The organism is Kineococcus rubinsiae (genome assembly GCF_011839805.1).
GTDB classification, from domain to species: Bacteria; Actinomycetota; Actinomycetes; order Actinomycetales; family Kineococcaceae; genus Kineococcus; species Kineococcus rubinsiae.
Genome location: NZ_VWPY01000028.1, coordinates 1 through 57,300 on the forward strand (window position 1 = coordinate 1; position 57,300 = coordinate 57,300).

Here is a 57,300-nt window from a genome sequence, read left to right on the forward strand (position 1 = left end):
CCGCGCAGGGCGCCGACCTCGTCGACGTGGGCGGGGAGTCCACGCGGCCCGGGGCCGTGCGGGTCAGCGCCGAGGAGGAGGCCCACCGGGTCCTGCCCGTCGTGCGCGGCCTGCGCGCGGCGGGCGTCGTCGTCAGCGTCGACACCATGCGCGCCGGCCTCGCGCGCGCCGCCGTGGCGGCGGGCGCCGTGGTCGTCAACGACGTCTCGGGCGGCCTGGCCGACCCGGCGATGGCGGCCACGGTGGCGGAGCTGGCCGAGGCGGTCCCCGAGCTGCGCTACGTCCTGTCGCACTGGCGCGGGCACTCCGACGTCATGACCTCCCTCGCCCGCTACGACGACGTCGTCGCCGAGGTCGGCGCCGAGCTGACCACCCGCCTGGACGCGGTCCTGGCCGCCGGGGTGCCGCGCGAGCGCGTCGTCCTCGACCCGGGCCTGGGCTTCGCCAAGGTCGCCGTGCACGACTGGGCGCTGCTGCGCGCCCTGCCGCAGCTCGCCGGGCTCGGCTGCCCGCTGCTCGTCGGGGCCTCGCGCAAGCGGTTCGTCAGCGCGCTGCCGGCCGACCGCGACGACGCCACGGCGGCGATCTCCGCGCTCGCCGCCGCCGCCGGCGCGTGGGGCGTCCGGGTGCACGAGCCGCGGGCCTCGGCCGCGGCGGTCCGCGTCGCCGCCGCGTGGTCCGGCGCCGGTCAGGAGGTCCCCGCGTGAGCTCGCTCGACGCCGCCGGTCCCGTCCTCGACGCCGAGGGGCGGGTGCTCGACCGCATCGTCCTGCGCGGCCTGCGGGCCGTGGGGCACCACGGCGTCCTGGAGTCCGAGCGGGTGCTGGGCCAGCCGTTCGCCCTCGACGTGGCGCTCCACCTCGACGTCCGCGGCGCGGCCGCGACCGACGACCTCACGCAGACCGTGCACTACGGCGTCCTCGCGCAGGAGCTCGTCGACGTCCTCGCGGGGGAGCCGGTGGCCCTGCTGGAGCGCCTGGCCGAGCTCGTCGCCGCGCGCTGCCTGGCCGCGTCGCCGCTCGTGGCGGCCGTCGACGTCGTCGTGCACAAGCCGCACGCGCCGATCCCCGTGCCGTTCGACGACGTCGAGCTCGTCGTGCGCCGGGTGCGCGCGTGAGCCCCGTCGCCGCCGTCCTCGCCCTCGGCTCGAACCTGGGCGACCGCGCCGCGGTGCTCGCCTCCGCCGTCGCCGCGCTGGACGCGACCGACGGCATCGACGTCACGGCGGTGTCCGCCACGGTCGAGACCGACCCCGTGGGCGGCCCCGAGCAGCCGGACTTCCTCAACGCCGTCGTGCTGGTGGACACCACGCTCACCCCGCACGCCCTGCTGGACGCGTGCCAGCGCGTCGAGGCCGAGCACGGGCTGGACCGGAGCACCAAGGTGCACTGGGGGCCGCGCGTCCTCGACGTCGACGTCGTGACCTACGGCTCCCTCGTGGCCGCGGACGAGCGGCTCGTCGTGCCCCACCCGCGGGCCCACGAGCGCGCGTTCGTGCTGGCCCCGTGGGCGCAGGTCGACCCGGACGCGGTGCTCCCGGGCCCCGGCGGCGGCCGGGTCGCGGACCTCCTCGCCGTCGCGCCCGACGCGGCGGGTGTGCGGTGAGGCCCTCGCGCGCGGGTGCGCTCGCCGCGGTGGCGGTCGTCGTCGCGGCCCTGACGTGGTCGGCGCTGCGGATCTGGACCGCCCGCGGCGGCACGGAGCCGGAGCTCATGTGGCGCACCGTGCTGACCGTCGGGCTGCTCGCCGTCGCGGTGTTCGGCGTCGGCTGGCCCGTGCGGCAGTGGGTGCGCGGCGACCGGAGCCGCCGCATCGACGCCCTGCGCGCGGCCCGCACGGCCGCGCTGGCCAAGGCGTCCTCGTACGCGGGCGCGCTGCTGCTGGGGTTCTTCGCCGGCTACGTCGTGCACTTCGTCCCGACGGTCGAGATCGCCGCCCGCCGCAGCCAGCTCGTCCTGGGGCTCGCGGACCTCGTCGCCTCCGGCGTCCTGCTGGCCGCCGGCCTGCTCGTCGAGCGCTGGTGCCGCGTCCCGCCCGAGGACGACGACGACCGGGGTGCCCTGGCCCGCGGCTGACGGGCCGACCTCCGCCGCTCGTGACGGACCGTCACGAGTGATCTGCCGGGGCAGTGCGGACCTGGCACGATGGTCGGGCAACCAGGGAGGGCGACGACCCGGCTCCCGGTCGCTGCGGGCGGACCAGGCAGGCGACGGGAGACGGCGTGAGCGCACCAGCCGGCGGGCAGGTCCTCGACGTCGCGCACCTCTTCCGCGCGCTGCCCACCGCCTACCTGGTCGTGGACCCGGACCTCGTCATCGTCGAGGCCAACGAGGCGTACCTGGAGCTGCTGGGGCGCGAGCGCGGGGACCTGCTGGGGCGGTGGACGTTCGACGCCTTCCCGCCCGCCCCGGACAGCCTCGACGACCAGGGCCGCAACCCGCTGCAGCTGGCCTTCGAGGAAGCCCGCGACAGCGGGCGCACCGTGCCCCTGCCCCTGTTCGAGTACGCCGTGCGCGACCTCGCCACCGAGCAGGTGCTCACCCGGTTCTGGTCGCTGATCATCTGCCCCCTGACCTCCCCGGAGGGGGACGTCGTGGCGGTGCTGCAGCGGGTCGAGGACGTCACCGACTACGTCCTCGAGCGGCGGCAGGCCCGCGCGGACGTCCAGCTGGGCCGTGAGCGGGTGCAGGCGGTCGAGGGGGACCTCTACCGGCGGATGCAGGAGCTGCAGGTCGCCCAGGGCGAGCGGGAGCGGGCGGTGGCGCAGCTCGCGCGGTTGAGCGAGCTGGCCATGGCGCTGGCCGCGGCCGACACCGTCGCCGAGGTCGAGCGGACCGTCGTCCGGGCGGGTTCGCAGGTCCTGGGCGCGGAGAGCACCACGCTGGTCTCCCGCGCGGAGGAGGCCGGCAGGCCGGCGTGGCGCCTCAGCGACGGCGACGGCGGGTCGCCCGGGTCGGTCCCCCACGACAGCACCCTGCCGGTGTGCGAGACCGCCCGCGCGGGCCGCGGCCCGCACCGGCCCGGGACGTCCGGCCCGGACGGACCCACCGTCCGCGCCGTCCTCGGTCACGACGGTCGCCACCCCGTGACGGGCTCGGCCGAGGGGAGCGGGGACCGGGAGGAGTCGTGGTGGGTGGTGCTGCCGCTGACGACCGGTGAGCAGCGGCTCGGCTGCCTCGCCGTGAGCTGGAGCCGGGACCAGCGTCCCTCCGGCGTGCAGGAGGTGCTGCTGCAGGGCTTCGCCGCCCAGTGCGCGCAGACGCTGGCGCGCCTGGGGGCCCGGGAGGTCGAGCGCCGCGACGCGGCGGAGCACCGCCGGATGAGCGCGGCCCTGCAGCGGGCCCTGCTGACCAGCCCGCCCGAGTCCGAGCACACGCAGGTCGTCGTGCGCTACCAGCCGGCGGCCACGGCCGCGCAGGTCGGCGGCGACTGGTACGACGCGTTCGTGCAGCCCGGCGGGGCCACGGTCGTGGTCATCGGTGACGTCCTGGGGCACGACACCTTCGCCGCGGCCACCATGGGGCAGGTCCGCACGGTCCTGCGCACGATCGGGGTGCTCGACGACGAGTCGCCCGCGAGCGTCCTGACCAAGACCGACCGGGCCATGGCCCACCTGCAGCTCGGCACCACCGCCACCGCGATCGTGGCGCGGCTGGAGCAGGACCCGGACGAGCGCCGCGAGGGCCTGACGCAGCTGCGGTGGTCCAACGCCGGGCACCCGCCCGCGATGCTCCTGCACCCCGACGGCACGGTGGAGGTCGTCAGCACCGAGCACGCGGACCTGCTGCTGGGGGTCGTGCCCGACAGCGCGCGCCAGGAGACGGTCCACCTGCTCCCGCGGGAGGCGACGCTGCTGCTCTACACCGACGGCCTCGTCGAGCGCCGCGACCAGGACCTGCAGCAGGGGCTCGAGCTCCTGGCGCAGACGCTGCGCGAGCTCGGCGCGGACGGCCCGGACCTGGACACCCTGGTCGACCGGGTGCTGGCGCGCATGCTGCCGCCCCAGCCGGAGGACGACGTCGCGGTGATCGCCGTCCGCCTGCACCGCCAGGACCGTCCCCGCCCCGCGGCGGCCGGCCCGCAGCGGGATCCCGGGGACGTGCCGCCCGAAGCGGGGCCCTGACGGCCGGGGCGCCGCTCAGTCGTCGAAGACGCACCAGCAGAGGTGGTTGCGCCGCTCCTGGTCGCTGAGGACGAGCTCGACGAGGTGCGCGGGGAGCTGCCGGCGCTGCCAGTCCCGCTCGGCGCGCCCCCGCGCGGAGGCCCCGTCGGCCGGCGTCGCCGCCCGGACCGCCTTGATCGCGTAAGCCGCGGCGCCCAGGTCGTGCTCCGGGACGTGCGCGACGCACGCGGCCTGCCCGGCGGCGTACGCGGCCCACCGCGCCGCACCCCGCAGCGGCCGCGCCGCCCCCATGGCGTGCCCGCCGGCGGCGCGGGTCGCCGTCATCGTCCGCTCGCCGCGGGCCCAGGCGCGGGCGGCCTCGACCGCCTCCCGGGGACGCGGGTCCAGGGGGGCCACCTCCTCGAACAGCGGCAGCACGTGCTCGGCGCACGCGGCCGCCCACCGGGCGAGGGCGTGGTGGTCGTCGTCGGTGAGGGTGCCGCCCCGGCGCTCCGTCACGAGCCGCGGGTCCCGCACGGGCGGGAGGATCACGGGGAGGGCGGGCGGAGGCCCTCGACGACCGCGGTCACGGCGCTCTCGCGCCGGTCGGCGCCGGGGTCCTCGCCGCGGGCCCAGAGCGGGACGAGGACGGGGGCGTCGCCGGGCTCGCGCGCGGCCAGCAGCACCGTGCGCGGGTAGGCGCCGCGGAGCTCGAGGAGGGCGAGTCCCGGCACGGCACGGCGGACCGCCCCGACCACGGCGACCTCGGCCGCGTGGGCGTCGTCCGCCGCGCCCGGCCGGCTGCGGGCCAGGGCGGCGTCGAGGAGCGGGGTGAACTCGTCGTCGTCGCCCGCCCAGTCCTCCGCGAGGCGCAGCAGCTCCGCGTGCAGCGCGGGGTCGGCGAGGACGACCGCGGCCTCGAGCTCCAGGAGGGTGAGGTTCGTGCCGCTGCCCAGGCGGGCCAGCAGCGCCGTCCGCGCCCGGTCGTCGCCGGTCGAGGCCAGCGCCAGCATCGCCTCGGAGCGGACGTCGGGGTCGCGGTCGTCGAGCAGGACGACCAGGGCGTCGCGGACCGCCGGGGTGTCGGCCTCGACCTGGGCCAGGCCGAACGCCGCCCAGTCGCGGACCCGGGGCTCTTCGTCGCGGGTGAGGGCGACGAGCGCGTCGACGACCCGCCCGGTCAGGGCGCCGCCCGCCACCACGGCCCCACCGGGCAGGGCCCGCACCAGGGCGAGCCGGATCCGGGCGTCGGGGTGCGTGAGGGGCACGTGGTCCAGGAGCACGGCCGCGCTGTCCGGCTCCCAGACGTCGCCGAGGGCGTCGACCGCCGCCACGAGCGCGTCGGGGTCGTCGCCCGCGGCGAGCAGGGCCGCCTGCTCGGGGGTCAGGGCGACGTCCGGTAGAGGCCCGCCGCGTACTCCTCGCCGTAGTAGCGCTCGAGGTCGGCGACGTCGGCCTCGGGGCGCTCCAGCGCCTTGGCGATCGCGGCCCGCCCGGTCACGGCCGCGGGGTCCCAGGTCTCGGGCTTCCAGAGGTCCGAGCGCAGGAACGCCTTGGAGCAGTGGGAGAACACCTGCTCGACCTCGACGACGACGGCGAGCACCGGGCGGTGGCCCTGGACGACCATCCGGTCGAAGAACGGCGCGTCGCGCACCAGCCGGGCGCGGCCGTTGATGCGCAGCGTGTCCCCGCGGCCGGGCAGGAACGAGATCAGCCCGACGTGGGGGTTGGTGAGGATGTTGCAGAACCCGTCGACGCGGCGGTTCCCCGGCCGTTCCGGGATCGCGACCGTGGTGTCGTCCAGCACCAGGACGAAACCCGGGGGGTCACCCTTCGGGGACACGTCGCACGTGCCGTCGGCGCCGGCCGTGGCCAGCAGGCAGAACGGTGAGGCGGCCAGCCACTCGCGGTCCAGGTCGTGCAGCCGGGACCGCTCCTTGGCCAGCGCCGCCGGCATCGGCTCGCCCAGCAGCGCCCGCAGCTCGGCCTCGTCCGCGACGACGTCCAGCTGGTGGTCGGCTGTCCCCGTGCCCGCGGTGTCCACGGGCTCAGTCTGCACCCGGGGCCCGACGCGCGGCCGCGACCCGGCCGACGGCGCCGAGGAGGAGGTCGCGCGGGCCGGTGAGCCGCCGGGCGGTGCTCACGTCGTGCACCAGCCGCGACGCGCGGACCAGCCGGGCCGCGGGCCGCCGGCGCTCGGCGTCGTAGGCCGCGAGCGCCGACGCGACGTCGGGGGCCCCGCGCAGCTGCCGCGCCAGGGCGACCGCGTCGACGAGGGACTCGCACGCCCCGCGCCCGAGGTGGGGAGCCATGGCGTGGGCGGCGTCACCGACGAGCACCGTGCGGCCGCTGGAGGTGTGCGCCGGCGGGCGCACGTCGAGGAGCGGCCGCGCGTCGAGCGTGGCCTCCTCGAGGTCCTCGACGGTGTCCACGACCCCGCGGTGCCAGCCGGCGTAGACGCGGCGCAGCAGCTCCTTCGGGGAGGCGAGCTCCGCGGGGCCGGCCAGGTCGCTGCGGAAGCACGCGTAGACGTTGGTCCGCCCGTCCAGGCGGGCGGTCGTGCCGAACACGCGACCCGGGCCCCAGGTCTCGGCCAGCGCCGTCGCCGGTCCGGCGGCGACCCCGCGGACGGCGATCGTGCCGAGGGCGCGCGGCCGCCCCACCGCGGGGAACAGGTCGCGGCGCAGGACGCTGCCGACCCCGTCGGCCGCGACGACCACGTCGGCCGCCGGCAGGTCCGCCGCACCGGCGACGGGAGCACCCCAGCGCACGACGCCGTCGGGCAGCCCGTCGGCCAGCGCGGCGAGCAGGGCGGTGCGCTCGACGAGCCGCACGGCCGTCCGGGGCGTCACCCGCACGAGGACCCGGCCGTCGGGCCGCCGCAGCTCCCCGCCGGCCGCGACGGCGCTCCCGGTGCGGACGAGGTCGCCGAGCCCCAGCTCCTCCAGCGCCGCGAGGGCCTGCGGCCACATGCCGAGCGTCCACCCGGACGTCGGCGGACCGTCGGCGCGCTCCCGCACCTCGACGTCCCAGCCGCCCGCCAGCAGGCCCCGCGCCGTCGCCAGCCCGGCGATGCCCCCGCCCACGATGAGTGCGCGCCCTCGCATCCCGCGACGCTACTGCGCCGCCGTCGGGTCGCGGGGGAACGCTTCCGGCAGCACGCCAGACTGGGCGGGTGCCCACCAAGCAGAGCGCCGGGATCCTGCTGCACCGGACCGACCCGGCCGGAGGCGTCGAGGTGCTGCTCGGGCACATGGGCGGGCCGTTCTGGGCGCGCAAGGACGAGCGCGCCTGGTCGATCCCCAAGGGGGAACCCGAACCCGGCGAGGAGCTGTTCGCCACCGCGGTGCGGGAGTTCCAGGAGGAGCTGGGGGTTCCCGTGCCGACGGGGGAACCCGTTCCGTTGGGCGAGGTCCGCCAGTCCGGCGGCAAGGTCGTCACCGCGTGGGCGGTGCGCGGCGACCTCGACGCGGCCGCCGTGCGCAGCGGAACGTTCACCGTGGAGTGGCCGCCGCGGTCGGGCCGCCTGCAGGAGTTCCCCGAGATCGACCGCGCGGAGTGGTTCGCCCCCGACGTGGCGCGCCTGAAGCTCGTCGCCGGTCAGGTGGCCCTGCTCGATCGGCTGCTCGACCTGCTCCCTGAGGCGACCGCTCGCGACGCCTCCGGCTGAGCCGGGCGGCCACCGCCGTTCGGGTGACGGCCCGATCTCGCGCTCAGGTCGGCCGAGGGTGGACCCGATCTTCAGTGAGCACGCTCCCTCACTCACGGAAGAACCAGGAGCACCTCCCCATGTCCCACGCCCCCAAGACGACGCTACGGATGGCTGCCGTCTTCACCGGCTTCGCGCTCTCCGCCGGCATCGCGGTCCCCGCCTTCGCCGCCGCTCCCTCCGTCGCCCGCGCCGCCGCGCCCTCCGTGTTCCTGGTCGCCGCTGACCCGGCGCCGGCGCAGGTCGTCTCGCGCCTCTCCGTCGCCACCGGGGCGCAGGAGGGTGGCAACAAGATCCTCGTCTCGGGCACCGGCCTGGCCACCGTCGACGGCACCGACCCCACGAAGTTCGTGGCGGAGACCGTCAAGTTCGGCACGATCGACCCCAAGACCAAGGCCTTCACCCCGCTGTCGACCGTCGCTGACGCCGACGTCACGGCGCTCTCGACCGGGGCGCTCGAGGTCAAGGTGCCCGCGGCCACCGCCGCCACCGGCACGACCGCCGCGCAGCTCAAGGTCGTCGTCGTCGTCGGCGACGCGAAGGTCGGCCCCGCCTACACGTACGTGCAGGCCGCGCCGTCCACGAAGGTCCTGTCGGACACGGGGTACAGCTCCGACACCGGCAGCACCGGCTCCACCGTCACGGGTGAGGGCTTCGAGGTCACCGCCACGGGCAACCAGGTCGTCGTCGGCGGCAAGCCGGCCAAGGTCACCAAGGTCGAGGTCGCCGGGTCCGGGGACGACAAGCTGACGTTCAGCGCGCCCGCCGGGCTCGTCGGCGTGCAGGACGTCGTCGTCACCACCAAGGCCGGGTCCGCCTACGCCGGCTACGTCACCTTCGAGGCGACGACCCCCACGTTCTCCACCGACGTCAAGAGCGGCCTCACCACGCAGCCCACGACCGTCGCGGTGACGGGCGCCAACCTGGGTCTGGTCAAGACCGCCAGCTTCCAGTTCACGACCGGTGGCAAGACGGTCAACGTCCCCGTCGCCGTCACCCCGGTCAAGGACAAGGCGGGCGCGCTCACCGGCCTCAAGCTGGTCGTCCCCAAGTGGGACGCCAAGTACATCGCCTTCGCCGACGGTGACAAGGGCATCGAGGGCCACATCGTCCTCGGCACCGGCGTCGTCTCCACGACGGGCGGCGCCGACGACAAGTTCGAGTGGAAGATCCCCGTCCAGTCGACGGTGACGGACGCTGACCAGGTCGCCGACGTGAAGGTCGCGACCTCCACGAAGTACACGCTCACGGGCACCGACCTCACGGGCCTGGTCAACGTGGTCCTCACGCCCCAGGCGGACAGCAAGTTCGGCAAGACGGTCACGGTTCCCGCGACCGCGGTCACCGTCGTCGACGGCACCAGCGCGTCGTTCATCCTCCCGACCCTCCCCGCCGGCAAGTACGACGTGGTCGTCAAGACGCAGGCGGCGAAGAACTCGGACACGTACGTGCTCACGTCCGCCGGTCTCCCGACCACCCTGACCAAGGCGAGCTACGCGGAGGCCGTCACCGGGTCCAAGCCGGTGGACGCCACCGTCTCCCTGACGGGCACCAACTTCACGGGCAACCTCAAGGCGCGCGTCTACGCGGTCGGCGCTGACGACGCCGCGAAGGACGCGGCCACGGCCACGGCCGTCAAGGCCACGTCCCTCACGGCGGGAACGTTCACCCTCGCCGGCAACCTGGGCGCCGGTGACTACACGGTGGAGCTGAGCACCGACGGTGGCACGACGTGGACCGGTCCGACCGCGACCGTCAAGCTCGTGCAGACCCTCACCAAGGTCGGCTACACCAGCACGACCGGTGTCGTCACCCTCACGGGCACCGGCCTGACCAAGGCCACCGTGGCGCGCCTCTACAAGTCGGACACGGAGCCGGCGGACCTCGCCGACATCAAGGGCACCGCCATCACGACGACGGCCGCCACGGCCGGCTCGTTCACGGCCACGAAGGACCTCGGCGCCGGTGAGTACTCCGTCCAGGTCAGCCTCGACGGCAAGACCTGGTCGACCGCGACCAAGATCACGCTCATCGCGCCGCTGAAGCTCACGTCGGCCGCCTACGCCGACAAGAAGGTCACCCTGACGGGCGACAGCCTGAACACCGCCACCACGGTCAAGCTGTTCAAGGGCACGTTCGCGAGCTCGACCCAGGTGACCGGCACCTACGCCCCGGCGACGGGCATCTTCACGGTGCCCACCGCCCTGGCCGCCGGTGAGTACTTCGTCTCCGTCCAGGCGGGGACCGGCGCGACCCTCACCACGACCTTCACGGTCGCGTGAGGACTGCCTGATCTAGACAGCGCCGCCTGAGCACGCGGAAGGCCCCGACCACCCGGTCGGGGCCTTCCTGCGTCCCGGGTCCCGCCCACCGAGCGCCGCCGGCTCCCGCGGTCCGGCTCGCCGCGCAGGACGGTCCGGTCCGTCGTAGCGTGCGGAGCGGTCCGCCGTCGTGGCAGACGCACCCCTCGCCCGTGGAAGCTGCCGCGGGCCCACCCCGGAGGACCGCCCACGGTGCACGCGCTCGCGACCGCCCGCTCCCTCACGGTGTCCACGCCCCTGCCGGCGGCGGGACGCACCCGGGAGCGCTTCGAACTCCTGGCCCGCACCGCGGCCGACGACCTCACCACGGCCCGGGTCCTCGAGGCCCACCTGGATGCCGTGGCCATCCTCGCCGAGCACGGCACCCCGCCGTCCGCGCTGCCGCCCGGTTCCACGTGGGGCGTGTTCGCGGCCGAAGCCTCGGGCGTCCGCCTCGACGCCGTGCCCACCGCCGGCGGCGACTGGCTGCTCACCGGGACCAAGCCGTGGTGCTCGCTGGCCGGGCGCCTCTCCCACGCCCTCATCACCGCCCACACCGACGAGGGGCGCCGGCTGTTCCGGGTGGAGCTGGGCGACCCGGGCGTCGAGGTCCTGGAGGGCACCTGGGCGTCGCGGGGTCTGGTCGACGTCCCCAGCGGACCCGTGCGCTTCATGGCGGTGGCGGCCGAACCCGTCGGCGATGCCGGGTGGTACCTGCGCCGGCCGGGGTTCGCGCACGGGGGGACGGGCGTCGCGGCGTGCTGGTTCGGCGGCGCCGTCGGGGTCGCCCGCGCGCTGTCCGCCGGCACCCGCGAACCCGACCAGCTCGCGCTGTGGCACCGCGGCGCGGTCGACCTCGACCTCGACGTCGCCCGGCTGGCGCTGGAGGCCGCGGCTGACGCGATCGACGGCGGGCAGGCTGAGGGTGCCGCGGGGGAGCTGCTCGCCGCCCGCACCCGCGCCCACGTCGCGGGGGCCGCGGAACGGGTCCTCACGGCCGTCGGCCACGCCCTGGGGCCGGCCCCGCTCGCGCTGGACGCCGCGCACGCCGCCCGGGTCGCGGACCTCACGGTGTACCTGCGCCAGCACCACGCCGAGCGCGACGTGGCGGCCCTCGCCTCGATGCCGCGCACGACGACGGGGTGGCCCGCGTGAGCCTCCCCGCCCTCGACGGCACAGCCCTCGACGGCGCAGCCCTCGACGGGCCGGCCTTCACCCACGACGGCCCGGGCACCGCGGAGGCGTCGTGGCTCGCGTGGCCGGGGTTGCGCGACCTCCCCGCCGCCGGCGCGTCGAGCGTCACCCACCTGCTGCTCGTGGCCGCGCACCCCGACGACGAGACCCTGGGGGCGGGGGGACTGCTGGCGACCGCGGCGGCCGCCGGCGCCCGCGTCGACGTCGTGGTCGCCACCGACGGCGAGGGTTCGCACCCCGCCTCGACGACGCACACGGGGGCGGAGCTGGCCGGGGTGCGCGCCGACGAGGTCGAGCGGGCCGTCCACCTCCTCGCGCCGCAGGCCGCGCTGCACCTCCTGCACCTCGGCGACGGCGCCCTGACCGAGCACGTCGACGCCCTGACCGCGCACCTGCGCACCCTGGTCGGGCCGGGCTCCCTCGTCGTCGCGCCCTGGGCCGGTGACCGCCACCCCGACCACGAGGCCGCCGCGCACGCCGCCGCCGGGGCCGTCGAGGGCAGCGGGGCGCGCCTCTGGAACTACCCCGTGTGGGCCTGGCACTGGGCCCGGCCCGGTGGCCCCGAGGTCCCGTGGACGTCCGCCGTGCGACTCGACCTGGCCCCGGACGTGCTGCAGGGCAAGCTGACCGCTCTGGCCGAGCACACCAGTCAGGTCGCCCCGCTCTCGCCCGCGGCAGGCGACGAGGTGCTCCTGCCGGCCTCCGTCCTGGCCCACTTCACCCGCGGGTTCGAGGTGTTCCTCACCGACGGCCCGGCGGGCCGCGACAGCCTGGACGCGGCGTTCTTCGAAGAGTTCTACGCGGGCAACGGCGACGACCCGTGGGGTTTCGAGGACCGCTGGTACGAGCAGCGCAAGCGCGACCTGACGCTGGCCGTGCTGCCGCGCAGGAGGTTCCGTCGCGGTCTGGAGGTGGGCTGCAGCGCGGGGGTCGCCACGGTCGGCCTGGCCGAGCGGTGCGAGGAGCTGCTGGCCCTCGACGCGTCGCCGTCCGCGCTGGCCCTGGCCGCGGAGCGCTTGCGGGGCAGCGGGTCCCGCGTCGAGCTGCGCGAGGGCGTGGTGCCGCGGGACTGGCCCGCCGGGACGTTCGACCTCGTCGTGATGGCCGAGGTCGCCTACTACTGCGGCCCGGAGGACCTGCAGCAGCTGGCCGCCGCGGCCGTGGCGGCGCTGGCCCCGGACGGGGTGCTCGTGGCCTGCCACTGGCGTCACCTGGTCGAGGGCTACCCCAGCACCGGCGACGAGGTCCACCGCGTCCTGCGCGCCCAGCCCGGGGTGCAGGTCCTCGCCCACCACGAGGAGGAGGACTTCCTGCTGGACGTCCTCGTCCCCGCCCCGGCGGTCTCCGTCGCCCGCGCGGAGGGGCTCACCCCGTGACGGCCGGGTCGGCGCAACCTCGCCGGCCGGCGTCCGCCCGCGATCTCGTCCACGGCCGCGAGGCGGTCGAGCGCGTCCTCGTGGTCGTGCCCGCCCGCGACGAGGAGGCCCTCGTGGGGGCGTGCGTCGCGGCGGTGGTGGAGGCGGCCCGGCGGGTCGCCGTCGCGGTGGACGTGCTGGTGGTCGCCGACGGCTGCCGCGACGACACCGCGGCCGCCGCCCGCGCGGCCGGGGCCCGCGTCCTGGTCCCCGGCCCGGAACCCGTCGGGGTCGGGGCCGCGCGCGCCGCGGGGGTCGCCGAGGGCCTGCACCGCAGCGGCGCCGCGGGGACGTGGGTCGCGTGCACCGACGCGGACTCCCTCGTCCCGGCGTGCTGGCTGGCGCACCAGATGGAGCACGCCGCGGCCGGGGCCGACCTCGTCCTGGGCGTGGTCGACCTCCCGCCCGCCGGTGCCGGTGACCGCAATGCCCTGTGGCGCAGCCGGTACGCGGCCGGCATCCACGGCGCGACGCACCGGCACGTGCACGGCGCGAACCTCGGGGTCCGGGCCTCGACCTACCTGGCCGCGGGCGGTTTCGGGGCCCTCTCCGCGCACGAGGACACCCGGTTCGCGGAGTCCGTGGCGCGCCTGCGCGGAACCCGGGTCGTCTCGACCGTCGCCTGCCCCGTCGTCACGAGCGACCGCCGCGTGGGCCGGGCCCCGGCGGGGGTCGCGCACGACCTCCGCACCGCCTGAGCCGTCAGCCGACCCGCGGCTGGGTCCGCGCGAACTCCTCGACCTGCGTCAGGTCGACGATGCCCGCGTCGGAACCCAGCCCGGTGGCCACGAGGCTGCCGCACGCGAGGCCGCGCTCGGCGGCCGCGAGCTCGTCCAGCCCCGCCAGCAGGCCCGACACGAACCCGGCCGTGAAGGCGTCGCCGCAGCCGGTCGTGTCCACGACGTCGACCGCGAAGGCGGGCAGCACCGTCTCGGGGGACCCGTTGCGGGCCACGCTGACGCCCTCGCCGCCGAGGGTCAGCACGGTGCACCCGACGCCCTGCGCGTGCAGCCAGCGCACGATCTCCGCGCGGTCCTCGGTGCCGACCAGCCAGCCGGCCTCCTCGACGTTCGGGAGCAGGTAGTCGACGAACGGCAGGGACGGGGCGATGAGCTCCTGCGCGTCGGGGCGCGGGCTCATGAGGAAGTCGACGGTGGTCGTGACGCCGAGCCCCTTCACCCGCTGAAGGATCCGCGCCATCGGCGCCCCGTCGATCCCGGGCAGGATGAACGCGCCCCCGAGGTGGAACACGTCGGCCTGCGCGACGAGGTCCCACGGGACGTCGTCCTCCGTGAGGCCCGCGTTGGCGCCGATGACGTGCAGCGCAGGCCGGGAGCCGTCCGCGCGGATCGGCAGCAGGCTCGCCGACGTCTGGCGCTCCGGGTCGAGGAGGAGGTGCTCGACGTCGACGCCGTAGCCGGCCATCGTCGTCCGCACGAAACCCCCGATGGAGTCGTCGCCGATCCGGCCGACGGCGGCGACGTCGACGCCGAGCTTGGCGAGGTCGACCGCGGGCGCGGCGGCCGTCCCCGCGACCGTGAACTTGATCTGCTGCAGCATCGCCAGCTGCTGCCCCGGGGGCACGGCCGTGAACGGCCACCCCAGCGCGTCCGCGATGTGGGCTCCGAACGAGATGACCTGCGGCACGACGTCCTCCGGCGGCTGGTGGGGAGCGGAGGTCAGCGCCTGGCGGCCAGCAGGCCCAGCCCGATGGCGACGACGTCCTCCGCGACGGCACTCTGCCAGTCGGGCACGCGCTGCCCCGCCGAGGCGCGCCACGACGCGCCCGCGACCGACCCGGCGGCGGCGCCGGCGGCGCCGGCGAGCGCCGGCAGGAACCGCCGCGACCCCGCGCGGCCGGCCAGCACCGCCGCCCCACCGGCGCCGGCGAGCAGGCGCACCGGGAGCCCGCCGGCCGACAACCGGGACGGGGTGCCGGGCTGCTTGTCGACGACGACCTCCCCGCCGAGGGCGACGAGGCCGCCCACGGCCGCGGCGACGGAGGAACCCGTGAGCGCGGGCGCCGCGAGGCCGAGCGAGCTGCGGCCACCGACCGCCACGCCCAGCAGGGCGGCGCGGACGAGCAGCCCGGCCGAGGCGGGGACCGGCCGGTCGACGACGGCCGTCGAACCCCGCGGCGGCGAGGGTTCCAGCTGCCGCAGCGTCCAGTGCGTCGTGACGCCGTAGGCGAGGTGCGGCAGGGCGTCCGACAGCCAGTCCTGCGCGGTCCAGTCGCGCAGGTCCGTGACGCCGAGCGCGGCGGCCGGCAGGTCGGTGGCGGCCATGGCGGCCGCACCGGTCAGGACCCCGCCCACCCCGGCGGGCAGCCGGAGACCGGCGCGGCGCAGGACCCCGACGAGGGCGCCGACGCCGACCCCGGCGACCGTGCCGGACAGCGCGGCGTACGCCTCGCGGCGGTTGGCGGCCTCGGTGCGCGATCCGCCGATCCTCAGCCCGAGACGGTCGGCGAGGGCGTCGACGACGGCCCCCGGCATCCCCGAGGCGTCCCGGCCGCGCACGGCCATGTCGGCGTAGGTGACGGCGTTCAGGACGGTGGTGCCGACGGCGCCGGCGGCCAGTCCGGACACCAGGGCGGAGCGGTGAGGGGTGGTCGCGGGAGTCATCGGCCCATCCTCGGGCGTCAGCCCCCGAACCGCTCGGTGCGGACCCGCGCCGCGGGGTGCCCCGCGGCGACGAGCAGGTCCGCGACGACCTCCACGAACGGGGTGGGTCCGCAGACGTAGCAGGTGGGCCGCTGCGCGGCGGGGACCGTCGCAGCCGCGAGCAGGGCGGCGTCGAGGCGGCCCGGCGGGCGCGGGTCGCCCGGCGGCGCCTCGCGCGTCCACACCTCGGTCAGCGCGAACCCGGAGTCCTGCCCGGCCCGCTGCTCGAGCTCGTCGCGGTACATCGCGGCGGCCGGCGTCCGCGTGGACTGCAGCAGCCGCAGCGGGACCGGGCTGCCGAGGGCGGCGTGGGTGCGCACGACGGAGAGCAGGGGGACGACGCCCGAACCCCCGCCGACCAGCTGGACGGGGCCGCCGTCACGGTCGGGGTCCCACGTGAACCAGCCGCCCAGCGGGCCCGTCACCTCGAGCACGTCACCCGGGCGGACCTCCTCGACGAGGAACGGCGACACCTCGCCGTCGTCGAGGAGCTCGACGCCGATCTCGACGACCACCTCGTCGGCGGGCGCCAGCGCGGGCGACGCCAGCGAGTACGAGCGCACCGCCTGGTAGCCGTCGGGGGCCGTCAGGCGGACGTCGACGTGCTGCCCCGCAAGGCTTCCCGGCCAGTCGGGGACGCGCAGCGAGAGGGTCCGCGCGGTGGCCGTCTCGGCGCGGACGCCGACGACCTCCGAGGTGCGCCAGCCGCTCAGAGCGCGTACCTCTCCTCGCGCCACGGGTCGCCCGCCGGGTGGTACCCGGCGCGCTCCCAGAACCCGAGCTCCTCGGTGTGCGACAGCGTGATGCCCGAGACCCACTTCGCCGACTTCCACAGGTACAGGTGCGGCACCAGCAGCCGCGCGGGCCCGCCGTGGACCGGGTCCAGGGGGCGGCCGTCGTAGCCGTCGACGATCCAGGCGCGACCGCCGCGCAGGTCCGCGACGGGCAGGTTCGTGGTGTACCCGCCGTAGGAGTGCACCATCGCGTACGCGGCCGTCGTCTCGACGCGCTCCAGCAGGGTGTCGAGGGAGTACCCCGACCAGTGCGTGCCGAACTTCGACCACCGCGTGACGCAGTGCAGGTCGACCTCGACGCGCTCGCGCGGCAGGGCGTGCAGCCCGTTCCAGTCCCAGTGGTGGGAGCTGCCCGTCTCGGTGGTGACCGAGAACCGCCAGTCGTCCTGCTCCACGCGCGGCGTCGGCCCGGCGGACAGCACCGGGAACTCCTCCGTCACGTACTGCCCCGGGGGCAGGGCCGCCGCGGGTGCGCGCCGCCGCCCCGTGAAGCCCCGGGTCACCGGGCTGGGGGCGGGTCGCTGCTCGTCGTCCACGGTTCTCCGACCTCTCGATGGTGGCGCCAGCTCAGCCGGTGGCGGGGTCCGCCGTCAAGCCCCGCGGATCACGGGACGATCGCGTCGACGTAGCCGCCGTCGACGCGCACGGCCGCCCCGGTCGTCGCCGACGCCTGCTCCGAGGCGAGGTAGACGCACAGGTTCGCGATCTCCTCCGGCTCGATGAGGCGCTGCAGCAGGGACTGGGGCCGGTGCTCGCGCATGAACGCGCGCTGCGCCTCGTCCCACGGCAGCTCGTCACCGACGAGCTGGCGGACGAGGTCCTCGACGCCCCCGGTGTGCGTCGGCCCGGCCAGCACGCTGTTCACCGTCACGCCCGTGCCGGCGGCCACCTTGGCGAAACCCCGGTGGACCGCCAGCAGTGCCGTCTTCGTGACGCCGTAGTGGACCATCTCCACGGGCACCGCCACGGCGGAGTCGCTGGCGGTGTACTGGACCCGGCCCCAGCCGCGCGACGTCATACCCGGCAGGTAGTGCCGCGTCAGGCGCACGGCCGTGAGCACGTTCGTCTCGAAGTAGCGCCGCCACTCGTCGTCGCTGATCTCCAGGGCCGGGACCGCCCCGAAGACGCCGAGGTTGTTGACCAGGACGTCGACGTCGGGGACCTGCGCGACGAGCCGGGCGTGGCCCTCGTCGGTCGTGATGTCGGCGGCCACGAACGACACCTCCCCGTCGAGGGTCGCGGCCGCGGCGGCCAGGCGGTCCTCGCGGCGCCCGGTCAGCACCACGCGGGCGCCCGCGGCGGCGAGACCCGCCCCGATGGCCAGGCCGATGCCCTGCGAGGAGCCGGTGACGAGCGCGGTCCTGCCGCTGAGGTCGATGAGCACGGCGCGAGTCTGCTCCCTGCGCGCCCAGGACACCTGCGCGGACGTGACACCCGGAGGGAGGTGACACCCGAGGGAGCTGGCGCGTCAGGAGGGTGTGGTCCGCTGGGGGCCGGAGGAGGCGGGCGACGTGGACGAGCACCAGCAGGGCCGGGACGACGACGCGGTCGGGCGGGCACTGCGCACCCTGGCGCGCTCGGGGCCGCCGGCGGACGCCGCGGCGCTGGTGGCGGGGGCGCGCTCGCGGGCCCGGACGCTGCGGCGCCGGCGGCGCGTCGCCGCCGGGATCGTCGCGGTCGTGGCCCTGGCCGTCCCCGTCGGCGTCTCGCAGCTGACGCCGGACGCCGCGCCCCGCCGCACGGTCGTCGCCTCGCCGGCCCCGTCGCCCGTGGTCGTGACCGAGGACGACCTGCTCACCGGCGCGTCCATCGCCGGGGTGCTGCCGGGCGCCGTGCGCGACCGCGCGGCCGACGTCGTCGAGACCGCGGGCGCCGACGTCGTCGGGGGCGTCTGCCGCGACCTGCCGCTCCCCGCGGGCCCGCGCCTGCTCGCGGGGCGGACGGCGACGTGGAACGAACCCCTGGACCCCACGCGGGTGGGGCAGCCGTCGCTGCGCGAGACCGTGCGGGTGTTCGAGGGTTCCGGGGCTCAGGCGTACCTGGAGTTCGCGAAGGCGCAGGCGCAGGCGTGCGCGGGGCAGAGCGCGGAGAGCGGGCCCTGGACGGTGGACGACCAGATCACCGACGGCGTCGAGGTGCAGGCCTACGCCCTCCTCCAGGCTGCACCGCAGGCGTTCTGGACCGTGCGGGTCGTGGACGCCCGCGGGCCGGTCGTCGTCGACCTGCAGCTCAGCGCCTTCGCCGGCGACCCCCGCGACCTCCTCCTCGGCCAGGTGAGCGGGTTGGCCACGGCGGCGCTGGAGCAGAACGCCGGGGCCGTGGGATGAGCGGGCGGGGGCTGAGCTTCGAGGAGTTCGTCGCGCTGCGCGGCACGGCGCTGCTGCGCCTGGCCCGCGGCCTGCTGCGCGACCCCGACACCGCCGAGGACGTCGTGCAGGACGTCCTCGCCAAGGCCCTGCTGAGGTGGGGCCGCGTGAGTTCCGCCGACGACCCGGTGGCCTACGTCAACCGCATGGTGGTCAACGCCTGCACGTCGTTCTGGCGCCGGGCCGCGCGGCGCGAGCAGCCCGTGGACGCCGAGCGGTTCCCGGACGCGGGCCGTCCCGACGCGAGCGGCCGGCTCGCCGACCGCGACGAGCTGCTCGTCGCCCTGCGGCAGCTGCCGCCCCGCCAGCGGACGGTGCTCGTGCTGCGCTACTTCGAGGACTGCTCCGACGAGCAGATCGCGGACCTGCTCGACTCCAGCCGCACCGCGGTGCGCAGCAACGCCTCCCGCGGGCTGGACTCGCTGCGCCGGGTCATGGGGGTCCCGTCTCCGAGCCGTTGAGGTTCGAACTGCCGAGGTTCGAACTGCCGAGGTTCGAGCCGTCGGGGTCCGCGCCGCCGGAGCGCAGCGCGGTGTGCACGACGTCGGGGGTCAGGACGCCGACGTAGGTCAGGCCGTCGAGGACGGGGACCCAGCGCAGGTCCTGCCCGAGCAGGACGGAGAACGCCGTGCGCAGCGTCTCCGAGCGCTGCACGGTCGCGCCGAACGCCTGGATCCAGTCCTCCACGCGCCCGTTCGCGTCGCCGCGGCGCATGGCCTGCGTCAGCGAGCGCCGCGTCACCCAGCCGAGGAGGGCGTCGGTGTCGGCGTCGCGCACGATGCCCCACGAGCGGTGGTCGAGCTCGAGCGCCGTCGCGGCGTAGCCGACACCGTCGCCGGGCGCCAGCAGCGTGGGCTGGTCGAGGTCCTCGACCCGCAGGGGGGTGACGGCGAGCCGGCGCAGCCCGCGGTCGGAGCCGATGAACTCCAGCACGAAGGGGTTGGCGGGCGCGGACAGCAGGGTCCCCGGGTCGCCGACCTGCTCGAGGACCCCGCCCGCGGAGAACACCGCGATGCGGTCGGCGAGGTTCACGGCCTCGTCGAGGTCCTCCGTGGCCAGGAGCACGGTCATCCGGCGGGCCTCCTGCACGCGGCGCAGGTCGGCCTGCAGGCGCAGCCGCTCGGCGGGGTCGACGTCGCCGAACGGGTCGTCGAGCAGCAGGACCGCGGGGCCCGCGGCGATCGCGCGGGCCGTCGCGACGCGCTGCTGGTCGTCGCGGCCGAGCTCGGAGGGCAGCCGGTCGCCCGCGGCCCACGGGTCGAGGCCGGTGAGCTCCAGCGCCTCGTCGGCGCAGCGGCGGGCGGCCGCGTCGTCGAAGCCCTGCAGCGCGGGCACGGTCGCGGCGGCCGCGCGCGCGCTCTGGTGCGGCAGCAGCCCGCCGGGGCGCGCGACGAACCCCGTGCCCCGGCGCAGCTGCACGGCGTCCGTGCCCGCGACGTCGCGGCCGTCGACGAGCACCGACCCGGACGCGGCCGCCACGAGCCGGTTCACGAGCCGCAGCACGGTGGCCGTCCCGCACCCGGGCGGGCCGACGAGGGCCAGCAGCTCACCGCGCCGGACGTCGAGGGAGAGGCCGCGGACGGGGTCGACGCCGTCGCCGGGGCGGGACGTCACCTCGTCCAGACGGATGACGACGTCGCCGGTAGCGTCGTGGCCCGAAGTGACGTCTTCAACACCGAACGTGACATCCAGGGGAGGGCCGGACCCATCTCCGCTCATCTGCGCAGCCTCGCCGAGAGCTGTCCGGGCCGCAACGACTGGGTCTGCGGACCCGCGCTGCGCGCCGCGCGCCCCGACCTCGTCGCGGGCCTGGCCGAGCACGCCGTGCTCGCCGCCGCGGCCGTCGCCGGGGCCGTCGTCGTGGCCCTGCCCGTGGTGCTGCTGACCCGACGGCTGCGCCCGGTGCGGGCGCTCGGGCGCGGGGCCGGGGGCGTTCTGGCGGCGCTGCCGCTGCTCGCGCTCGTGGCGGGGACGGTCGCGCTGACCGGCCGGTCGGCGCTGGCCGTCGTGCTCCCCGTCGGGCTCACCTGCACCGTCCTGCTCGTGCAGGCGCTCGCGGCCGGGCTGGCCGCGGTGCCCGCCGCGGTCGTGGAGTCGGCGCGGGCGGCGGGCTTCGCCGGCGCGGCGCTGCTGGTGCGGGTGGAGCTGCGGACCGCGCTGCCCCAGCTCGTGGGCGGGCTGCGCTCGGCCGTGGCCGCGGCCGTCTCGCTCACCACGGCCGGCGCCGTCCTGGGGCACGGCGGTCTGGGCGACGTCCTCGTGCGGGGCGTGCGCGAGGGCGCGCGCACCGAGGTCCTGGCCGCCGCCGCCCTCGTGGTCCTGCTGGCGCTGGTGCCCGACCTGGTCCTGCGCGCGCTCCAGCGGCGGGCCGCCCCGCGGGCGCGGGCCCGGGTCCCGGTGGCCGCTTGAGCCCCGGCCTGCTCGACGACCTCCTCGCCCACCTCGGCGTCGCGGGGCTCGCCCTCGCGCTGGCCTGCGTCCTGGCCCTGCCGGCCGCCGTCGTCCGGGGCCACCGCCGCCACGGGGTCCCCGCGCGGAACCGGCCCGGGGTGGTGCCCGTCCTGGCGCTCGCGGCCGTGCTGCTCCTGCTGCCCCCGCCGCTGGGCGGCGGTGCCCCGGCCGTCGTCGTCGCGGTCGGCGTCCTGTGCGCGCCGCCGCTGTTCTCCGCGGCCGTCGCCGCGCTCTCGGTGGTCGAGCCCGCGGCCGTCGAGGCGGTGCGGGCCGCGGGCGCCGGCGAGCGCCAGGTGGTGCGCGACGTCGAGCTGGTGCTGGCCGGGCCCGCGCTGGCCGCGGCGGTGCGCCGGGCGGCGGTCCAGGCGATCGGCGGCACCGCGCTCGCGGGCCTGCTCGGCGGCCCCGGGCTCGGTGCGGCGATCGCCGCGGGACTCGCGGGTCCGGACCCCGCCCGGGCCCTGCCGGCGGCCGCGGCCCTGGCCCTCGCGGGCCTGGTCAGCGCCGCCCTGCTGGCGCTGGTGCAGCGCGCCGCGGACCCCCTGCGGCGGGGGCGGCGCGCCCTGCCCCGCCGCACCCCCGTCCCCCTGCCCTGAGCCGGGCCCCTCTGGCACTGTGGGTGCCGTGAGCACCGACGCCGGGGAACCCTTCGACCCGCAGGGGGTGACGTGGCAGCGCGTCTCGCCGCGGCTCACCACCGCCCGGCGCACGGTGCTCGCCGCCACCCACCTCCCGGTCGTCGTCGTCGCGGTCGTCCTCGCGGCCCTGCTGACCTGGTGGATCGTGCTCGCCGCCGTCGTCGCCCTGGCGCTGCTGGCCTGGCAGTGGTGGCTCGTGGGCCGGCAGGTCCCCGCGTGGGGCTACGCCGAGCGCGACGACGACCTGCTGGTCCGCCACGGGCTGCTGTTCCGCTCCCTCGTCGTCGTCCCTTACGGGCGCCTGCAGTTCGTCGACGTCGAGGCCGGCCCCGTCGACCGCCGCTTCGGCGTCGCCACCGTCCAGCTGCACACCGCCTCGCCCGGCACCGACGCCGCGATCCCCGGCCTGCCCCCCGAGGAGGCGGCCCGGCTGCGCGACCGCCTCGCCGCGCGCGGGGAAGCCCGCCTGGCGGGCCTGTGACCAGCGAGGCGGCCGACAGCGAGGTCCAGCAGGTCCTCGCGGACCCGGGCTGGCGGCGGCTGCACCCCGTCACGCCGGTCCTGCGCGCCTGGAAGGTCGTCGCCGTCGTCCTCGTCGTCGTGGCCCAGCAGGGCCTCGACAACCTGCTGCAGGCCAACCTGCCCGGCTGGATCCTCCTGCTGGGCGTGCTCGGTGGGCTGGTGGTCGTCGGGATCGTGACCGCCGTCTACTCGGCCATCGCCTGGCGCCGCACCCGCTACCGGATCGACGCCGACGCCGTCCACATCGAGCAGGGCGTCCTCTGGCGCCGCCAGCGCCAGGCCCAGCTGGACCGGCTGCAGGCCGTGGACCTCGTGCGCCCGCTGCTCGGGCGGCTCTTCGGCCTCGCGGAGCTGCGCCTGGAGGTGGCCGGCGGGGCCGGCAGCAAGATCTCGCTGGCCTACCTCAAGGAGGAGGAGGCGCAGCGGGTGCGCAACGCCCTGCTCGCCGCCGCGGCCGGGGTGCGCTTCGCCGAGGGGGAGGTGGTCGCCGAGGCGCCGCAGCGCGCGGTGGTCGAGGTCCCCGTCCCGCGCCTGCTGCTGTCGACCCTGCTCTCCGGCCTGACCATCGCCGTCCTCGTCGTGCTCGCGGGCTGCGTCGTCACGGTCGTGCTGACGCGCAGCGTCGCGCCGCTGGCGGGCATGGCGCCCGGCGTCCTCGGCCTCGCGGCCGGCTTCTGGGCCCGCTTCAACAACGCGTTCGGCTTCACCGTCGCCGAGAGCCCCGACGGGCTCCGCCTCAAGCACGGCCTCCTGGAGCAGCGCTCGCAGACCGTGCCGCCGGGCCGCGTGCAGGCCCTGCGGATCTCGCAGCCGCTGCTGTGGCGCCGGGCGGACTGGTGGCGCGTGCACGTCAACGTGGCCGGGTACGGCGGCGAGGAGGGCAGCGGCGACGACTGCACGGTCGTCCTGCCGGTCGGCACGCGCGAGGAGCTGGCCCGTCTGCTGCTCGTCGTCCTGCCCGACCTGGGCACCGGCACCGAGTCGCCGCTGGACGTCGTCGGCAGCGGCCTCACCGGCACCGGCACCGACGGCGGCTTCACGGCATCCCCGCGCGCGTCGCGGCGGCTGGACCCCATCGCATGGCGCCGCCACGGCTTCCGCATCACCGACCGCGCGTTCCTCGCGCGCAGCGGCCGCGTCCTGCGCCGCCTCGACGTCGTCCCGCACGAGCGCACCCAGAGCCTCGCCGTCGAGCAGGGCCCCCTGCAGCGCCGCCTCGGCCTGGCCAGCGTCGCGCTGCACTCCACTCCGGGGCCGGTCTCCCCGCGCGTGGACCACCTCGACACGGCGACGGCCGCGGCGCTGCTCGCGGAGCAGTCCGTGCGGGCGCGCGCCGCCCGGGCCGCGGCCGGGCCGGAGCGCTGGATGGCCCGCGGCGACTAGCCGTCCGGCCGCCCGGGGCCCGTCGCCGCGCCTGGCCGCGTCGAGGGGCGAGGCCGCCCGGGCGCTGCCGGGACCTCACGATCCGCCCGGCGCTCCGTCTACCAGGACCAGGGCGACGGCCTCCTCGACGAGTTCCCCGCCCTGGCCGGGGGACACGCGGCCCGAGGTGATGAGGGCCGCGATCCCTTGCAGTGCAGCGACGAAGAACAGCTTGGTGCGTTCCGGGTCCGTGCCCCGGAAGTGCCCCGCCCGGAAGTCCGCGTCGAACATCGCGCCGAACGCCGAGAACAGGCGGGCCGCGGCGGCCTGGACCGCCGGCGGCGCGCCCGCGCCCTTCGTCGAGAACATCAGCTCCATCAGCGCCGCGTCGCTCACCGCGAAGTCGACGTACGCGGTCGCGACGGCGTGCACCCGCGCGACCAGTGTCCCGGCCGGCGCGGCCCCCGCCTCGGCGACGGCATCGGCCAGGCGCGCGAAACCCCGCTCGGCGAGCGCGTCGAGCAGGGCCTGGCGGTCGATGAAGTGGCTGCGGGGGGCGCCGTGGCTCACGCCCGCCTGCCGGGCCAGGTCGCGCAGCGAGAGGTCGTCGACGGTGCCCTCGCGCAGGGTGCGCTCCGCGGCGTCGAGCAGCACGGCGCGGAGGTTCCCGTGGTGGTGGAACGGCGGCGGCGTCACCCGCGGAGGCTACCGCGGAGCTAGACGTTGACTAGTTACTAGACACCGCCTAGTCTCTCGTCGTGCCCTCCTCCCCGACCTCCCCCCGCGACCTGTCCGGACGCACCGCGATCGTCACGGGCGCGAGCAGCGGGATCGGCGCCGCCACCGCGACGGCGCTCGCCGCCCGCGGTGCCCGCGTCGTGCTCGCCGTCCGCAACCCCGACAAGGGCGCCCGCGCGGCCCGCGCCATGACGGGCGACGTCGAGGTCCGGACCCTCGACCTCGCCGACCTCGCCTCGGTCCGCGCCTTCGCGGCCGGCTGGACGGACCCGCTCGACCTGCTGATCAACAACGCGGGCGTCTCCGTGCCCGACCTGCAGCGGACCGCCGACGGCTTCGAGCTGCAGCTCGGCACCAACCACCTGGGGCCGTTCGCCCTGACGAACCTGCTGCTGCCCCGCATCACCGGGCGCGTCGTGACGCTGTCCTCCCAGGCCGAGCGGATGGGCCGGCTCGACCTCGACGACCTGGCCCACGAGCGCACGCCGTACCGGGAGTCGCGGGTCTACGCGACGTCGAAGCTCGCCAACCTCCTCTTCACGGCCGAGCTGCAGCGCCGCCTGACCGCGGTCGGCTCACCCGTCCTGGCCGCGGCCGCGCACCCGGGCTTCGTCGCCACGGGCATGACCGGCGCGAGCAGTGGAGCGGTGAACCGGCTCGCCGTCCGCTTCCTGGCGCAGGCCCCGGAGCAGGGCGCGCTGCCCGTGCTGCTGGCCGCCACGGGCGACGTGCCCCCGGGCGCCTTCACCGGCCCGGAGCACGCGATGCACATGCGTGGCGGCGCCCAGCTCATCGGCCGCTCGAAGCAGGCGCGCGACGCCGGCCTCGCCCGCCGCCTGTGGGACGTCTCGGAGGAGCTCACCGGTGTCCGCTCCACGATCTGAGGAGGAGGGGACCCCGCGGCGCCGGAGCACGCGCTGCGCCCTCACCGACCCGGGGGCGGTGCCCACGGGTGACGTCAGCCGCCACCGCACCGCGCCGTCCCCGCCGGCCGGTGCCTGAGTCCCGCCACCCCGCACCTCGGCGCGGCGCCTCGCGCCGGGAGCGCCCCGGTCGGCAAGATCCTCCTCGACCCGACGGGAGGAGGTGCACGACGTGAGATCGCCCTTCGCTGCCGAGCGCCTGCCCGACGGGCGCCGGCACTACAGCCACCAGGCCGTCGTGGCGCGGCGCGCGCTGCTCGCGGGCCTCGTCGTGGCCGGCACCGGGACCGCCGTCGGCGTGCACCTCGGGCGCGGCGACGACACCGCACCGGGCGCCGTGACGAGCACGGGGGACACCGCCTCCGCGGCCGTCGTCACCGAGGCCCCGAGCCCGCCGGTCTCGCCGGCGTTCTCCACGACGGACGCCGCGAGCCCCTGGGTGGTCGTCAACAAGAAGCACCCCGTCGTGCCCACCGACTACGTCCCGGCCGCGCTCTCGACGGTCGGCGGCAAGCAGGTCGCGAGCGTCGTCGTGCCGGACCTCACGAACCTGCTCGCCGCGGCCGACGCCGACGGCCTCGGCCTCACGCTGACCAGCGGCTACCGCTCGCTGAGCTACCAGCGGGGCGTGCACGACAACGCGGTGGCGCGCGACGGCTTCGCGACGGCCGAGAGCCTGTCCGCGCGCCCCGGCTACAGCGAGCACCAGACCGGTCTCGCGATCGACTTCGGCAGCCGCTCGCAGCCCGAGTGCGCCGTGCAGGACTGCTACCAGGACACCCCGGAGGCGCGCTGGCTCGCCGAGCGCGCCGGGGCGTTCGGCTTCCTGCTGCGCTACACGGCGGCGCACACCGCCGTCACGGGCTACGCCCCGGAGTCCTGGCACTACCGCTGGGTCGGCGTGGACCTCGTGCGGCAGATGACGGAGCGCGGGGTGGCGACCCTGGAGGAGTTCTTCGGCGTCCCCGGGGGCCCCGAGTACGCCTGAGCCCGCCTCAGCCGCCGGTGACCCGGCCGGCGAGCCGGCCGTGCAGGTCCGCCGTCGCGGGGTTCATCCCCACGATGTCGACCCGGGTGCGCCGGGCCGCGTACTTCGTGGTGATCGCGTCCAGCGCCGCGACCGAGGAGGCGTCCCACACGTGGGCCTCGGACACGTCGATGACCACGTGGGCGGGGTCCTGCGGGTAGGAGAACTGGGTGACCAGGTCGCCGGAGGAGGCGAAGAACAGCTGTCCCTGCACGCGGTAGGTGGCCGTGGCGCCGTCCGCGGTGGTCTCGCGCGTGACCGTCACCAGGTGCGCGACCCGGCGGGCGAACAGGACGCACGCCAGCACGGTCCCGGCGATCACGCCGTAGGCCAGGTCGTGGGTGACCAGCACGACGCCGACCGTGACGAGCATGACCGCGGTCTCGCTCTTGGGCATGGCCCGCAGCGTCGAGGGGCGCACGCTGTGCCAGTCGAAGGCGCCGTAGCAGACGATGAACATCACGGCCACGAGCGCGGCCATGGGGATGCGTGCGACGACGTCGCCGAAGCCCACCGTGAGCACGAGCAGGAACGCGCCCGCGAGGAAGGTCGACAGCCGCGTGCGGGCGCCCGAGACCTTGACGTTGATCATCGTCTGACCGATGACGGCGCAGCCGCCCATGCCCCCGAAGAGGCCGGTCGCGATCTGCGCGGTGCCCTGGCCGATCGCCTCGCGGTTGCCGGAGGAGGGGGTGTCGGTGATCTCGTCGACCAGCTTGGCGGTCAGCAGGGCCTCCATGAGGCCGACCAGGGCGACGCCCACGGAGTAGGGCGCGATCAGCCGCAGCGTGTCCAGCGTGAGCGGGACGTCCGGCAGCCCCAGCGACGGCAGGGTGCGGGGCAGCGCGCCCTCGTCCCCGACGGTCGGCACGGCGATGCTCGCGGCCACGGTGAGGACGGTCAGCGCGGTGACCGCGATGAGCGGGGCGGGCACGGCCTTGACGACGCGCGGCAGGACGACCAGCAGCACGAGGCCCAGGGCGAGCAGGCCGTAGACGGCGGGCGGCACGCCGCGCAGGTTGGGCAGCTGGGCCAGGAAGATCGAGATGGCGAGGGCGTTGACGAAGCCGACCATGACGCTGCGCGGCACGAAGCGCATGAGCCGGGGGGCGCCCAGGAGGCCCAGGCCGATCTGCAGGACGCCGGCCAGCAGGATCGCGGCGATCAGGTAGCCGACGCCGTGGGCCAGCGACAGGGGCGCCACCACCAGGGCGACGGCGCCCGTGGCCGCGGAGATCATCGCCGGCCGGCCGCCGACGACCGAGGTCACCACCCCCATGATCACCGACGAGATGAGCCCGACGCGGGGGTCGACGCCGGCGATGATGGAGAAGGAGATGGCCTCGGGCACCAGGGCCAGCGCGACCACGAGGCCCGCGAGGACCTCGGTGCGCAGGACGGGCAGGGAGGCCAGGGCGGCGGGCCGGCGGCGGGCCGCCGCGACCAGGGCGCTCGGGAGGCTCACCGGGCCAACTCTAACCTTGCGTCAGGGTCGCCCGGTCCGGCCGGCTCCGCCCACCCGGGCGGAGCCCCTCAGCGCGGTCCGCTGAGCCGGCGCCGCGCGTCGGCCAGCTTCTGCCGCGTCGCGGGGTCCTTGGCCATCGCCTGCGCGCGCTTGGCGGCCTGGCTCGTGAGGCGCTTGCCCTCGGGGGTGGAGAGGAACCGGCTCACCTTGCTGAACAACCCTGCCACTGCGGCCTCCTCGTCGGTGCGGACTGGCGAGCCACGCTAGGTCACCCGGCCTTGCGCAGCACCACGGCGACGTCGGTGACGGTGAAGAGGAACTCCCCGGCGCGCGCGGAGCGGCGCAGGCCCTCGACCCAGCCGGCCGCGCGGGGCGCCAGCGCCGGGTCGTCGCCCGCGGCGGCGAGGATGCCCGTCGCCACCTTCCAGGCGACCGAGCCCTCGTCGAAGCGGCGGTGCGGGTCGGCCCAGGAGTGCACGGACTCGACCGCGAAGGGGCTGCGGGCGGCGATGCGCAGCAGCTTGCGCCCGGCGAAGCCGTCGGTCTCGGCGCCCTGCGCCGGCACGTGGGCGACGAAGCGGTCGAGCAGGGTGCGGGTCAGGGCGTCGTCGTCGCTCGTGAACAGGGCCGTGTCCCAGTCGGAGTGCGCGAGCACGGCCCGGCCGCCGGGGCGCAGGACGCGGTGCACCTCCGCCAGGTGCGCGGCGGTGTCGTGCAGGTGCTCGACGACGTTGAGGGAGACGGCCAGGTCCGCCTCGCCGTCGGGCAGGGGCAGGGCCTCCAGGCCGGCGATGTGAGAGCGCACGCGCGGGTCGAGCAGGAGGTCGTCGTCCAGGGTGGCCCCGACGTCGACCGCGTGCACCAGGCGCGGGTCCGCGGCGAGCAGCGCCCGGGTCGTGCGCCCCGTGCCGCAGCCGAGGTCCACACCCACCGCCCCCGCGAAGGGCTGGGCGAGCGCCGCCACGTTCTCGAACCGTCCCACGGGGCGAGCCTACGGAGGGGGCGACGGCGGCGCTCCCACGGGTCACCGCGGGCCGCGGCCGACGTTCGACTGCGGTGAGTGAGAGGTCGATTCCAAGCAGTGGTCAAACCGTCGCAGCCTACGCCCGCCGTTGGTCCCCAGGGGTGAAGTTCACGCTCCGTGTCGGGCGCCCTGTAGTAGCCTCGCCACGCACCTGACCAGGGATTCCGGTGGCGCTGATTCGTGGGGGGTCGTGCGCCGTCGCCGCCCTTCCCTGTTGCTCCACCCCCACTCCGCGATGGAACGTCCGAGTGAGGGAAACCGACAGATGAGCGCCACGACGAACAGCGCGCCGACGCCCGTGTCCGAGATCCCGGTGGTCATCCTCTGCGGAGGCATGGGCACCCGTCTCCGCGAGGCCAGCGAGAAGCTCCCGAAGCCCCTGGTCGACATCGGCGGCCGGCCGATCGTGTGGCACATCATGAAGCTCTACAGCCACTACGGGTTCCGCAAGTTCGTGCTCTGCCTCGGCTACAAGAGCGACCTCATCAAGCGCTACTTCCTCGACTACCGGCTGAACGCGGGCGACTTCACGCTCAACCTCTCCACCCAGGAGGCCCCGACGTTCCACACGAGCGGGGTCCAGGAGGACTGGGAGGTCACGTTCGTCGAGACCGGCCTGACGACCGCGACGGCCGCGCGCATCAAGCGCGTCGAGCAGCACCTGACGGCCGACAAGTTCCTCCTCACCTACGGCGACGGGCTCGGCGACGTCGACGTCCTGAAGACCCTCGCCGACCACGAGGCCGGCGGCCGGATGGCCACCGTGACCGCGGTGCACCCCTCCAGCCGCTACGGCGAGATGCACGTCACGGGCGACACCGTCACCGAGTTCAACGAGAAGCCGACGCTGGCCGACGGCTGGGTCAACGGCGGGTTCTTCGTGTTCGACCGCGAGTTCGCGGACAAGTACCTCGAGGACGACCCCGAGATGATGCTCGAGCAGAAGCCGCTGCAGGACGTCGCCCGCGACGGCCAGCTGACCGTCTCCCAGCACGAGGGCTACTGGCTGGGCATGGACACCTTCCGCGAGTGGACCGAGTTCAACAAGCTCTGGGACTCCGGCAAGGCCCCCTGGAAGCTCTGGGAAGACTGAGCACCCCCGAACCGCGACCAGCTGACTGAACCGGAGAACACCGTGAAGATCGTCGTGACCGGCACCGAGGGCTACCTCGGCGCGCTCCTCGCCCCGACCCTGCTCGACGCCGGCCACTCGGTCGTGGGCGTCGACACGGGCTACTACAAGAACGGCTGGCTCTACAACGGGGTGTCCGCGTCCGTGGAGACCCTGGCCAAGGACATCCGCCACGTCACCGAGGCCGACCTCGCCGGTGCCGACGCCGTCGTGCACATGGCCGAGCTGTCCAACGACCCGCTCGGCGAGCTGATCCCCGACGTCACCTTCACGGTGAACCACAAGGGGTCCGTGCGGCTGGCGGAGATCGCCAAGAAGGCCGGCGTCCAGCGCTTCGTCTACATGAGCTCGTGCTCGGTGTACGGCGTGGCCGAGGACACCGTCGACGAGACCTCCGCGGTGAACCCGCAGACGGCCTACGCCGAGTGCAAGGCCCTCGTCGAGCGCGACGTCGCGCCGCTGGCCGACGACGACTTCTCCCCGGTGTTCATGCGCAACGCGACCGCCTACGGGGCCTCGCCCCGCCAGCGCTTCGACATCGTGCTGAACAACCTCGCCGGCCTCGCCTGGACGACGAAGAAGATCGCCATGACCTCCGACGGCTCGCCCTGGCGCCCGCTGGTCCACGGCCTCGACATCGCCAAGTCCATCCGCGCCGTCCTCGACGCGCCCCGCGAGGCGATCCACAACCAGATCTTCAACGTGGGCGACTCCGAGCAGGTCTACCGCGTGCGGGAGATCGCCGAGGCCGTCGGCCGCGCGCTGCCCGAGGCGGAGATCACCTTCGGCACGAGCAACGGCGACAACCGCAGCTACAAGGTGAACTTCGACAAGATCCACTCCCAGCTGCCCGGGTTCTCCTGCGACTGGAACGCCGACAAGGGCGCCGCCCAGCTCATCGAGGTCTTCAAGGCCATCGACCTGGACACCGAGACCTTCACCGGCCGCGGCCACACGCGCCTGAAGCAGCTGGAGCACCTGATCAGGACGCAGCAGCTGGACTCCGAGCTGTTCTGGCGCACCGGCGCGACGGCGGTGGCCGGCAAGTGAAGATCACCACCACCGACATCGAGGGCGTCGCGATCGTCGACCTCGAGCTGCGCGGCGACGACCGCGGGTTCTTCGCGCGGACGTACGACCGCCAGGAGTTCCTCGACGCGGGGCTCGTCCCGGCCGTCGAGCAGTGCAACCTGTCGTTCAACCACAAGGCCGGCACGCTGCGCGGGATGCACACGCAGGTCGATCCCGCCCCCGAGGCGAAGCTGGTGCGCTGCACCGCCGGGGCGATCCAGGACATCATCGTCGACCTGCGCCCCGGGTCCCCGACCCGGTTCCAGCACGTCGCGGTGGAGCTGACCGCGGACAACCGCCGGGCGCTGTACGTCCCGCCGTACTTCGCGCACGGCTACCTGACGCTGACCGACGGCGCCGAGGTCGTCTACCAGGTCAGCCAGGCCTACACCCCGGGCACCGAGCGCGGCCTGCGCTACGACGACCCGGACCTCGCGCTGCCCTGGGCACGCGACGTCGCGGTCATCAGCGAGAAGGACGCGGCCTGGACCCTGCTGGCCGACGGGGCGGTGCTGACGTGATCATCGTCGACAACGCGCTGAAGCGCCGCCAGGCCGAGGGCCGCCCGATCCGCGTCGCGCTCGTGGGCGCCGGGTTCATGGGCCGCGGCGTGGTCAACCAGGTCGTGAACTCCGTGCCCGGCATGGAGCTCGTCGCGATCGCCAACCGCACGGTGTCCAAGGCCCGCGACGCCTACGAGCAGGCGGGCCTCAGCGGGATCGTCGAGGCCGACGACGCCGCGGCGGTCGACCGCGCCATCGCGGCGGGGACCCCGGTCGTGTCCTCCTCCTACGAGGCCGTCGTCGACGCCGAGCGCGTCGAGGCCGTCATCGAGGCCACGGGCAACACCGAGTACGGCGCGCACGTGGTCGTCCGGGCGATCGAGGCGGGCAAGCACATCGTGCTGCTGAACGCCGAGGTCGACGGCACCGCGGGCCTCGCGCTGCGCACCCGCGCCGAGAAGGCCGGCGTCATCTACACCGGCTGCGACGGCGACCAGCCGGGCGTGCAGATGAACCTCATCCGGTTCGTGCGCAGCATCGGCGTCACGCCCCTGGTGGCCGGCAACATCAAGGGCCTGCAGGACGAGTACCGCAACCCCACCACCCAGGAGGGGTTCGCGAAGCAGTGGGGCCAGGACCCGTACATGGTCACGAGCTTCGCCGACGGCACGAAGGTGTCGTTCGAGCAGGCGCTCGTCGCCAACGCGGCCGGGTTCTCCGTGGAGAAGCGCGGCATGCGCGGCGCCGACCACCGCGGCCACGTCGACGAGCTCACGACGATGTACGACGTGGACCAGCTCAAGGAGCTCGGCGGGGTCGTGGACTACGTCGTCGGGTCCAAGCCGGGCCCGGGCGTCTACGTGCTCGGCACGCACGACGACCCCAAGCAGCAGCACTACCTGAACCTCTACAAGCTGGGCACCGGCCCGCTGTACTCGTTCTACACGCCGTACCACCTGTGCCACTTCGAGGTCCCGCTCACCGTCGCCCGCGCCGTGCTGTTCGGCGACGCCGCGATCGTGCCGGGCGACGAGGTGAAGGTCGAGGTCGTCACCACGGCCAAGACCGACCTCGCGGCCGGCCGGGAGATCGACCGGCTCGGCGGGTACGACACCTACGGGGTGGCGGAGACCTACGCGGCCACCAAGGCGGAGAACCTCCTGCCCATGGGGGTCGCCGAGGGCTGCGTCCTCAAGCACGCCGTCGCCAAGGACCAGGTCCTGACCTACGACGACGTCGTGCTGCCGCAGGGCCGGCTCATCGACGCCCTGCGCGCCGAGCAGGCGGCCCTGCTGGCGTGAGCCGTGCCGCCGGCACAGGGAACCCCCGACGCACGTCCGCGTCGGGGGTTCCCTGCGTCCAGGGGTGAGTGACGAGAAGTCACGCAAAGTTGCCCCGCGGAATCCACTGGTTGAGTTCTCCACGGCATGGGAAGCCGCTTACAGTGGGTGGTGACGAGGTGGGGCTGTGCGGACGACGCGCACCTCGTGAGGGTGAAGACGCCGCCTCGCCCCGAGTGGTCTCTTCCCTCCCGCCCACGCCGCACCAGGCCCCGGCGCTGCGATCTTGGAGTTCTCCGGATGTTCCTGCTGCCCAGCAGCCCTGTCCAGCGTGCCGTCGTCGGAACCACCGTGGCCCTGCTCCTCGCCACGCTGCTGCTGCTGCGCTCGCCCGCCGCGGCGCAGGGCCTGCTGTGGCCGGTCGTCGCCCTCGTGGTCCTCGTCGCCGCGGCCTTCGTGGTGGTGCGCTCCCGCCGTCGCGCCTCCGGCTGGGCCGCCGCCGCGCGCGGCGGACGGGACCTGGTCCTGCACCTCTCGCCCGTCGTGCTCCTCACGCTGGTGTTCCCCTTCGCGAGCAGCCGCCTCGCCGGCGCGGACATCGGGGGCACACCGCTCACGACGGTCCTCCTCGCGTCGTCGCTCACGGTGCCCTGGTTGAGCCAGGCCGTGTGCCTGCCGCTCTACCGGGCGATCGGGCACCTCATCCTCGAGGGTGACCTCCAGAAGATCGAGAAGCGCTTCTGCGCGACGTGGCCCTGGACCTTCGTGCAGACGCTGCCCGCGGTCGTGCTCTTCGTCGTGCCGGTGCAGCTGTTCCTGCGCTTCTCGCCGTCAGCCCTCGCCGGCTACGTGGTCCTGTGCCTGCTGCACGTCCTCTTCGCCCAGTCGCTGATCCTCACCAACGTCGGGCGTCGACGGGGACGCTGGGCACTGGCCTGGGCCGTGTACGCCGCCGCTCTGGCGGTGGCCCCCACCTGGTGGTTCCTGCCGCCGCTGGCCGGTCTCGCCGTCCAGGTCCTGCCGCTTGCCCGGGAGCTCGCGTCGCTGCGGCGTCCTCCGCGCCTGGACCACCGCGACGTGGCGGCGGACCTCGTGCGCGGGATCCTGCTGGGGGCCGTCCTCTGGTCCGACAAGCTCTTCCTCTTCGTCGTCACGGACGGCCGCTTCGCCGTCCAGACCGTGTTCCTGGCCCTGCTGCCCGCGGTCCTCGCCTACAACTTCTACTTCGTCCGCCTGGCGCCGAGCTTCGACGACTCCGTCGGGGTGGTGCGGGCCTCCATGGAGAGCGACCCCTACTCGGTCCTCGCGCACCGCTCCCGCAGCCTGGCCGACCTGGTCACCTCGAGCGTCGCGACGACCGGCCTCCTCGGCGCGGTGCTGGGGCTCGTCGTCACCCTGCTGGCGGCCACCCTCGCCCCGGCCGACCTGCAGACCGTAGGCCTCGTCTCGCTGGCCTCGTGGACCTTCATGATGATCACCATCCTCTGCTACAAGCTCGACTACGTCGGCCGTCGTGCCGCGGCGCAGGCGATCAGCGCGGTGCACCTCGTCCTCTGCACGGTGGTGTTCCTGACCGTGAGCGGCGTGGGCGCCACCTACGGGCTCCTCGTCGCGCTCGACGCGGCGGTGTTCGTCCTCGCCCTCGCCGCCTGCCTCCTGCACTGGCGGAACCCCGAGTACACCCTGTTCTGGCGTCACGCGACCGCCTGGTGACCCGCGAGCGCCGTCTCCCTCCCGCACCGAGAGACCGAGGAGCCCCGGGCATGCCCGCAGCACCCACCACGCCCACCGCCGCCGCCGACCGCCCGCACGTCGACGTCGCGATCGTCATGGAGTCGACCTACCCCTACCTCAAGGGGGGCGTCTCGGCCGTCGTCCACGACATCGTCAAGGGCAACCAGGACCTGACCTTCGGCATCATCCACATCACGTGGGACGCCGACTCGCCGCACGAGGACCTCTACGGCATGCCCGGCAACGTGGCGTGGGTCCACCCGGTGTACCTGAGCATGCAGGCGCACCGCGACGACTTCATGGTGCTGACTCCGCGCATGCTCGGCATGCGGTCGGCGGCGCGCAGGAAGCTGGCCCACCGCGTCTACGACGCCATCGACGCCGTCGTCGACGGGGACCCGGCTCCCCTGTGGTCGCTGTACGACGAGGGCATGAACCCGCGGACGCAGCAGTACCCGCTCTGGGCGCTGCTGGGCACGCGGGAGTTCATGGAGGCCACGCGCGACCGGCTGCCAGGCCTCGGCCTGCCGCTGGTCGACACCTTCTGGACGATGCGCGAGTTCTTCTCCCTCGCCTACGCCGTCCTCGGTGGAGACATCCCGTCCGCGTCCGTCTACCACGCGCACACGACGGGGTACGCCTCCGTCCTGGGTGCCGCCGGCGCCCGGCAGAACGGGGGGAAGTTTTTCCTCACCGAGCACAACCTGTACGTCCGCGACACGGTCAACACCCTGCTCGGGCGGAGCATGGCCCTCACGCTGAGCGCCACCGACTACCGCACCTTCGACGTCACCCCGCAGGAGCGGGCCTGGATGGCGTGGTGGACCGAGATGGGGCGCTTCACCTACCCGAGCGCGGAGGTCATCAGCTACCTCTACCCCAAGGCCATCACCGAGGCGGCCGACCTCGGGGCCCCGGTCGAGAAGAGCGTCGTCATCCCCAACGGGATGGTGGTGCGGGAGTTCGACGAGGTCGCCCGTCGCCGCATCGAGGCGCTGCCGGCTGTCCTCGACGGTGGCCCCGACCGCGTCTGGCGCCTGGTGTTCATCGCCCGCGTCGTCCCCATCAAGGGGCTCGCCGACCTCATCACCAGCGTCGACCTCCTGGTCAAGCGCGGCGTGACGAACTTCAGCATCGACGTCCTCGGGCCGACCGACCACACCCCCGACTACTACATGCACTGCCGCGACAAGATGAAGCTGCTGGGGGTCGAGGACTACTTCGTCTTCCGCGGCACGGTGAACGTGCGCGAGCTCCTGGGCGACTACGACGTGCTGGTGCTGCCGAGCCACAACGAGGGCCAGCCGATCGTCGTGCTCGAGGCGATGACCGCGGGGATCCCGACGGTCGGGACGGAGGTCGGCGGCATGGCCCAGCTCATCGACGACCCGCTCACCACGCCCGGCGGCCGGACCTGGGGGCCGTGCGGGCTCCTCGTCCAGCCGGACGACTTCGGTCAGATGGCCGACTCCCTGCAGCGCGTCATGGCCGACCCGGACCTCTACCAGCGGATGGCGGCCAACGCCCGCGGCCGGGTGGCCGGCTTCTTCCAGCTCGAGGACGCGATGGGCGCCTACAACCGGCTCTACAAGGAGCTGGCGGGGCTCGCCGAGAACACCCTCGAGACGCCTCCGGCGCCTCGGGGGAAGGGTCGCCACCTGCCCACACCCCGCCGGCGCCCGCGCGTCCTGGACCTCACCGTCTTCGACGAGGCCCGCGAACCGCGCCACACCACCCGGTAGCGGCCCGCGCGCCTCGTCCTCACCGGGTGAGGCGCGCGTCCGCCCAGTCGGCGTGGTCGTGCGCCGCGCCGTCGGCGGTGGCGCCGACCGTGAGACGCAGCCGGGCGGCGCCGGTGACGGCGACCGCGACGTCCTGCGGTGCGCTGCGCCCGGTCAGCGTCGGGCTCCGGTAGCGCAGCACCCCGTCGACGTACACGCTGAAGACGACGCTGCCCTGCCCCGCGGCCTCGTCGTCGACGCCCACCCGGGCGCGGAAGAGGGACGTCGCGGGGGGCACGGCGAACTCGAGGTCCGAGGCGCTGTGCACGCCGAGACCTGTGGTGGAGGTCGTCCCGCGCAGCGACATCCGTCGTCCGTCGCCCGCAGCCGCCTCGCCGTTGCTGCGGTCCACCTCGTAGGGACCCCAGCCGTTGCTGGAGGCCAGCGGCCGGAGAGTGCTCAGAGGGACGTCGCCCCCGGCGGACGGGAGGATAGTGAGCGACCGGTGCAGGTCGTTGGTACCCGTGGAGGGGTTCCAGGTCCCGACGTCGGCCAGCTGCACGCTGTACTCCGCTCGCGAGGACAGGGACGGGGACGCGTCGGGCAGGGCGAGGCGGAGCGCGTACGAGCCTGCCGCGGTGGGAGCGGTGAGGGGCACCTGCACGGTCACGTCCCGCCCCGGGAGGAGGGCACGCACGTCCAGGGGGACGGGCACCGTCGTCGTGCCGGTGGGGCCGACCAGCTGCAGGAGCACGGGCCGCGAGGAGAAGGGCGCCGCGTAGCCGTCGTTGCGCACGGTGAGGGACACCCAGGTGCCCGCCCCGACGGTCACGGGGCCGGGGAAGGACCCCCGGACCAGACGCAGCCGGTACCCGAGGCGCTTGCGGGCCTCGGCCAACCCCGCAGGCCCCCAGGACGCCAGCACGTCGGGGTGGTAGTCCGCGTTGAGGAAGCTCCAGTGGAAGCGGGCGAGGTCGGTGGCCGCCGAGGCCCACGCGGACCGCGCTCCGGCGACGGCGCACGTCTCGCCGCCGACGGGTGCCGTCTGCGAGCGCTGCTCGAGCCAGGCGGCGTCCGTGGGGGCGGGGAAGGTGCCGAAGTCGTCGGCGCTCGCCAGGAAGCAGTCGTCGTGGAGCCCGATGCGGGACGCGGTGGGCCCCGCCGCGGTCCGCCGGGCGAGTGCGGGGTAACGCACCTGGAGGTGGACCCGCGGGTCGAGGTTCGTGACGAGGGCGTCGAGGACCTGGTCGCGCGTCGCCTGGTGCGCGTCGTCCACGACCCAGGGCTGCGCGGGGTCGCCCGCGAAGTTGCGCGTGTAGTACCACTCGCCCCAGCGGCCCACGAAGCCCGCCTGCAGCACGGCCACGACGTCGGCACCCGCGTTCAGCACGGGAGCGAGCTGACGGACGTGCGCGACCACGCGGGGGGCCGGGGCGTCCTGGTCGTCGTCGGCGGAGTAGGCGAAGCGCAGGACGAGCTTCACGCCGGCCTCACGGGCTGCGGCGAGGTCCGCGGCGACGGAGCTGAGCACGTCGGGAGCCAGGACGTCGGTGCCCCGGAACGCCTCGAGGTAGTGGATGCGGTAGACGAGCGTCACGCCCTCGGTGGTGCGCCACCGCGTGAGCTCCGCGGGGTCGAGCGGGCGGCGTCCCCCCGGTGTCTCGTGCGTCTCGCTGTAGTGGAAGAAGCCGCGCTCGGGGTTGGCGATCTGCGCGGTGGAGGCCGTGTAGACCTCGTCGCTGCGACCGGTGGCCCCACCGTCCGCGGCGGTGGCGGCTCGCCCCTGGACCACCGTGGCGACCACGGCGAGAGCGGCGGCGGTGGCGAGGAGCCGGGGGCGGGCGTGGGAGCGGGCCATCCTCCCGCTTCGGGCCCGGCGGGGTGGACCTTGAGCTCAGGCCTCCGGGTCGCGGACGAAGACCGCGCCTCCGTGCGGGGTGACGGTCACCTTCTCGGGAGCCGGTCGGCCCTGCGCGTCGTGCAGGCCCGGCGGGACGTCGTAGGTGATCTTCCTCCGCCTGGCGGAGTTGAGGTTCGCCGCCGCCCACCCGTTCGTGAAGGTGCGCGACCAGCCGTTGCCGCGCTGGCGGGGTTCCTCCGTGGGGGAACCGAGGTCCCAGTTCAGCTCCGGGATGAAGGGGGTGACGGAGTAGCCGTCGTGCGCGGTCGCGGCCAGCGCTCCTCCCCGGCCCCCGCCGAACACCCAGAAGGCGGCGAGGCCGTAGCGGAAGTTGGGGTGGTCGTCCGTGCCGTCAGAGGGCACGCGCATCACGGTGAGGCCGGGACCGGCCACCTCGTAGGCCTGCGCCAGGACGGTCTGCGGGTCGAAGTGGTCCTCGGGGCTCCAGCCGAGCCAGACCTCTTCGAAACCCCCTCCGTAGGCGGCGTGCCGGTCCCAGCGGCCCGGGTCCCTGCGGGACTCGGCGATGTTGGGGACGAGCAGCTTCCCCATGCCCTGCAGCCGCCGTCCAACGCGGGGAACGAACTCGTCGAGGGTGGCACGGATCTCGGCCATCCCGCGGTCCCCCTCGATCGGCGGGTGGATCCCGTAGTAGTCGTCGAACACGTCGTTGTCCGCCATGACGCCGTCGAAGACGGAGTCCTCCAGCTCGTCGGCGACGTTGTCGCACCAGCGCTCCTGGTACTCCTCCTCCCACACCGCCATCTGCCAGTGGCGCGGGTAGGTGGCCCACTCGATGCGCGAGCCGTCGAGGCGGTGGGCGAACCAGTGCTCGCCGCCCTCCTCGGCCTCCTCGAAGCAGACACCCGAGCTGTACACGGGCCCGGGTTCGTAGTCCCGGGTGGAGGAGAGGCACTTGTAGGCGAGGACGGTCATGTCCGGCCGCGCGGACTTCAGGCGCTCCAGCGCCCCGGTCTCCCAGGGCTGCAGGATCGCCACCTGGTAGTTCTCGATCGCGAAGTCGACCTGGGCGTCGTCGATGGGGTCGCCGTAGCGCACCCACGCACCGTGGCGTCGGGGCATGTCGCGGACACTAGCGCAGGGCTCGGGGGCGGAGCCCGCGCTGAGACGAGGCTACGGTGCGGGCGTGGCACTCGCAGGCGCGCAGGGCAGGCTCGACATCGCGGTGGTCGGGGCCGGCCGCGTCGGCCCCGTCGTCGGGGCGGCGCTGCGGGCGGCCGGCCACCGCGTGGTCGGGGTCGCCGCCCGCTCGCAGGACGCGGCGGAGCGGGTCGAGGCCCTGCTGCCGGGCGTGCGGTGGATCCCCGTGGTGCAGGCGTTCGCGGCGGACCTCGTCGTGCTCGCGGTCCCCGACGACGTCCTCGGCCCGCTCGTGGCGGAGTCGGTGCCGCACGTGCGGGCGGGGCAGCTCGTGGCCCACACGAGCGGGCTGCACGGCACGGCCGTCCTGTCGCCCGCCGCGGCGGCCGGGGCGCTGCCGCTGGCGCTGCACCCGGCGATGACCTTCACGGGGACCTCCCTCGACCTGGCCCGGCTGCCGGGCGCGGCGGTCGCGGTGACCGTCTCGCCCGTCCTGCTGCCGATCGCGGAGGCCCTCGTGCGGGAGTGGGGTGCCACCCCCGTCGTCGTCGCCGAGGCCGACCGGCCGCTCTACCACGCGGCCCTCGCCCACGGCGCGAACCACCTCGTCACCCTCGTCGCGCAGGCCCTCGCCGCGCTGCGCCCCGTCCTGCACGGCAGCGGGGAGGACGACCCGGCCGCCGCGGTCCTGCGGCCCCTGCTGACGGCGGCGCTGGACAACGCGCTCGCCGCGGGCGACGCCGCCCTGACCGGTCCGGTGGCCCGCGGCGACGCCGGCACCGTGGCCCGCCACCTCGAGGTGCTGCGGGCCCGCGCGGACGGGGCCACCGCCACCACCTACGCTCAGCTGGCCCGTGCGGCCACCGATCGCGCGCTGGCGTCGGGACGCCTGTCCCCGGCCGTCGCGCAGGCGGTGACCGCCGCCCTGCAGCCCGGAGGAGAGGACACCCCGTGAGCGACCTCGTCGTGGCCCGCACCCGCGCCGAGCTGGCCGCGGCCCGCGGTGCGCTGCAGGCTCCCGTGGCGGTCGTCATGACCATGGGCGCCCTGCACGCCGGGCACGCGCGCCTGGTGCGGGAGGCCCGTGCCCGCGGGGGGTCCGTGCTGGTGACCGTGTTCCTCAACCCGCTGCAGTTCGGCGCCGGTGAGGACCTCGCGCGCTACCCGCGGACGCTGGACGCCGACCTCGCGCTCGCCGCGGCGGAGGGCGCCGACGTCGTCTTCGCGCCCGGCCCCGACGTCGTCTACCCCGACGGCGAACCCGGGGTCCGCGTCAGCGCCGGCGCGCTCGGCGACGTCCTGGAGGGCGCCAGCCGGCCCGGCCACTTCGACGGGATGCTGACCGTCGTCGCCAAGCTGATGAACCTCACGCGCGCCGACGTGTGCCTGTTCGGGCAGAAGGACGCGCAGCAGCTGCTGCTGGTGCGCCGCATGGTCCGCGACCTCGACCTCGGGGTGGAGGTCGTCGCCGTCCCCACCGTCCGCGAGGACGACGGCCTGGCGATGTCGAGCCGCAACCGCTACCTCTCGCCGTTCGACCGCGAGGTCTCCCTCGTGCTGCACCGCAGCCTCGCCGCGGGGGAGGCCGCCGCCGCGGAGGGGCCCAGCGCCGTGCGCCGGGCGGCGCGCGACGTCCTGCGCACCGAACCCGCCGCGCGCGTGGACTACCTGGCGCTCGTGGACCCCGTCACGCTCGCCGACGTGCCCGAGCACTTCCGCGGCGACGCGCTGCTGGCCGTCGCCGCCCGGGTGGGTTCCACCCGGCTGATCGACAACGTCCCCCTCGTGATCGGCCGTGCGGAGGGCTGAGCCCCTCCCGATAACCTGGGGCCGTGAACGACGACGCGGCGAGCGGCCCCGAGGACTCCGACGACACCCCCGAACAGGTGCGGGTGCGTCGCGACAAGCGCGACCGCATGCTCGCCGCGGGCGTCGAGCCGTTCCCCGTCTCGGTGCCGCGCACGACCACGCTCGCCGCGGTCCGCGAGGGCTACGCGCACCTGCAGCCGGGCGAGGAGACGACCGACGTCGTCGGGATCACCGGCCGCGTCGTGTACCAGCGGGGCACCGGCAAGCTCGCGTTCGCGACCCTGCAGGAGGGTGACGGGACGCGCCTGCAGGTGATGGTGTCGCTGGCCGGCGTCGGCGAGCAGGCGCTCGCGGCCTGGAAGTCCGACGTGGACCTGGGCGACCTGGTGTTCGTGCACGGCGCGGTGATCTCCTCCAAGCGCGGTGAGCTGTCGGTGCTGGCGGACGCGTGGCTCATGGCGTCGAAGGCGTTGCGGCCCCTGCCGGTCCTGCACCGGGAACTGTCCGAGGAGACGCGCGTGCGCCAGCGCTACGTCGACCTCATCGTGCGCGAGGAGGCCCGCGTCACGGTCCGCGCGCGCTCGGCCGTCGTCCGCTCGCTGCGCCGCACGCTGGACGACCGCGGCTTCCTGGAGGTCGAGACCCCCATGCTGCAGGTGCAGCACGGCGGGGCCTCCGCCCGGCCCTTCGTGACGCACTCCAACGCCTTCGACACCGACCTGTTCCTGCGCATCGCCCCGGAGCTGTTCCTCAAGCGCTGCGTCGTCGGCGGCCTGGAGCGGGTGTTCGAGATCAACCGGAACTTCCGCAACGAGGGCGCGGACTCCACGCACTCCCCGGAGTTCGCGATGCTCGAGGCGTACGAGGCCTGGGGCGACTACGACTCGATCGGGGCCCTGACCAAGGACCTCGTGCAGACCTCCGCGCAGCAGGCCTTCGGCACGCAGGTCGTGACCCTGGCCGACGGCAGCGAGTACGACCTCGGCGGCGAGTGGGCCAGCATCGGCATGTACCCGTCGCTGTCGGAGTCTCTCGGCGAGGAGATCACGCCGCAGACGTCGGTGGCCGAGCTGCACGCCGTCGCGGCCCGGTTGGGCGTCGCCGTCGACGAGGCCCGGTGGACGCACGGAAAGCTCGTCGAAGAACTCTGGGAACACCGGATCGCCGATTCCCTGCACGCCCCCACGTTCGTGTGCGACTTCCCCGTGGAGACGTCGCCGCTGACGCGCGCGCACCGCAGCGTGGAAGGCGTCGTGGAGAAGTGGGACCTCTACGTCCGCGGTTTCGAACTGGCCACCGGTTACTCCGAACTCGTGGATCCCGTGGTGCAGCGGGAACGCTTCGAGGAACAGGCCCGGCTCGCTTCCCTGGGTGATGACGAGGCCATGCGGATCGACGAGGACTTCCTGCGCGCCCAGGAGCACGCCATGCCCCCCTCGGGCGGCATGGGGATGGGCATCGACCGCCTGCTGATGGCCCTCACGGGCCTCGGGATCCGCGAGACCATCCTCTTCCCGCTGGTCAAGACGCGCTGAGGCACCCCTGGGGGGCTGACGTACCCTGAGGGTGTGGACGTCCTCGCGGCTCTTCTGCCCTCCGCCGGGCTGCTCGTGCTCTTCCTGCTGCTGATCCGCTCGATCCTGCACGCCGACCGGCGTGAACGCGCCGCCGAGGCGCAGGTGCGCCGCGAGCTCCGGCAATCCCGCGACGAGGGTCCCGGGCCTTCCTGAAGGCTTTTTGACAAAGGCCGCCGGAAGCAGCACCCTGAATGGCGTCCGCATTCCGTGGATGAACGGCCGATATCCAGGGAGTGGTGCTCGAGATGGCGCAGAAGGTCCAGGTCATCCTCATGGACGACATCGACGGCAGCGACGCCGACGAGACCCTGTCGTTCTCCCTCGACGGCGTGAACTACGAGATCGACCTGTCCTCCGAGCACGCCACCGCGCTGCGCGAGAGCCTCGCCACCTGGGTCGGGCACGCCCGCCGGGTCGGCGCCCGCACCCCCGCCCGCCGCTCCGCCCCGCGCGCCGCGAAGGCCGCCGCGTCCTCGGAGCCGGGCCGCGACACCGGCGCCGTGCGCACCTGGGCCAAGGAGAACGGCTTCACGGTCTCCGACCGCGGCCGCATCTCCGCCGAGGTCATCCAGGCCTACGACGACGCCCACTGACCCCCCGCGGGTGCGCACGCACGAGGCGGTGCTGGCGCGCATCGAGGCCGACCTGGCGGCCGGCCGGCTACGGCTCGGCGGCCGGCTCCCTCCCGAGCGGGCGCTGGCCGAGCAGCTGGGCGTGAGCCGGGCGTCGGTGCGCGAGGCCGTGCGCGTCCTGGAGGCCATGGGCGTCGTGCGCGCCGGGGTCGGCTCGGGCCCCGAGGCCGGGACCGTCGTGGTGGCCGACCCGGCCGTGCCGCTGTCCGCCGCCGTGCGGCTGCACCTGGGCACGCGGGCGCTGCCGATCGGCGACGTGGTCGACGCCCGCGTCCTGCTGGAGACCTGGGCCGCGGCCGCCGCGGCCACCCACGACCCCGCCTCCGCTGATCCCGCCTCCGCTGATCCCGCCACCGCGGCGATCGCCCGCGCCGAGGAGCTCCTCGCCGCGATGGAGCCCGAGTCCCTGTCGGCGGACGCCTTCCACCGCCTCGACGCCGAGTTCCACGTGGCCCTGGCCGACGCCGCGGGCAACGTCCTCGTGAGCGCGGTCATGGTGGCGCTGCGCGAGGCCGTGCACTCCTACGTCATGACCGCCGTGGCGGCGCTGCCGGACTGGGCGGGCACCGCGCGGCGGCTGCGCGCCGAGCACGCGGGCATCCTCGCGGCCGTCCGCGGGGGGGACCCGGCCGCCGCGTCGGCCGCCGTGCGCGCCCACATCGTCGGGTTCTACGCCGAGGCCAGGGTCTCGGGCCTCGACGGCTGACCGCGCGGGCGGCTTGACACCCGCTGCAAACCTTTGCAATGTGTGCAGCAACAACGCTGCGGGGGGTGCTGCATGGCCGTGACCATCCACGAGGTGGCCCGGCGGGCCGGGGTGTCCGTCTCGACGGTCTCCCGCGCCCTGGCCGTGCCCGACCTCGTGCGCGCCAGCACGCGCGACCGCGTGCTGGCCGTGGCCGAGGAGCTCGGGTACCACCCCAACCGCGCCGCGCGGAGCCTCATCACGGGGCGCACCGGCAACATCGGCGTCGTCGTGCCCGACGTCGCCAACCCCTTCTTCAGCGCCGTGCTCAAGGGCGCCCACGCCCGGGCCCGCGAGGCCCAGCAGGTCGTCTTCCTCGCCGACGCCGCCGAGGACCCCCGCGTGGAGGCCGAGCTGGTCGCCGCCATGGGCAAGCAGGTCGACGGCATCGTCCTGTGCTCGGCCCGGATGGGCGACGAGGAGCTCGAGCGCAGCGCCGGGACGACGCCCCTGGTGCTCGTGAACCGCTGCTCGCCCGGGCGGCCGAGCGTCCTGCTCGACGCCGCCGACGGCATGCGCCAGGCCGTGGAGCACCTGGCCGCCCTGGGGCACCGCCGCGTCGCGCACCTGCGCGGCCCGGAGCGGTCCTGGTCCGCGGGGGAGCGCCTGCGCGGGCTGCGCGCGGCCGCTCCCGCCTGCGGCGTCGAGGTGGTCGAGCTCGGCCCGTTCCCGCCCACGTTCGAGGCCGGGCTGCCCGCGGCCGACCTGGTGCTCGCCAGCGGCGCGACGGCCGTCCTGGCCTACAACGACCTCATGGCGCTCGGCGTGATGAACCGGCTCGCCGTCCGCGGCGTCGTGATGCCCGCCGAGATGAGCGTCGTCGGCTTCGACGGCACCCAGGTCTCGGCCATGACCACCCCCGCCCTGACCACGGTGGCGGCCCCGACCGAGACCGCCGGGCGGGCCGCGGTCGAGCTGCTGCTCGACCTGCTCGCCCACCCGGGCCGGCACTCCGACGTCGTGCGGACGCTGCCGTCCCAGCTCGTCGTGCGCGCGACGACCGTCCCGCCGCTGCCGCACGCCGTGCGCGCCGGTGTCCCCGCCCCCCTGGAGGCCCTCTCGTGACGACGTCCACCTCCGCAGCCGCGCTGCTGCTGCGCCTCGCGCCCGGCGACACCGTCGCGGTCGCCCGCGAGGCGCTGCCCGCCGGCACCGTCGTCGGCCTCGGCGAGCTGGGCGGCGAGGGTGCGCTGACGGTGCGCTCCGACGTGCCGGCCGGGCACAAGGTCGCGCTGCGCGACGTCGCCGCGGGCGAGGCCGTGCGCAAGTACGGCCAGCTCATCGGCCTCGCCTCCGTGCCGATCGCGGCGGGCGAGCACGTCCACGTGCACAACCTCGCCTTCACGGCCTCGCAGGCCGGTGCGGGCGCCGACGACAGCGGGGGCTACGACGTCGGCGTGGACGCGCGCCCGACCGTGCTGGTGCCGCCGGAGCAGCGCCGCACGTTCCAGGGCTTCGTGCGCGAGGACGGCCGGGTCGCGACCCGCAACTACATCGGGATCCTCACGTCGGTGAACTGCTCGGCCAACGCCGCGCGCCGCATCGCCGACACGTTCCGCTGGCCCGGGGCGCTGGACGCCTTCCCGAACGTCGACGGGGTCGTGGCCCTGACCCACGGCACGGGCTGCGGCATGGACATGCTGGGCGAGGGGGCGCAGCTGCTGAAGCGCACCATCACCGGCTACGCGCGCCACCCCAACTTCGCGGCCCTGCTCGTGATCGGGCTGGGCTGCGAGATGAACCAGGTCGCGGCGCTCACCGCCGGCTTCGACCTGCCGCCCGGGATCCCCGTGACCGCCATGACGATCCAGGAGATCGGCGGGACCACCCTCACCGTGAAGGCGGGGGTGGAGCGGGTGAAGGAGCTCCTGCCCGTCGTGGACGCGAACCAGCGCGTGCCGGTGCCCGCGTCCGAGCTCGTGCTGGGCCTGAACTGCGGCGGCAGCGACGCGTGGTCCGGGGTCACCGCGAACCCCGCGCTCGGGGTCGCCTCCGACCTGCTCGTCGCGCAGGGCGGCACCTCGGTGCTGGCCGAGACGCCCGAGGTCTACGGCGCCGAGCACCTGCTGACCCGCCGCGCCTCCGACCCCGCCGTGGCCGAGAAGCTGATCCGGCGCATCCGCTGGTGGGAGGAGTACACCGCGGCCCACGGCGGCAGCATGGACAACAACCCCTCGCCCGGGAACAAGGCGGGTGGCCTGACGACCATCCTCGAGAAGTCCCTGGGGGCCGTGGCCAAGGGCGGCAGCGCTGCGCTGGAGGCGGTCTACGAGTACGCCGAACCCATCACGGCCAAGGGGTTCGCGTTCATGGACACCCCCGGCTACGACCCGGTCTCCGTGACCGGGCTGGTCGCCGGCGGGGCGAACGTCGTCTGCTTCACCACCGGCCGCGGGTCGGTGTTCGGCTGCAAGCCCGCGCCGAGCCTGAAGCTGGCCACGAACTCCGACATCTACGCGCGCATGGTCGACGACATGGACGTCGACTGCGGGCGCATCCTCGCGGGCGAGCAGAGCGTCGAGGAGGCCGGGCGGGAGCTGTTCGAGCTGATCCTCGAGACCGCCTCCGGTCGGCGCAGCAAGAGCGAGGAGCTGGGCATCGGCGACGAGGAGTTCCAGCCGTGGCAGCTCGGGGCGGTGATGTGATGACCACCCCGACGCCCCCGGAAGCTCCCGGCCGGCTCTCGCTGGCCACCCTGCCCTCCGTCGAGCGGCGCCACCGCCCGCTCGTCGACCCGGCCTCCCTCGGCGTGGGCATCGTGCACCTCGGCATCGGCGCGTTCCACCGCGCGCACCAGGCCGTCTACACCGAGGACGCCGTGGCGGCCGCGGGCGGCGACTGGGGCATCTGCGGTGTGACGCAGCGCAGCCGCACCGTCGTGGACCAGCTGGGTCCGCAGGACGGCCTCTACACCGTGCTCGCCCACGACGCGGCCGGCAGCGAGGCCCGCGTCGTCGGCGCGGTGCGGGAGCTGGTGTTCGCCGGGGAGGCGCCGGACCGCCTGCGGGAGCTGCTCGCCGCGCCCACCACGCGCGTGGTCACGCTGACGGTCACGGAGAAGGGCTACCGCCACGACCCGGCGACGGGCCGCCTGCGCCGGGGCGACCCCGACGTGGCGGCGGACCTCGACGGGTTCGCCGCGGGCCGCGCGCCGCGCACGGTCGTCGGGCAGCTCGTGGCGGGCCTCGCCGCCCGCCGCGACGCCGACGCCGGCCCGCTGACCCTGCTCTCCTGCGACAACCTGCCCGCCAACGGCGCTGTGCTGCGCGGCCTCGTCGCGGAGTTCTGCGACGCCCTGCCCGCGGGGGACGCCCTGCGCGCGTGGGTGGAGGAGTCGGTGCGGTTCCCGTCCTCGATGGTGGACCGGATCGTGCCCGCCACCACGGCCGCCGACCGCGACGAGGCGCAGCGCCTGCTGGGCCTGCGCGACGAGGGCGTCGTGGTCACCGAACCGTTCCGGCAGTGGGTCGTCGAGGACGACTTCGCCGCGGGCCGCCCCGCGTGGGAACGCGCCGGGGCCGTCCTCACCGACGACGTCGCGCCCTTCGAGGCGATGAAGCTGCGCCTGCTGAACGGCAGTCACTCCACGCTCGCCTACCTCGGCGTCCTCGCGGGTCACGAGCACGTGGCCGACGCGGTCGCCGACGAGGGGATCGCCGCGCTCGTCGCCCGGCTCATGGCGCACGACGTCGAACCCACGCTCGCGGTGCCGGCGGGGTTCGACGTGGCGCGCTACCAGCAGGACCTGCTGGACCGCTTCGCCAACCCCGCGCTGCGCCACCGCACCCTGCAGATCGCCATGGACGGCAGCCAGAAGCTGCCGCAGCGCCTGCTGGGCACGATCTCCGACGCGCTGGCGGCCGGGCGCGAACCCCGCGTGGCCTGCCTCGGGGTCGCGGCCTGGATGCGCTACGTCTCCACCGCGCGCTCCGAGACCGGGGTGCCGCTGCCCGTCGACGACCCGCTGGCCGCCCACCTGGCCGAGGTCACCGCGGGCGCCGGGTCGCCCGGCGCGGTCGCCGACGCCCTGCTGGGCGTCCCCGAGGTGTTCGGCACCGCGCTGCCCGCCGACGACCGGTTCCGCGCGCTGGTGGGGGAGTCGCTGGAGGCGCTGACCCGGGACGGGGTGGCCGGGGCGGTCCGCGAGACCGTCGCGGGCTGAGCGTGGCCGAGGGGGGCATCGGCGTCGGCGGGAACACCGAGGTCGGCGGGGACGCGGCTCCTCCCGACGCGATCGAGGGGTTCGAGGACTGGCCCGCGTTCCTGCGCCGGGAACTGCCCGCGCACCGCGGCGAGCCCGACCTCGCGGCGGTGCTCGGCCTGCCCCGGCGGCCCGCGGAACCACCGGCCGTCCGCGAGGAGGGTTCCCGCCGGGTCGGGAACGTGGACGTCATCGCGCTGTCGTGGGATGTGGGTTTCGGCCCCCGCACGCGGGCCTCCCTGCTGCGCCCGGCCGGCCGCTCCGGGACCCTGCCCGGGGTGCTGGGCCTGCACTGCCACGGCGGCGCCAAGTGGACCGGGGCCGCCAAGCTCGTCGACGACGGGGTTCCGCCGGACGACGCTGCACCGGAGCGGTTCCCGGGCTACGGCGGGCGCGCCGCCGCGAACGACCTCGCCCGCCGCGGCTTCGCCGTCCTGGTGCACGACACGTTCTCGTGGGGCAGCCGCCGGTTCCCGCTGACCCGGCCCTCGCCGAAGTGGGCGCCCTGGCTGGCCGCGCGCGAGGCGGCCTGGGCGGCCGCGGGTGTCCGGGTCAGCGCGGCGCAGCGCTACGACGCCTACGCGCAGCTGCACGAGGAGACCCTGGCCAAGGTGGCGGGCGTCCTGGGGACGACGTTCACCGGGGCGGTCGTGCACGAGGACCTGCGGGCCCTCGACGTCCTGGCGGCCCTCCCGGGCGTCGACCCCGGCCGGCTGGGCGCGTTCGGGTTCTCCGGCGGCGGCGGACGCGCGCTGCTGCTGGCCGCGCTCGACGAGCGGGTACGCGCGCACGTCGTGGCCTGCATGATGTCGACGACGGCCGCGCTGGTGGGGACGCACGTCGACACCCACTCCTGGCTCCTGCACTCACCCGGCCTGGCCCGGTTCGCGGACCTGCCCGACCTCACGGCGCTGCGGCCGCTGCTCGTGCAGTACGCGGTGGACGACGAGCTGTTCCCGCCGGCCGGGATGCGCGCCGCGCACGAGCGCCTGCAGCAGCGGCACGCCGCGACCGGCACCTACCGCGGCGCCGAGCACCCGGGCGGTCACGCCTTCGGCGTCGCGATGCAGGACGAGGCGTGGGCGTTCCTCGCGGAGCACCTCGCCGCCGGCTGACCCGCTCCCGGCGATCCGGGGCAGTGCCGCCGTCCGGGTGACGGGGGTTCCCCCCGCGGTGACGGGCAGGGCACAGTGGAAGGGCGAGCGAGGCCCACGAGGGTCGCGCTCCGTGCGGGTCAGGCGTCCGGTGGGGACGCACTCCGGCTCCACCGGAGAGAGCCAGGTTCGAGCCCTGGGACCCGCTCCACCCGATCGGCAGGACGACGTTCCCCCCGGCGCAGCGCGGCGCCGGGGGGAACGCCTGCCGTCACCGGCGGGAGTGCGGCGGGTTCACCCCGCCCGGCCGCCCGGGGTCAGGTCCGTCGCGGCGAGCTGGGCCTGGATGGCGATCTCGATGGCCGTGAAGGCGTGCTCCTGCGTCATCGCCACCTCGGTGCGCTCCAGGCAGTCCAGCACCAGCTGCCCGAAGTACGGGTAGCCCACTGTGCCGGTGACCTGGAAGTGCGTCTCCTCCCGGCCGTTGGTGAGGAACAGGTGCCCCGGGCCCTCCTGCGTCGCGAGGTTCACGTACTTGCGCTGCTCGATGAACCCCTCGGTGCCGAGGATGAACGTCCGGCCGTCGCCCCAGGTCTGCAGGCCGTCTGGGGTGAACCAGTCGCAGCGGAAGTACCCGGTGGCGCCGGTGTCGGTGACGAGGTTCGCGTCGCCGAAGTCGTCGAAGCCGGGGTGCTCGGGGTGCGCGTAGTTCGCGATCTGGCTGTTCGCGACCCGGGCGCCGCGGGAGCCCGTGTAGTGCAGCACCTGGTCGACGTTGTGGCTGCCGATGTCGATGAGGATCCCGCCGTGCTTGGCCCGGTCGAAGAACCAGTCCGCCCGGCTCGGGGCGTTCAACCGGTGCGGCCCCAGGCCGATGACCTGCAGGACGCGACCGATCGCGCCCTGCTCGATGAGCTGGCCGGCGAACACCGCGGTCTCGACGTGGACGCGCTCGGAGTAGTAGACGGCGTACTTGCGCCCCGTGCGGGCGACGGCCTCGCGGGCCGCGGCGAGCTGCTCCAGCGTCGTCAGCGGGGCCTTGTCGCTGAAGTAGTCCTTGCCGGCCTCCATGACCCGCACGCCCAGCGCGGACCGGTCGCTGGGGACGGCCGCAGAGGCCACCAGCTGCACCTCGGGGTCGTCGAGCACCTCGTCGGGGGAGCGGGCGACGCGGACGTCGGGGAAGTGCCCGCGGAAGGCCTCGACCTTGGCGGGGTCGGGGTCGTGCACCCACTTCAGGGTCGCGCCGGCCCCGGCGAGGCCCTCGCACATGCCGTGGATGTGGCCGTGGTCCAGGCCGATCGCCGCGGCGACGAACGCGCCGGGTTCCACGACGGGGTCGGGCACGGGGGCGGGCGCGTAGCTGCCGCCGTCGGTGGCGCTCACCGCGAGGCCCCCGAGACGCTGATCGCCCCGTCCTGCTCGGTGACCGAGGCGGTCTTGGCGTAGAACCGCGGTGCGCGCTGCGCGAGGGTCCCCGGCAGGTACCAGGGGTCGTCGGCGGCCAGCGGCACGTCGACCGTGCGGCGCTCGACGGCCGCCTGGTAGACGGCCGTGATCAGCTCGATGGTCCGGCGGCCGTCGCGGCCGTCCACGGCGGGTCGGCGCCCGGTCTCCAGCGCCGTCAGCACGTCGTCGACCTGCCCCTGGTGCCCGGTGTGGGCCAGGGGTTCCTGCGCCGCGGCCAGCGCCCGGAGCCGCTCGACGAGATCGGGGTTCCCGCCCGGGACGGGGAACCCGTTGGGCTGCGCCACGTCCGCGACCACCTCCCCGTCCAGGCTGACGCTGGCGTCGCGGCCCTGCACGACGATCTTCTGCGGTTCGCCGTGGTGGACGACGGAGCTCGTGATCGTGGCCAGCGCGCGCCGGTAGGCCAGCACCGCCACCGAGAGGTCCTCGACCTCGGCGTTCTCGTGGGCGGCGTTGGTCAGCACGGCCGTCACCGACTTCGGCGCGCCCAGCAGCCACAGCAGCAGGTCGACGTGGTGCACCGCGTGGTTCAGGGTGCAGCCGCCGCCCTCCTGATCCCACGTCCCGCGCCACCAGAGGTCGTAGTAGCCGAGCCCGCGCCACCAGGCCGAGTCGACCTGGACGTGGGAGACGGGACCGGCGAGGCCCGAGTCGAGGAGGGCCTTCAGCCGCACGACGTCGTCGCGGAAGCGGTTCTGCGCGACGGAGGAGAAGAACGCCCCGCCCTGCTCCTCGGCCCGCAGGATCGCGTCGCACGCGGCGAGGGAGGGCGCCATGGGCTTCTCGCACAGCACGTTCACGCCCGCGGTGAGGAAGTCGACGCTGATGGCCTCGTGCGTGGACGGCGGGGTGCAGATGCTCACGAGGTCCACCTGCTCGGCCGCGAGCAGCTCCTCGTGGGAGGCGTGGACGGTCGCCTGGTCGAGGCCGAACTCCCGGCGCCGGGCGTGGGCCCGCTCCGGGGAGACGTCGCTGAGCGCCACCACGGTGCAGCGCTCGCCGAACGCGCGGTAGGCCGCCAGGTGCGAGGCGGAGATCCCGCCCGTCCCGACGACCGCGACGCGGATCACCGCTGCCCCCCGGCGTCGCCGCGGGGTGCGTAGGCCTCGCGGGGGATGGTCGTCGTCAGGTCGACGGCGGTCTCCACGGCCTCCTCCAGCGACAGCTGGCCGGAGGCCACGAGCGAGGCGAGGAAGCCGCTGTCGACGCGGCGGGACACGTCGTGGCGGGCGGGGATCGAGGCGAACGCGCGGGTGTCGTCGACGAAGCCGGAGGTGTTGTAGAAGCCCGCCGTCTCCGTGACGGCCTCGCGGAAGCGGCGCATCGCCAGCGGCGAGTCCAGGAACCACCAGGGCGCGCCCAGGCGCACCGCGGGGTAGGCCCCGGCCAGCGGCGCGAGCTCGCGGGAGAACGTCGTCTCGTCGATCGTGAACAGCACGCAGCGGAACGCGGGGTCGGAGCCGAACTCCGACAGCAGCGGGCGCAGGCCGTGGACGAAGTCGACGGCGATCGGGATGTCGAAGCCCTTGTCGGTGCCGAAGCGCTCGTGGACCGCGGGGTCGTGGTTGCGCAGCACGCCGGGGTGGATCTGCATGACCAGGCCGTCGTCGCGGCTCATCCGGGCCATCTCGAACAGCATGTGCGCCGCGAACGCCGCGGCGTCCGCGGGGCTCACCGACCCCGAGCGGGCGGCGGCGTAGATCCGCTCGGCGTCGGCGCGCCCGAGCGGGGTCGAGTCCGCGGTGAGGTGGCCGTGGTCGGTGGCCCGCGCGCCCATCGCCACGAAGTGCTCGCGGCGCTGCCGCAGCGCGGCGAGGTAGCCGGCGTAGTCGCCGACGTCGTGCCCGGAGACCTCCGCCAGCTCCTCCACGTCCTGCTTCCAGCCCGCGCGGTCCAGCTGCACGAGGGCGTCGGGGCGGAACGTCGGCACGACCGTGCCCGCCCAGTCCGAGGCCGCGATGGCCGCGTGGTGCTCCAGCCGGCTCGCCGGGGCGTCGGTCGTCGCCAGCAGCTCCACGCCGAAGGCGTCGAACAGCGCGCGGGGCCGGAACTGCGGGCTCGCGATGCGCTCGGCCAGCTGGTCGTAGACCTCGTCCGCGGTCTCGGGGGAGGGCTGCACGCGGACGCCGAACACCTCGTGCAGCTCGTGCTCCAGCCAGTACCGGCTGGGCGTGCCGCGGAAGAGGTGCCACCCCGCGCAGAACCGGCGCCAGATCTCGCGCCCGTCCTGCTCGACGGGGCCGCCGTCGGCGCGCGGGACCCCGAGGTCCTCCGGCCGGGTGCCCTGCGAGACGAGCATGCGGGTCACGTAGTGGTCGGGCACCACGAGCAGCTGCGCCGGGTCGCCGAACGGCTCGTCGTCGGCGAGGACCTGCGCCTCGACGTGGCCGTGCATGCTGATGAGCGGCAGGTCGCGCACCTGCCCGTAGATCTCCCGGGCCAGGGAGCGCACCCCCGGTTCGGTGGGCAGGAGGCGGTCGTCGTCGAGCGTGAGCGGGCGCACGGGGTCTCCGGTGGTTCGCAGGAGCGGTTCGGGTGCTGCGGCAGGGCTTCCGGGAGCAGCTACAGGGGCAGGATGTCGTCCGCCCGCACGGGCAGGCCGGTCTCGAAGGAGCGGTTCGCGGCGAGGCCCGTGAGCAGCGAGCGCGCCCCGTCCAGCTGGGTGGAGGCGCGGCCCAGCGGGTCCGGCGCCGGGGGGCCGCCGAAGATGTCGGCCAGCATCCGCTCGTCGCCGCCGCCGTGGCCGGCGCCGGAGGTGTCGGGCAGGTCCAGCTCGACCGGGCGCTCCCACAGCCGGCGCAGCGTCAGGCGGGTCCCGGCGCCGGAGTCGGCGTCGTGGCCGTCCACCCCGTGCAGGGCCTCGCCCGGGGCGCGGCTCGCGGTGACCGGGTCGACGAAGGCGTTCTCGACGACGTCCAGCTCCAGCCGGCCCTCGCTGCCGTTGAAGACGACGTGGTAGCCCTCCCAGGGGGAGTAGGCCGTGAGGTGGTAGCTCATCGTCGCGCCGCTGCGGTAGCGCACGGCCACGCACATGTCGTCCTCGATCGTCACGCCGGGGGCGAAGACGTTCTGGTCGCGGTGGTAGCCGTCCTCGTGCTCGGCGTCGAGGTAGAGGGCCGTGAGGTTCGGCGAGGAGTCCAGCTGCAGGGCGAACGGGTCCTCGGCGGCCTCGGGCGCCCCGTGCGCGCGCTCGTAGTCGCGGGCCAGGCCGCGGCGCCCGCCGTTCTCGTCGCCGTAGAAGAACAGCCGGCCGAGGCCGAACACCGTCTCGGGGCTCGAGGCGATCCACCAGTTGACGAGGTCGAAGTGGTGGGTGGCCTTGTGGACCATGAGGCCGCCGGAGTTGGCCTTGTCGCGGTGCCAGCGGCGGAAGTAGTCCGCGCCGTGGCGGGTGTCGAGCAGCCACTCGAAGTGCACGGAGCCGACCTCGCCGATCGCGCCCGAGGCGATGACCTCGCGGACCTTGGCGTGCGCCGGGTTGTAGCGGTAGTTGAAGGTGACCGTCACCTTGCGGCCGGTCGCCTCCTGGGCGTCGAGGATGCGCCGGCAGCGCTCCGCGTCGATCGTCATGGGCTTCTCGGTCACGACGTCGCAGCCGGCGTGCAGCGCCGCGACGATGTACTCGTCGTGCGTGCGGTCCAGCGTGGTGACGACGACGGCGTCGACCCGCTGCTCGGCGAGCATCGTCGTGAAGTCCCCGGCCGCGTAGGTGGGCACCGGGTCGTGGTCGTGGTCCTCGCGCAGGGCCTTGTTGTGGGCGTCCATGCGCGTCTGGTTCACGTCGCACAGGGCCACGAGCTCGTTGCGGTCGGCGTGGGTGCCCGCGAGCGCGCGGACGTACATCTGGGCCCGCCCGCCGAGGCCGACGATCGCGTAGCGGGTGCGTGGGGCCCCGGCGTGCGAGGGGGTGGACGCGGTCATGAGGGGACTCCTCCGCGAGTCGAGGGGGCGCGGGCGCCGCGGCGCCACTGCAAACCTTTGCGGCCAAGTCAGCACCCTGGTGACGCAGCCTGTCAAGCAGGCCCCGCCCGGAGGCGCCGCGGGAGCGGACCCCGCTCGGTCACAGGCTGAAAACCTTTGTGGAAACCGGCGGGAAAGCGCTTGACGGCGCCGCCCGGCTGTGCCGCAATGGGGCGAGCCACCGGGCAGGGCCGCCGTCGGCCCGTCACCGATCGAAGGAGATCACGATGACCACCCCCTCCGGGCGCACCCCGTCCCGCCTCGCCGCCCCGGGCCGCCGCTCCTTCCTGACCGGCGTCCTCGGCGCCTCGGTCCTCGGCCTGGCCGCGTGCGGCGGGGACGACGACACCGCGGCGGCGGGCTCCGGCGCCGCGGCCGGCCCGGAGACCACGGAGCCCGTCGTCCTCACGGTCGCCTGGTGGGGTGGACCGGCCCGCGCCGAGAACACGCAGAAGGTGCTGGACCTCTACACGAAGGCCCACCCCAACGTCACGTTCAAGACGCAGTGGCAGGGCTACAGCGGCTACTACGACAAGATCAACACCTCCGCGGCGGGCCGCAACGCCCCCGACATCATCCAGATCGACAACCGCGCCCTGCGCGAGTACGCCAACAAGAAGCTGATCGCGGAGCTCGACCCGTTCGTCGGCAAGACGCTGGTGACGGACCAGATCGACCCCAAGCTGCTCGGCACCGGCAAGGTGGACGACAAGCTCTACGCCCTCCCGCTGGCCTCGAACACCCAGGCGTTCGCGGTCGACGCGACGGTGCTGGGTCCGCTGAACCTCCTGCCGGCCGAGGCGGGCTGGGCCGACTACGACGAGTTCAGCACGTGGGCCGCGTCCGTCACCAAGGCCACCGGCGGCAAGGTCTGGGGCACGCGCGACGAGAGCGCGAACCTCAGCTGGATGGAGCCGTGGCTGCGCCAGAACGGCAAGGAGCTCTACGACGGCCAGGCCCTCGGGTTCAGCGAGGCCGAGGCCGTGGAGTGGTTCACCCTCTGGGACGACCTGCGCAAGAGCGGCGGCGCCTCGCCCGCCGAGGTGAGCCAGCCCGCCAACAGCGGTGACATCTCCAAGAACACGGTCACGTCCAAGCAGACGACCGGCAGCTTCACCTACGACAACCAGCTCACCGAGCTGGCCAAGGCCACCGACCACGAGCTGCAGCTGGTGCCGCTGCCGGGCGACCTCTCCGGCAACTACGCCCGCCCCTCGCAGTTCTTCACGGCCTACGCCCGCGGCAAGAACATCCCCACGGCCGTCGACGTCATCAACTTCTTCGACAACGACCAGGCCGCCGGCGAGGCCCTCGGCACCGAGCGCGGCCTGCCGCCGAGCAAGGAGATCCGGGACGCCATCAGCCCGACCTTCAGCGACCAGCTCAAGTACGTCGTGGCCTACGACGAGCGCGTGACCGCCGAGGCCGGGCCCACGCCGCCCGTCCCCGCGCAGGGCGACTCCCAGATCGGGCAGCTGCTCACCTCCGCCGCCGAGAACGTGGCCTTCGGGCGCGCGCAGATCGCGGACGCGGCCAAGGAGTTCGTCTCCCAGGCCAACTCGGCGCTCGAGCGCGCCGGCAGCTGAGACCGATCCCCTCCACGGACAGGAGCGCCACCATGGCGGACACCGCCTCCCGACCACCTCGGGTCAGCGCGCGCCGCGCCGCCCGCCCGCCCGCGCCGGGCGGCAGCCCGCGCCGGCGGCGGGAGGCGGTCGCCGGCTACACGTTCCTCATCCCGTGGTTCATCGGGCTCTTCGGGATCACGCTCTTCCCGATGCTGTACTCGCTCTACCTCAGCTTCACCGACTACGACCTGCTGCAGTCCCCGCAGTGGATCGGACTCGAGAACTACGTCCGCATGCTCACCGACGACCCGCAGTACTGGAACTCGGTGAAGGCGACGCTGGTCTTCGCCCTGGTCTCGGTGCCGCTGAAGCTGGCCGTCGCCCTCGGGGTCGCGCTGCTGCTCTACCGCGACCGCCGCGGCGTCGGGCTGTACCGGGCGCTGTTCTACGTGCCCTCGCTCCTCGGGGGCAGCGTCGCCGTCGCCATCGTCTGGCAGACGCTCTTCGGCGGCCAGGGCGCCATCAACGAGATCCTCGGGATCTTCGGCATCGGCGGCCGCAGCTGGATCACCAACCCCTCGACGGCGCTGGGCACGCTCGTGCTGCTGGCCGCGTGGCAGTTCGGTGCGCCGATGGTCATCTTCCTGGCGGGGCTCAAGCAGATCCCGGCCGAGATGTTCGAGGCCGGGTCCCTCGACGGGGCGGGCCGCTTCACGCAGTTCTGGCACATCACGCTGCCGATGCTCTCGCCCGTCCTGTTCTTCAACCTGGTGCTGGAGACCATCGCCGGGTTCCAGGGGTTCACGGCCGCGTTCGTCATCAGCGGCGGCACCGGCGGCCCCGCCGACTCCACGCTGCTCTACACCCTGTACCTGTACCTGCGCGGGTTCGGCGACTTCCAGATGGGCTACGCGTCGGCGATGGCCTGGGGCTTCCTGCTCGTGCTGGGCGTCATCACCGCGATCGTCTTCCGCAGCGGCTCGCTGTGGGTCCACTACGCCGACGAGGGGGAGCACTGATGACCACCGCCCCGAGCACCCTGGCCTCGGCGCCGCTCGCGCCCCAGGCCCCCAGCCCCGCCGGCCGGCCGGCGCGGACGGCCGGGAGCC

Annotated in this window: 57 protein-coding genes (1 of these 57 only partly in view); 37 read left to right on the forward strand and 20 right to left on the reverse strand. The window is 75.0% G+C overall.

Features of this window, described 5'->3' with window-relative positions; all coding sequences use genetic code 11:
* The 5 genes from folP to F1544_RS26395 all read left to right on the forward strand — a co-directional run.
* On the forward strand, positions 1-707 hold a 707-nt coding region (folP, locus tag F1544_RS13860), incomplete at its 5' end, for a dihydropteroate synthase (protein ID WP_167586334.1).
* On the forward strand, positions 704-1,117 hold the full coding sequence (folB, locus tag F1544_RS13865; protein ID WP_167586336.1) for a dihydroneopterin aldolase: 414 nt from the start codon (positions 704-706) through the stop codon (positions 1,115-1,117). The genes folP and folB, both read left to right, overlap by 4 nt.
* Positions 1,114-1,605, forward strand: coding sequence for a 2-amino-4-hydroxy-6-hydroxymethyldihydropteridine diphosphokinase (folK, locus tag F1544_RS13870; protein ID WP_167586338.1), 492 nt, complete (start codon positions 1,114-1,116; stop codon positions 1,603-1,605). Before folB ends, folK begins: the two co-directional genes overlap by 4 nt.
* The gene (locus F1544_RS13875; protein ID WP_167586340.1) at positions 1,602-2,075 is read left to right on the forward strand and encodes a DUF3180 domain-containing protein; all 474 of its coding nucleotides are present in this window, start codon (positions 1,602-1,604) and stop codon (positions 2,073-2,075) included. The genes folK and F1544_RS13875 overlap by 4 nt, the downstream gene beginning before the upstream one ends.
* Positions 2,076-2,221: 146 nt before the next feature.
* On the forward strand, positions 2,222-4,123 hold the full coding sequence (locus tag F1544_RS26395) for a SpoIIE family protein phosphatase (RefSeq protein ID WP_167586342.1): 1,902 nt from the start codon (positions 2,222-2,224) through the stop codon (positions 4,121-4,123).
* Between the two features lie 15 nt (positions 4,124-4,138).
* On the opposite strand, the gene F1544_RS13885 is transcribed toward F1544_RS26395, so the two are convergent.
* The 4 genes from F1544_RS13885 to F1544_RS13900 are packed head-to-tail and all read right to left on the reverse strand — an operon-like array spanning position 4,139 to position 7,209.
* Positions 4,139-4,654 carry a putative immunity protein gene (locus tag F1544_RS13885; RefSeq protein WP_167586344.1) on the reverse strand — a complete coding sequence of 172 codons (516 nt, stop codon included), beginning with the start codon at positions 4,652-4,654 and terminating at the stop codon, positions 4,139-4,141.
* Positions 4,651-5,436, reverse strand: coding sequence for a HEAT repeat domain-containing protein (locus tag F1544_RS13890; protein ID WP_167586346.1), 786 nt, complete (start codon positions 5,434-5,436; stop codon positions 4,651-4,653). The genes F1544_RS13885 and F1544_RS13890 overlap by 4 nt, the downstream gene beginning before the upstream one ends.
* 50 nt (positions 5,437-5,486) lie before the next feature.
* Complete coding sequence (locus F1544_RS13895) at positions 5,487-6,146, reverse strand: pyridoxamine 5'-phosphate oxidase family protein (RefSeq protein WP_308470069.1); 660 nt, start codon at positions 6,144-6,146, stop codon at positions 5,487-5,489.
* Positions 6,147-6,150: 4 nt separating this feature from the next.
* Positions 6,151-7,209, reverse strand: a complete 1,059-nt coding sequence (locus F1544_RS13900) for an FAD-dependent oxidoreductase (RefSeq protein WP_167586348.1) — start codon at positions 7,207-7,209, stop codon at positions 6,151-6,153.
* Positions 7,210-7,277: 68 nt separating this feature from the next.
* Here F1544_RS13900 and F1544_RS13905 point away from each other — a divergent pair, with 68 nt between their 5' ends.
* From F1544_RS13905 to F1544_RS13925, 5 genes are all read left to right on the forward strand, one after another.
* On the forward strand, positions 7,278-7,772 hold the full coding sequence (locus tag F1544_RS13905; protein WP_167586350.1) for an NUDIX hydrolase: 495 nt from the start codon (positions 7,278-7,280) through the stop codon (positions 7,770-7,772).
* 119 nt (positions 7,773-7,891) lie between these two features.
* Positions 7,892-10,093, forward strand: a complete 2,202-nt coding sequence (locus tag F1544_RS13910; RefSeq protein ID WP_167586352.1) for an IPT/TIG domain-containing protein — start codon at positions 7,892-7,894, stop codon at positions 10,091-10,093.
* Between the two features lie 231 nt (positions 10,094-10,324).
* Positions 10,325-11,266: an acyl-CoA dehydrogenase family protein gene (locus F1544_RS13915; protein WP_167586353.1), complete on the forward strand. Its 942-nt coding sequence runs from the start codon at positions 10,325-10,327 to the stop codon at positions 11,264-11,266.
* Positions 11,263-12,681: a PIG-L family deacetylase gene (locus tag F1544_RS13920; RefSeq protein ID WP_167586355.1), complete on the forward strand. Its 1,419-nt coding sequence runs from the start codon at positions 11,263-11,265 to the stop codon at positions 12,679-12,681. The genes F1544_RS13915 and F1544_RS13920 overlap by 4 nt, the downstream gene beginning before the upstream one ends.
* Positions 12,678-13,418: a glycosyltransferase gene (locus tag F1544_RS13925; RefSeq protein WP_208971885.1), complete on the forward strand. Its 741-nt coding sequence runs from the start codon at positions 12,678-12,680 to the stop codon at positions 13,416-13,418. Before F1544_RS13920 ends, F1544_RS13925 begins: the two co-directional genes overlap by 4 nt.
* 4 nt (positions 13,419-13,422) lie before the next feature.
* Here the strand turns inward: F1544_RS13925 and F1544_RS13930 are convergent, their stop codons facing one another.
* The 5 genes from F1544_RS13930 to F1544_RS13950 all read right to left on the reverse strand — a co-directional run bounded on the left by F1544_RS13930 (position 13,423) and on the right by F1544_RS13950 (position 17,561).
* Complete coding sequence (locus tag F1544_RS13930; RefSeq protein ID WP_167586357.1) at positions 13,423-14,367, reverse strand: carbohydrate kinase family protein; 945 nt, start codon at positions 14,365-14,367, stop codon at positions 13,423-13,425.
* A gap of 32 nt (positions 14,368-14,399) precedes the next feature.
* A complete protein-coding gene (locus tag F1544_RS13935; RefSeq protein ID WP_167586359.1) occupies positions 14,400-15,344 on the reverse strand; it encodes a hypothetical protein in 945 nt (314 codons plus the stop codon).
* 17 nt (positions 15,345-15,361) lie between these two features.
* Complete coding sequence (locus F1544_RS13940) at positions 15,362-16,120, reverse strand: FAD-binding oxidoreductase (RefSeq protein WP_208971862.1); 759 nt, start codon at positions 16,118-16,120, stop codon at positions 15,362-15,364.
* The gene (locus F1544_RS13945) at positions 16,093-16,713 is read right to left on the reverse strand and encodes a molybdopterin-dependent oxidoreductase (RefSeq protein WP_308470070.1); all 621 of its coding nucleotides are present in this window, start codon (positions 16,711-16,713) and stop codon (positions 16,093-16,095) included. Before F1544_RS13945 ends, F1544_RS13940 begins: the two co-directional genes overlap by 28 nt.
* 68 nt (positions 16,714-16,781) lie before the next feature.
* Complete coding sequence (locus F1544_RS13950) at positions 16,782-17,561, reverse strand: SDR family NAD(P)-dependent oxidoreductase (RefSeq protein WP_167586360.1); 780 nt, start codon at positions 17,559-17,561, stop codon at positions 16,782-16,784.
* A gap of 127 nt (positions 17,562-17,688) precedes the next feature.
* Between F1544_RS13950 and F1544_RS13955 the strand changes: the two genes are divergently transcribed.
* Together F1544_RS13955 and F1544_RS13960 are read left to right on the forward strand one after the other, a co-directional pair.
* Positions 17,689-18,504 carry a sensor domain-containing protein gene (locus tag F1544_RS13955; RefSeq protein WP_167586361.1) on the forward strand — a complete coding sequence of 272 codons (816 nt, stop codon included), beginning with the start codon at positions 17,689-17,691 and terminating at the stop codon, positions 18,502-18,504.
* Positions 18,501-19,004, forward strand: coding sequence for a SigE family RNA polymerase sigma factor (locus tag F1544_RS13960; protein ID WP_208971863.1), 504 nt, complete (start codon positions 18,501-18,503; stop codon positions 19,002-19,004). Before F1544_RS13955 ends, F1544_RS13960 begins: the two co-directional genes overlap by 4 nt.
* On the opposite strand, the gene F1544_RS13965 is transcribed toward F1544_RS13960, so the two are convergent.
* Entirely contained in the window at positions 18,976-20,157 is a 1,182-nt protein-coding gene (locus F1544_RS13965) for an ATP-binding cassette domain-containing protein (RefSeq protein WP_308470071.1), read from the reverse strand. The genes F1544_RS13960 and F1544_RS13965 overlap by 29 nt on opposite strands.
* A gap of 36 nt (positions 20,158-20,193) precedes the next feature.
* On the opposite strand from F1544_RS13965, the gene F1544_RS24590 reads away from it, so the two are divergent.
* Genes F1544_RS24590 through F1544_RS13985 form a run of 4 tightly spaced genes read left to right on the forward strand, consistent with a single transcriptional unit; the run spans position 20,194 to position 23,537 of the window.
* Positions 20,194-20,952 carry an ABC transporter permease subunit gene (locus F1544_RS24590; RefSeq protein WP_167586364.1) on the forward strand — a complete coding sequence of 253 codons (759 nt, stop codon included), beginning with the start codon at positions 20,194-20,196 and terminating at the stop codon, positions 20,950-20,952.
* Entirely contained in the window at positions 20,949-21,590 is a 642-nt protein-coding gene (locus F1544_RS13975; protein WP_167586366.1) for an ABC transporter permease subunit, read from the forward strand. The genes F1544_RS24590 and F1544_RS13975 overlap by 4 nt, the downstream gene beginning before the upstream one ends.
* 28 nt (positions 21,591-21,618) lie before the next feature.
* A complete protein-coding gene (locus tag F1544_RS26400; RefSeq protein ID WP_308470072.1) occupies positions 21,619-22,113 on the forward strand; it encodes a PH domain-containing protein in 495 nt (164 codons plus the stop codon).
* Positions 22,110-23,537: a PH domain-containing protein gene (locus F1544_RS13985; protein ID WP_167586372.1), complete on the forward strand. Its 1,428-nt coding sequence runs from the start codon at positions 22,110-22,112 to the stop codon at positions 23,535-23,537. Before F1544_RS26400 ends, F1544_RS13985 begins: the two co-directional genes overlap by 4 nt.
* A gap of 75 nt (positions 23,538-23,612) precedes the next feature.
* Here F1544_RS13985 and F1544_RS13990 read toward each other — a convergent pair whose 3' ends face one another.
* Positions 23,613-24,212: a TetR/AcrR family transcriptional regulator gene (locus F1544_RS13990; RefSeq protein WP_167586374.1), complete on the reverse strand. Its 600-nt coding sequence runs from the start codon at positions 24,210-24,212 to the stop codon at positions 23,613-23,615.
* Between the two features lie 62 nt (positions 24,213-24,274).
* Here F1544_RS13990 and F1544_RS13995 point away from each other — a divergent pair, with 62 nt between their 5' ends.
* On the forward strand, positions 24,275-25,138 hold the full coding sequence (locus F1544_RS13995; protein ID WP_308470073.1) for an oxidoreductase: 864 nt from the start codon (positions 24,275-24,277) through the stop codon (positions 25,136-25,138).
* 211 nt (positions 25,139-25,349) lie between these two features.
* A complete protein-coding gene (locus F1544_RS25445; protein ID WP_167586376.1) occupies positions 25,350-26,165 on the forward strand; it encodes a M15 family metallopeptidase in 816 nt (271 codons plus the stop codon).
* Between the two features lie 7 nt (positions 26,166-26,172).
* Here F1544_RS25445 and F1544_RS14005 read toward each other — a convergent pair whose 3' ends face one another.
* The 3 genes from F1544_RS14005 to F1544_RS14015 all read right to left on the reverse strand — a co-directional run bounded on the left by F1544_RS14005 (position 26,173) and on the right by F1544_RS14015 (position 28,651).
* Complete coding sequence (locus F1544_RS14005; RefSeq protein WP_167586377.1) at positions 26,173-27,669, reverse strand: SulP family inorganic anion transporter; 1,497 nt, start codon at positions 27,667-27,669, stop codon at positions 26,173-26,175.
* A gap of 68 nt (positions 27,670-27,737) precedes the next feature.
* Positions 27,738-27,896 carry a hypothetical protein gene (locus tag F1544_RS14010; protein WP_167586379.1) on the reverse strand — a complete coding sequence of 53 codons (159 nt, stop codon included), beginning with the start codon at positions 27,894-27,896 and terminating at the stop codon, positions 27,738-27,740.
* 41 nt (positions 27,897-27,937) lie between these two features.
* Positions 27,938-28,651, reverse strand: coding sequence for a methyltransferase domain-containing protein (locus F1544_RS14015; RefSeq protein ID WP_167586381.1), 714 nt, complete (start codon positions 28,649-28,651; stop codon positions 27,938-27,940).
* 307 nt (positions 28,652-28,958) lie between these two features.
* Here F1544_RS14015 and rfbF point away from each other — a divergent pair, with 307 nt between their 5' ends.
* The 6 genes from rfbF to pelF all read left to right on the forward strand — a co-directional run bounded on the left by rfbF (position 28,959) and on the right by pelF (position 36,155).
* Entirely contained in the window at positions 28,959-29,786 is an 828-nt protein-coding gene (rfbF, locus tag F1544_RS14020; protein ID WP_208971864.1) for a glucose-1-phosphate cytidylyltransferase, read from the forward strand.
* A gap of 42 nt (positions 29,787-29,828) precedes the next feature.
* Positions 29,829-30,875: an NAD-dependent epimerase/dehydratase family protein gene (locus F1544_RS14025; RefSeq protein ID WP_167586385.1), complete on the forward strand. Its 1,047-nt coding sequence runs from the start codon at positions 29,829-29,831 to the stop codon at positions 30,873-30,875.
* Complete coding sequence (gene rfbC / locus F1544_RS14030; protein ID WP_167586386.1) at positions 30,872-31,417, forward strand: dTDP-4-dehydrorhamnose 3,5-epimerase; 546 nt, start codon at positions 30,872-30,874, stop codon at positions 31,415-31,417. Before F1544_RS14025 ends, rfbC begins: the two co-directional genes overlap by 4 nt.
* The gene (locus F1544_RS14035; protein ID WP_167586388.1) at positions 31,414-32,700 is read left to right on the forward strand and encodes an NAD(P)H-dependent oxidoreductase; all 1,287 of its coding nucleotides are present in this window, start codon (positions 31,414-31,416) and stop codon (positions 32,698-32,700) included. The genes rfbC and F1544_RS14035 overlap by 4 nt, the downstream gene beginning before the upstream one ends.
* 279 nt (positions 32,701-32,979) lie before the next feature.
* The gene (locus F1544_RS14040) at positions 32,980-34,392 is read left to right on the forward strand and encodes a hypothetical protein (RefSeq protein ID WP_167586390.1); all 1,413 of its coding nucleotides are present in this window, start codon (positions 32,980-32,982) and stop codon (positions 34,390-34,392) included.
* Positions 34,393-34,442: 50 nt separating this feature from the next.
* On the forward strand, positions 34,443-36,155 hold the full coding sequence (gene pelF / locus F1544_RS14045; protein WP_167586392.1) for a GT4 family glycosyltransferase PelF: 1,713 nt from the start codon (positions 34,443-34,445) through the stop codon (positions 36,153-36,155).
* A gap of 19 nt (positions 36,156-36,174) precedes the next feature.
* Here pelF and F1544_RS14050 read toward each other — a convergent pair whose 3' ends face one another.
* The gene (locus F1544_RS14050; protein ID WP_167586394.1) at positions 36,175-37,992 is read right to left on the reverse strand and encodes a DUF4832 domain-containing protein; all 1,818 of its coding nucleotides are present in this window, start codon (positions 37,990-37,992) and stop codon (positions 36,175-36,177) included.
* 36 nt (positions 37,993-38,028) lie between these two features.
* Positions 38,029-39,117: a putative glycoside hydrolase gene (locus tag F1544_RS14055; protein WP_167586396.1), complete on the reverse strand. Its 1,089-nt coding sequence runs from the start codon at positions 39,115-39,117 to the stop codon at positions 38,029-38,031.
* Between the two features lie 64 nt (positions 39,118-39,181).
* Here F1544_RS14055 and F1544_RS14060 point away from each other — a divergent pair, with 64 nt between their 5' ends.
* From F1544_RS14060 to F1544_RS25870, 10 genes are all read left to right on the forward strand, one after another.
* Complete coding sequence (locus F1544_RS14060) at positions 39,182-40,090, forward strand: Rossmann-like and DUF2520 domain-containing protein (RefSeq protein ID WP_308470074.1); 909 nt, start codon at positions 39,182-39,184, stop codon at positions 40,088-40,090.
* On the forward strand, positions 40,087-40,944 hold the full coding sequence (gene panC / locus F1544_RS14065) for a pantoate--beta-alanine ligase (protein WP_167586399.1): 858 nt from the start codon (positions 40,087-40,089) through the stop codon (positions 40,942-40,944). The genes F1544_RS14060 and panC overlap by 4 nt, the downstream gene beginning before the upstream one ends.
* Positions 40,945-40,967: 23 nt before the next feature.
* Positions 40,968-42,479: a lysine--tRNA ligase gene (lysS, locus tag F1544_RS14070; RefSeq protein WP_167586401.1), complete on the forward strand. Its 1,512-nt coding sequence runs from the start codon at positions 40,968-40,970 to the stop codon at positions 42,477-42,479.
* A 33-nt stretch (positions 42,480-42,512) separates the two neighbouring features.
* A complete protein-coding gene (locus F1544_RS14075; RefSeq protein ID WP_167586403.1) occupies positions 42,513-42,674 on the forward strand; it encodes a hypothetical protein in 162 nt (53 codons plus the stop codon).
* Between the two features lie 92 nt (positions 42,675-42,766).
* Complete coding sequence (locus F1544_RS14080; protein ID WP_167586434.1) at positions 42,767-43,114, forward strand: histone-like nucleoid-structuring protein Lsr2; 348 nt, start codon at positions 42,767-42,769, stop codon at positions 43,112-43,114.
* A gap of 10 nt (positions 43,115-43,124) precedes the next feature.
* On the forward strand, positions 43,125-43,859 hold the full coding sequence (locus tag F1544_RS14085; protein WP_167586405.1) for a FadR/GntR family transcriptional regulator: 735 nt from the start codon (positions 43,125-43,127) through the stop codon (positions 43,857-43,859).
* A gap of 72 nt (positions 43,860-43,931) precedes the next feature.
* The gene (locus F1544_RS14090; protein WP_167586407.1) at positions 43,932-44,963 is read left to right on the forward strand and encodes a LacI family DNA-binding transcriptional regulator; all 1,032 of its coding nucleotides are present in this window, start codon (positions 43,932-43,934) and stop codon (positions 44,961-44,963) included.
* Entirely contained in the window at positions 44,960-46,543 is a 1,584-nt protein-coding gene (locus F1544_RS14095) for a UxaA family hydrolase (protein ID WP_167586408.1), read from the forward strand. The genes F1544_RS14090 and F1544_RS14095 overlap by 4 nt, the downstream gene beginning before the upstream one ends.
* A complete protein-coding gene (locus F1544_RS14100; protein ID WP_167586436.1) occupies positions 46,543-48,060 on the forward strand; it encodes a mannitol dehydrogenase family protein in 1,518 nt (505 codons plus the stop codon). Before F1544_RS14095 ends, F1544_RS14100 begins: the two co-directional genes overlap by 1 nt.
* A 2-nt stretch (positions 48,061-48,062) precedes the next feature.
* A complete protein-coding gene (locus tag F1544_RS25870) occupies positions 48,063-49,214 on the forward strand; it encodes a dienelactone hydrolase family protein (RefSeq protein WP_208971865.1) in 1,152 nt (383 codons plus the stop codon).
* Between the two features lie 273 nt (positions 49,215-49,487).
* Here the strand turns inward: F1544_RS25870 and F1544_RS24610 are convergent, their stop codons facing one another.
* From F1544_RS24610 to F1544_RS14125, 4 genes are read right to left on the reverse strand one after another with little or no spacing between them, the layout of a single operon-like run.
* A complete protein-coding gene (locus tag F1544_RS24610) occupies positions 49,488-50,579 on the reverse strand; it encodes a Gfo/Idh/MocA family protein (RefSeq protein ID WP_167586410.1) in 1,092 nt (363 codons plus the stop codon).
* The gene (locus tag F1544_RS14115) at positions 50,576-51,733 is read right to left on the reverse strand and encodes a Gfo/Idh/MocA family protein (RefSeq protein WP_167586412.1); all 1,158 of its coding nucleotides are present in this window, start codon (positions 51,731-51,733) and stop codon (positions 50,576-50,578) included. Before F1544_RS14115 ends, F1544_RS24610 begins: the two co-directional genes overlap by 4 nt.
* Entirely contained in the window at positions 51,730-53,166 is a 1,437-nt protein-coding gene (gene uxaC, locus F1544_RS14120; RefSeq protein WP_167586414.1) for a glucuronate isomerase, read from the reverse strand. The genes F1544_RS14115 and uxaC overlap by 4 nt, the downstream gene beginning before the upstream one ends.
* A 59-nt stretch (positions 53,167-53,225) precedes the next feature.
* Complete coding sequence (locus tag F1544_RS14125) at positions 53,226-54,584, reverse strand: Gfo/Idh/MocA family oxidoreductase (protein WP_167586416.1); 1,359 nt, start codon at positions 54,582-54,584, stop codon at positions 53,226-53,228.
* A gap of 266 nt (positions 54,585-54,850) precedes the next feature.
* Between F1544_RS14125 and F1544_RS14130 the strand changes: the two genes are divergently transcribed.
* The 3 genes in view from F1544_RS14130 to F1544_RS14140 are tightly spaced (at most 32 nt apart) and all read left to right on the forward strand, a layout consistent with a single transcriptional unit that may run on beyond the window.
* Positions 54,851-56,209 (forward strand): ABC transporter substrate-binding protein, encoded by a 1,359-nt coding sequence (locus F1544_RS14130; protein ID WP_167586418.1) that lies wholly within the window; start codon positions 54,851-54,853, stop codon positions 56,207-56,209.
* Positions 56,210-56,241: 32 nt separating this feature from the next.
* Positions 56,242-57,210, forward strand: coding sequence for a carbohydrate ABC transporter permease (locus tag F1544_RS14135; protein ID WP_167586419.1), 969 nt, complete (start codon positions 56,242-56,244; stop codon positions 57,208-57,210).
* On the forward strand, positions 57,210-57,300 hold the start of the coding sequence (locus F1544_RS14140; protein WP_167586421.1) for a carbohydrate ABC transporter permease. 815 nt of this gene lie beyond the right edge of the window; only the first 91 of its 906 coding nucleotides appear in the window; its start codon is at positions 57,210-57,212; its stop codon lies off the right edge, out of view. Before F1544_RS14135 ends, F1544_RS14140 begins: the two co-directional genes overlap by 1 nt.

What these genes read in the sequence shown, in the direction of transcription:
- F1544_RS13900 (WP_167586348.1), bottom strand. Translation starts at nt 7,209, where the DNA reads ATGCGAGGGCGCGCACTCATCGTGGGCGGGGGCATCGCCGGGCTGGCG.
- F1544_RS13910 (WP_167586352.1), top strand. Translation starts at nt 7,892, where the DNA reads ATGTCCCACGCCCCCAAGACGACGCTACGGATGGCTGCCGTCTTCACC.
- F1544_RS13935 (WP_167586359.1), bottom strand. Translation starts at nt 15,344, where the DNA reads ATGACTCCCGCGACCACCCCTCACCGCTCCGCCCTGGTGTCCGGACTG.
- F1544_RS13960 (WP_208971863.1), top strand. Translation starts at nt 18,501, where the DNA reads ATGAGCGGGCGGGGGCTGAGCTTCGAGGAGTTCGTCGCGCTGCGCGGC.
- rfbF (WP_208971864.1), top strand. Translation starts at nt 28,959, where the DNA reads ATGAGCGCCACGACGAACAGCGCGCCGACGCCCGTGTCCGAGATCCCG.
- F1544_RS14040 (WP_167586390.1), top strand. Translation starts at nt 32,980, where the DNA reads ATGTTCCTGCTGCCCAGCAGCCCTGTCCAGCGTGCCGTCGTCGGAACC.
- pelF (WP_167586392.1), top strand. Translation starts at nt 34,443, where the DNA reads ATGCCCGCAGCACCCACCACGCCCACCGCCGCCGCCGACCGCCCGCAC.
- F1544_RS14050 (WP_167586394.1), bottom strand. Translation starts at nt 37,992, where the DNA reads ATGGCCCGCTCCCACGCCCGCCCCCGGCTCCTCGCCACCGCCGCCGCT.
- F1544_RS14055 (WP_167586396.1), bottom strand. Translation starts at nt 39,117, where the DNA reads ATGCCCCGACGCCACGGTGCGTGGGTGCGCTACGGCGACCCCATCGAC.
- F1544_RS14080 (WP_167586434.1), top strand. Translation starts at nt 42,767, where the DNA reads ATGGCGCAGAAGGTCCAGGTCATCCTCATGGACGACATCGACGGCAGC.
- F1544_RS14090 (WP_167586407.1), top strand. Translation starts at nt 43,932, where the DNA reads ATGGCCGTGACCATCCACGAGGTGGCCCGGCGGGCCGGGGTGTCCGTC.
- F1544_RS14100 (WP_167586436.1), top strand. Translation starts at nt 46,543, where the DNA reads ATGACCACCCCGACGCCCCCGGAAGCTCCCGGCCGGCTCTCGCTGGCC.
- F1544_RS14125 (WP_167586416.1), bottom strand. Translation starts at nt 54,584, where the DNA reads ATGACCGCGTCCACCCCCTCGCACGCCGGGGCCCCACGCACCCGCTAC.
- F1544_RS14130 (WP_167586418.1), top strand. Translation starts at nt 54,851, where the DNA reads ATGACCACCCCCTCCGGGCGCACCCCGTCCCGCCTCGCCGCCCCGGGC.
- F1544_RS14135 (WP_167586419.1), top strand. Translation starts at nt 56,242, where the DNA reads ATGGCGGACACCGCCTCCCGACCACCTCGGGTCAGCGCGCGCCGCGCC.